This is a genomic window from Roseibium algicola (assembly GCF_001999245.1).
GTDB lineage: Bacteria > Pseudomonadota > Alphaproteobacteria > Rhizobiales > Stappiaceae > Roseibium > Roseibium algicola.
In genome coordinates, this window is record NZ_CP019630.1 from 4347037 (window position 1) to 4403554 (window position 56518).

Annotated in this window: 53 protein-coding genes, 3 tRNA genes and 1 pseudogene (2 of these 57 running past the window's edge); 29 read left to right on the forward strand and 28 right to left on the reverse strand. The window is 59.0% G+C overall.

What is annotated here, in order from left to right:
* The 3 genes from dnaG to B0E33_RS20040 form a co-directional block, all read left to right on the forward strand.
* On the forward strand, positions 1-116 hold the 3' end of the coding sequence (dnaG, locus tag B0E33_RS20030; RefSeq protein ID WP_077292196.1) for a DNA primase. Its footprint begins 1831 nt before the window's first position; only the last 116 of its 1947 coding nucleotides appear in the window; its start codon lies off the left edge, out of view; the stop codon is at positions 114-116.
* A 530-nt stretch (positions 117-646) separates the two neighbouring features.
* Complete coding sequence (gene rpoD / locus B0E33_RS20035; protein WP_031268185.1) at positions 647-2635, forward strand: RNA polymerase sigma factor RpoD; 1989 nt, start codon at positions 647-649, stop codon at positions 2633-2635.
* A 106-nt stretch (positions 2636-2741) separates the two neighbouring features.
* Positions 2742-4028, forward strand: a complete 1287-nt coding sequence (locus B0E33_RS20040; RefSeq protein ID WP_077292197.1) for a DUF930 domain-containing protein — start codon at positions 2742-2744, stop codon at positions 4026-4028.
* 20 nt (positions 4029-4048) lie between these two features.
* Here B0E33_RS20040 and B0E33_RS20045 read toward each other — a convergent pair whose 3' ends face one another.
* Together B0E33_RS20045 and B0E33_RS20050 are read right to left on the reverse strand one after the other, a co-directional pair.
* Entirely contained in the window at positions 4049-5032 is a 984-nt protein-coding gene (locus B0E33_RS20045) for a hypothetical protein (RefSeq protein ID WP_077292198.1), read from the reverse strand.
* Positions 5033-5088: 56 nt separating this feature from the next.
* Positions 5089-6189, reverse strand: a complete 1101-nt coding sequence (locus B0E33_RS20050) for a PAAR domain-containing protein (protein WP_077292199.1) — start codon at positions 6187-6189, stop codon at positions 5089-5091.
* Positions 6190-6439: 250 nt separating this feature from the next.
* Between B0E33_RS20050 and B0E33_RS20055 the strand changes: the two genes are divergently transcribed.
* Entirely contained in the window at positions 6440-7915 is a 1476-nt protein-coding gene (locus B0E33_RS20055; RefSeq protein ID WP_062487801.1) for an MFS transporter, read from the forward strand.
* 9 nt (positions 7916-7924) lie between these two features.
* On the opposite strand, the gene B0E33_RS20060 is transcribed toward B0E33_RS20055, so the two are convergent.
* The 5 genes from B0E33_RS20060 to B0E33_RS20080 form a co-directional block, all read right to left on the reverse strand.
* Positions 7925-9394 carry an MFS transporter gene (locus B0E33_RS20060; RefSeq protein WP_077292200.1) on the reverse strand — a complete coding sequence of 490 codons (1470 nt, stop codon included), beginning with the start codon at positions 9392-9394 and terminating at the stop codon, positions 7925-7927.
* A gap of 173 nt (positions 9395-9567) precedes the next feature.
* The gene (locus tag B0E33_RS20065) at positions 9568-10119 is read right to left on the reverse strand and encodes an RNA 2'-phosphotransferase (RefSeq protein ID WP_077292201.1); all 552 of its coding nucleotides are present in this window, start codon (positions 10117-10119) and stop codon (positions 9568-9570) included.
* 165 nt (positions 10120-10284) lie between these two features.
* A complete protein-coding gene (locus B0E33_RS20070; protein ID WP_077292202.1) occupies positions 10285-11439 on the reverse strand; it encodes a slipin family protein in 1155 nt (384 codons plus the stop codon).
* A gap of 394 nt (positions 11440-11833) precedes the next feature.
* A tRNA-Lys gene (locus tag B0E33_RS20075) sits at positions 11834-11897 on the reverse strand.
* A 1-nt stretch (position 11898) separates the two neighbouring features.
* Positions 11899-11973: transfer RNA gene (locus B0E33_RS20080), tRNA-Thr, on the reverse strand.
* A gap of 371 nt (positions 11974-12344) precedes the next feature.
* Here B0E33_RS20080 and B0E33_RS20085 point away from each other — a divergent pair.
* The 4 genes from B0E33_RS20085 (at position 12345) to B0E33_RS20100 (ending at position 15221) form a co-directional block, all read left to right on the forward strand.
* Positions 12345-12785 carry a ketosteroid isomerase-related protein gene (locus tag B0E33_RS20085; protein ID WP_077292203.1) on the forward strand — a complete coding sequence of 147 codons (441 nt, stop codon included), beginning with the start codon at positions 12345-12347 and terminating at the stop codon, positions 12783-12785.
* A gap of 263 nt (positions 12786-13048) precedes the next feature.
* The gene (locus tag B0E33_RS20090) at positions 13049-13651 is read left to right on the forward strand and encodes a TetR/AcrR family transcriptional regulator (protein ID WP_055655691.1); all 603 of its coding nucleotides are present in this window, start codon (positions 13049-13051) and stop codon (positions 13649-13651) included.
* 2 nt (positions 13652-13653) lie between these two features.
* Positions 13654-14535 carry an SDR family oxidoreductase gene (locus tag B0E33_RS20095; RefSeq protein WP_055656727.1) on the forward strand — a complete coding sequence of 294 codons (882 nt, stop codon included), beginning with the start codon at positions 13654-13656 and terminating at the stop codon, positions 14533-14535.
* Positions 14532-15221, forward strand: a complete 690-nt coding sequence (locus B0E33_RS20100) for an SDR family NAD(P)-dependent oxidoreductase (protein ID WP_077292205.1) — start codon at positions 14532-14534, stop codon at positions 15219-15221. Before B0E33_RS20095 ends, B0E33_RS20100 begins: the two co-directional genes overlap by 4 nt.
* Before the next feature lie 57 nt (positions 15222-15278).
* On the opposite strand, the gene metK is transcribed toward B0E33_RS20100, so the two are convergent.
* The 3 genes from metK to B0E33_RS20115 form a co-directional block, all read right to left on the reverse strand.
* Positions 15279-16466 (reverse strand): methionine adenosyltransferase, encoded by a 1188-nt coding sequence (gene metK, locus B0E33_RS20105; protein ID WP_077292206.1) that lies wholly within the window; start codon positions 16464-16466, stop codon positions 15279-15281.
* 85 nt (positions 16467-16551) lie between these two features.
* Positions 16552-18243: a glycine/sarcosine N-methyltransferase gene (locus B0E33_RS20110; protein WP_077292207.1), complete on the reverse strand. Its 1692-nt coding sequence runs from the start codon at positions 18241-18243 to the stop codon at positions 16552-16554.
* A 477-nt stretch (positions 18244-18720) separates the two neighbouring features.
* The gene (locus B0E33_RS20115; RefSeq protein WP_077292208.1) at positions 18721-19512 is read right to left on the reverse strand and encodes a crotonase/enoyl-CoA hydratase family protein; all 792 of its coding nucleotides are present in this window, start codon (positions 19510-19512) and stop codon (positions 18721-18723) included.
* An 86-nt stretch (positions 19513-19598) separates the two neighbouring features.
* On the opposite strand from B0E33_RS20115, the gene B0E33_RS20120 reads away from it, so the two are divergent.
* Positions 19599-20186, forward strand: coding sequence for a TetR/AcrR family transcriptional regulator (locus B0E33_RS20120; protein WP_077292209.1), 588 nt, complete (start codon positions 19599-19601; stop codon positions 20184-20186).
* Between the two features lie 91 nt (positions 20187-20277).
* Here B0E33_RS20120 and B0E33_RS20125 read toward each other — a convergent pair whose 3' ends face one another.
* Complete coding sequence (locus B0E33_RS20125; protein WP_077292210.1) at positions 20278-21003, reverse strand: GntR family transcriptional regulator; 726 nt, start codon at positions 21001-21003, stop codon at positions 20278-20280.
* 132 nt (positions 21004-21135) lie between these two features.
* Between B0E33_RS20125 and dctP (B0E33_RS20130) the strand changes: the two genes are divergently transcribed.
* The 6 genes from dctP (B0E33_RS20130) (at position 21136) to B0E33_RS20150 (ending at position 26789) form a co-directional block, all read left to right on the forward strand.
* Complete coding sequence (dctP, locus tag B0E33_RS20130; RefSeq protein WP_022997935.1) at positions 21136-22158, forward strand: TRAP transporter substrate-binding protein DctP; 1023 nt, start codon at positions 21136-21138, stop codon at positions 22156-22158.
* A gap of 154 nt (positions 22159-22312) precedes the next feature.
* A complete protein-coding gene (locus tag B0E33_RS20135) occupies positions 22313-22837 on the forward strand; it encodes a TRAP transporter small permease subunit (protein WP_077292211.1) in 525 nt (174 codons plus the stop codon).
* A complete protein-coding gene (locus B0E33_RS20140) occupies positions 22827-24143 on the forward strand; it encodes a TRAP transporter large permease (RefSeq protein ID WP_077292212.1) in 1317 nt (438 codons plus the stop codon). The genes B0E33_RS20135 and B0E33_RS20140 overlap by 11 nt, the downstream gene beginning before the upstream one ends.
* A 10-nt stretch (positions 24144-24153) precedes the next feature.
* On the forward strand, positions 24154-24318 hold the full coding sequence (locus B0E33_RS31150) for a hypothetical protein (protein ID WP_167579572.1): 165 nt from the start codon (positions 24154-24156) through the stop codon (positions 24316-24318).
* A 4-nt stretch (positions 24319-24322) separates the two neighbouring features.
* Positions 24323-26056 carry an L-arabinonate dehydratase gene (gene araD, locus B0E33_RS20145; RefSeq protein WP_077292213.1) on the forward strand — a complete coding sequence of 578 codons (1734 nt, stop codon included), beginning with the start codon at positions 24323-24325 and terminating at the stop codon, positions 26054-26056.
* A 7-nt stretch (positions 26057-26063) separates the two neighbouring features.
* The gene (locus B0E33_RS20150) at positions 26064-26789 is read left to right on the forward strand and encodes a ribonuclease activity regulator RraA (protein ID WP_077292214.1); all 726 of its coding nucleotides are present in this window, start codon (positions 26064-26066) and stop codon (positions 26787-26789) included.
* 206 nt (positions 26790-26995) lie between these two features.
* On the opposite strand, the gene B0E33_RS20155 is transcribed toward B0E33_RS20150, so the two are convergent.
* The 5 genes from B0E33_RS20155 to B0E33_RS20175 all read right to left on the reverse strand — a co-directional run bounded on the left by B0E33_RS20155 (position 26996) and on the right by B0E33_RS20175 (position 32821).
* Positions 26996-28888, reverse strand: a complete 1893-nt coding sequence (locus B0E33_RS20155) for a bifunctional sugar phosphate isomerase/epimerase/4-hydroxyphenylpyruvate dioxygenase family protein (protein ID WP_077292215.1) — start codon at positions 28886-28888, stop codon at positions 26996-26998.
* Positions 28889-28905: 17 nt separating this feature from the next.
* Positions 28906-30180 carry a TRAP transporter large permease gene (locus B0E33_RS20160; RefSeq protein ID WP_077292216.1) on the reverse strand — a complete coding sequence of 425 codons (1275 nt, stop codon included), beginning with the start codon at positions 30178-30180 and terminating at the stop codon, positions 28906-28908.
* Complete coding sequence (locus B0E33_RS20165; RefSeq protein WP_022997926.1) at positions 30177-30710, reverse strand: TRAP transporter small permease; 534 nt, start codon at positions 30708-30710, stop codon at positions 30177-30179. Before B0E33_RS20165 ends, B0E33_RS20160 begins: the two co-directional genes overlap by 4 nt.
* A gap of 121 nt (positions 30711-30831) precedes the next feature.
* A complete protein-coding gene (gene dctP / locus B0E33_RS20170) occupies positions 30832-31839 on the reverse strand; it encodes a TRAP transporter substrate-binding protein DctP (protein WP_031268177.1) in 1008 nt (335 codons plus the stop codon).
* A 73-nt stretch (positions 31840-31912) separates the two neighbouring features.
* Entirely contained in the window at positions 31913-32821 is a 909-nt protein-coding gene (locus tag B0E33_RS20175; protein WP_077292217.1) for a shikimate dehydrogenase, read from the reverse strand.
* Positions 32822-32968: 147 nt separating this feature from the next.
* On the opposite strand from B0E33_RS20175, the gene B0E33_RS20180 reads away from it, so the two are divergent.
* The 4 genes from B0E33_RS20180 (at position 32969) to B0E33_RS20195 (ending at position 36048) form a co-directional block, all read left to right on the forward strand.
* The gene (locus B0E33_RS20180) at positions 32969-33634 is read left to right on the forward strand and encodes a TetR/AcrR family transcriptional regulator (RefSeq protein WP_022997922.1); all 666 of its coding nucleotides are present in this window, start codon (positions 32969-32971) and stop codon (positions 33632-33634) included.
* Between the two features lie 144 nt (positions 33635-33778).
* Positions 33779-34111, forward strand: coding sequence for an ArsR/SmtB family transcription factor (locus B0E33_RS20185; RefSeq protein ID WP_055655668.1), 333 nt, complete (start codon positions 33779-33781; stop codon positions 34109-34111).
* Positions 34104-35213 (forward strand): permease, encoded by a 1110-nt coding sequence (locus tag B0E33_RS20190; protein ID WP_201030457.1) that lies wholly within the window; start codon positions 34104-34106, stop codon positions 35211-35213. Before B0E33_RS20185 ends, B0E33_RS20190 begins: the two co-directional genes overlap by 8 nt.
* 10 nt (positions 35214-35223) lie before the next feature.
* Positions 35224-36048: a transglutaminase-like domain-containing protein gene (locus tag B0E33_RS20195; RefSeq protein WP_077292218.1), complete on the forward strand. Its 825-nt coding sequence runs from the start codon at positions 35224-35226 to the stop codon at positions 36046-36048.
* Positions 36049-36070: 22 nt separating this feature from the next.
* On the opposite strand, the gene B0E33_RS20200 is transcribed toward B0E33_RS20195, so the two are convergent.
* Positions 36071-36745 (reverse strand): dimethylsulfonioproprionate lyase family protein, encoded by a 675-nt coding sequence (locus B0E33_RS20200; protein ID WP_077292219.1) that lies wholly within the window; start codon positions 36743-36745, stop codon positions 36071-36073.
* Positions 36746-36939: 194 nt separating this feature from the next.
* Here B0E33_RS20200 and B0E33_RS20205 point away from each other — a divergent pair, with 194 nt between their 5' ends.
* Positions 36940-38037, forward strand: a complete 1098-nt coding sequence (locus B0E33_RS20205; RefSeq protein ID WP_077292220.1) for an NAD(P)/FAD-dependent oxidoreductase — start codon at positions 36940-36942, stop codon at positions 38035-38037.
* A gap of 62 nt (positions 38038-38099) precedes the next feature.
* Here the strand turns inward: B0E33_RS20205 and B0E33_RS20210 are convergent, their stop codons facing one another.
* Complete coding sequence (locus B0E33_RS20210) at positions 38100-38600, reverse strand: cytochrome b (protein WP_077292221.1); 501 nt, start codon at positions 38598-38600, stop codon at positions 38100-38102.
* A gap of 176 nt (positions 38601-38776) precedes the next feature.
* Between B0E33_RS20210 and B0E33_RS20215 the strand changes: the two genes are divergently transcribed.
* Positions 38777-39364: a GNAT family N-acetyltransferase gene (locus tag B0E33_RS20215; RefSeq protein ID WP_077292222.1), complete on the forward strand. Its 588-nt coding sequence runs from the start codon at positions 38777-38779 to the stop codon at positions 39362-39364.
* Between the two features lie 96 nt (positions 39365-39460).
* Here the strand turns inward: B0E33_RS20215 and B0E33_RS20220 are convergent, their stop codons facing one another.
* Complete coding sequence (locus B0E33_RS20220) at positions 39461-40207, reverse strand: SIMPL domain-containing protein (protein WP_077292223.1); 747 nt, start codon at positions 40205-40207, stop codon at positions 39461-39463.
* Between the two features lie 150 nt (positions 40208-40357).
* Positions 40358-41425, reverse strand: coding sequence for an AI-2E family transporter (locus tag B0E33_RS20225; protein ID WP_077292224.1), 1068 nt, complete (start codon positions 41423-41425; stop codon positions 40358-40360).
* 257 nt (positions 41426-41682) lie between these two features.
* On the opposite strand from B0E33_RS20225, the gene B0E33_RS20230 reads away from it, so the two are divergent.
* Positions 41683-41759, forward strand: a tRNA-Ile gene (locus B0E33_RS20230).
* A gap of 200 nt (positions 41760-41959) precedes the next feature.
* On the opposite strand, the pseudogene B0E33_RS31570 reads toward B0E33_RS20230, so the two are convergent.
* The 3 genes and pseudogenes from B0E33_RS31570 to B0E33_RS30965 form a co-directional block, all read right to left on the reverse strand.
* A pseudogene (locus tag B0E33_RS31570) lies at positions 41960-42961 on the reverse strand (tyrosine-type recombinase/integrase); the annotation flags it as partial.
* Positions 42921-43178 carry a hypothetical protein gene (locus tag B0E33_RS20240; protein ID WP_062487836.1) on the reverse strand — a complete coding sequence of 86 codons (258 nt, stop codon included), beginning with the start codon at positions 43176-43178 and terminating at the stop codon, positions 42921-42923. The gene B0E33_RS20240 and the pseudogene B0E33_RS31570, both read right to left, overlap by 41 nt.
* Positions 43179-43195: 17 nt before the next feature.
* Positions 43196-43408 (reverse strand): excisionase family DNA-binding protein, encoded by a 213-nt coding sequence (locus tag B0E33_RS30965; RefSeq protein ID WP_197923224.1) that lies wholly within the window; start codon positions 43406-43408, stop codon positions 43196-43198.
* Between the two features lie 103 nt (positions 43409-43511).
* On the opposite strand from B0E33_RS30965, the gene B0E33_RS31155 reads away from it, so the two are divergent.
* The 3 genes from B0E33_RS31155 to B0E33_RS20255 all read left to right on the forward strand — a co-directional run bounded on the left by B0E33_RS31155 (position 43512) and on the right by B0E33_RS20255 (position 44830).
* Positions 43512-43907 carry a helix-turn-helix domain-containing protein gene (locus B0E33_RS31155; protein WP_158514165.1) on the forward strand — a complete coding sequence of 132 codons (396 nt, stop codon included), beginning with the start codon at positions 43512-43514 and terminating at the stop codon, positions 43905-43907.
* Positions 43908-43914: 7 nt separating this feature from the next.
* Entirely contained in the window at positions 43915-44397 is a 483-nt protein-coding gene (locus B0E33_RS20250) for a hypothetical protein (protein ID WP_077292226.1), read from the forward strand.
* A 121-nt stretch (positions 44398-44518) separates the two neighbouring features.
* Positions 44519-44830 (forward strand): type II toxin-antitoxin system TacA family antitoxin, encoded by a 312-nt coding sequence (locus tag B0E33_RS20255; protein ID WP_156912450.1) that lies wholly within the window; start codon positions 44519-44521, stop codon positions 44828-44830.
* 73 nt (positions 44831-44903) lie between these two features.
* On the opposite strand, the gene B0E33_RS20260 is transcribed toward B0E33_RS20255, so the two are convergent.
* The 5 genes from B0E33_RS20260 to B0E33_RS20280 form a co-directional block, all read right to left on the reverse strand.
* Positions 44904-45434 (reverse strand): GNAT family N-acetyltransferase, encoded by a 531-nt coding sequence (locus tag B0E33_RS20260; RefSeq protein WP_158514166.1) that lies wholly within the window; start codon positions 45432-45434, stop codon positions 44904-44906.
* A gap of 307 nt (positions 45435-45741) precedes the next feature.
* Positions 45742-48111, reverse strand: coding sequence for an arylsulfatase (locus tag B0E33_RS20265; RefSeq protein WP_077292229.1), 2370 nt, complete (start codon positions 48109-48111; stop codon positions 45742-45744).
* A gap of 387 nt (positions 48112-48498) precedes the next feature.
* Complete coding sequence (locus tag B0E33_RS20270; protein ID WP_077292230.1) at positions 48499-49662, reverse strand: mandelate racemase/muconate lactonizing enzyme family protein; 1164 nt, start codon at positions 49660-49662, stop codon at positions 48499-48501.
* Positions 49663-49773: 111 nt separating this feature from the next.
* Positions 49774-50700 carry a LysR family transcriptional regulator gene (locus tag B0E33_RS20275; protein ID WP_077292231.1) on the reverse strand — a complete coding sequence of 309 codons (927 nt, stop codon included), beginning with the start codon at positions 50698-50700 and terminating at the stop codon, positions 49774-49776.
* 44 nt (positions 50701-50744) lie between these two features.
* On the reverse strand, positions 50745-51683 hold the full coding sequence (locus B0E33_RS20280) for a LysR family transcriptional regulator (RefSeq protein WP_077292232.1): 939 nt from the start codon (positions 51681-51683) through the stop codon (positions 50745-50747).
* A 220-nt stretch (positions 51684-51903) separates the two neighbouring features.
* On the opposite strand from B0E33_RS20280, the gene B0E33_RS20285 reads away from it, so the two are divergent.
* The 4 genes in view from B0E33_RS20285 to B0E33_RS20300 are tightly spaced (at most 13 nt apart) and all read left to right on the forward strand, a layout consistent with a single transcriptional unit that may run on beyond the window.
* Positions 51904-52860, forward strand: a complete 957-nt coding sequence (locus B0E33_RS20285; RefSeq protein ID WP_062491461.1) for a tripartite tricarboxylate transporter substrate binding protein — start codon at positions 51904-51906, stop codon at positions 52858-52860.
* Between the two features lie 12 nt (positions 52861-52872).
* Positions 52873-54876 carry a tripartite tricarboxylate transporter permease gene (locus B0E33_RS20290; protein ID WP_077292233.1) on the forward strand — a complete coding sequence of 668 codons (2004 nt, stop codon included), beginning with the start codon at positions 52873-52875 and terminating at the stop codon, positions 54874-54876.
* 13 nt (positions 54877-54889) lie between these two features.
* Complete coding sequence (locus B0E33_RS20295) at positions 54890-55972, forward strand: tartrate dehydrogenase (RefSeq protein ID WP_077292234.1); 1083 nt, start codon at positions 54890-54892, stop codon at positions 55970-55972.
* 8 nt (positions 55973-55980) lie between these two features.
* Positions 55981-56518 carry the 5' portion of a tartrate dehydrogenase gene (locus B0E33_RS20300; RefSeq protein ID WP_077292235.1) on the forward strand. 533 nt of this gene lie beyond the right edge of the window, so 538 of the gene's 1071 nt are visible here — the first part of the coding sequence; the start codon lies at positions 55981-55983; its stop codon lies off the right edge, out of view.

Sequence of the window (56518 nt, forward strand, 5' to 3'; positions counted from 1 at the left end):
CCCTGACGCAGGACCTCAGCCGGAGGCGAGAGGAATGTGCGCGCGATGAAGCCGACCTTGCCGAGCGCGCCAAAAAGATCCGTACGGCACCTCCTGTGGCCGTGGCAGCTCATTGACGGAATGGCTTGCCGGTGGCTTAAACGAAGAGCAGCGGACCTTCAGTTGCGGAAAAGGGAACTTTTGGAGCAGCGACCCGTTTTCTGGCGACGAACCGGCATTGGGCCTGAAAATGCCCTCTTTGGTGTGCGCAGGAGCACAAAAATGGCATTTTCCAATTGACCGGTGACGAATCACACTTGCGAATCGCGTGAGCCGAGCTAAATAGAACCTTTGCAGCCCTCAAGCGCCGGAGCTTTCAAGCCTGCTCGCGGCAAAAGTCTTAATATAGCTGCAACCCGAACGAACACCTTTTACGCATCCGTTTCCGGATGCCGACAGAAAAGGCCGTGTGCTGCGTCGATGCTGAAATATGCCAATGTCGAAAAGTGTACGGTTAATTGGGACTTAAGGGACACGGCTTACAAACCTAACCGCAGTGATTCTTTCAGACGCCGCCGCACCACATGCTGGCGCGCTGGGGGTGAATTGGGTTGAAGCCAAACAAAGGGCGCGGCGTGGCCGGACCGGCCGCGAACTGGAGCACGATATGGTAGCCAAAGCGACACAAGCAGACGACACACAGGAGCAGAGCACGGACGGCCCTGACGGCCCTCTGCTGGACCTGTCGGATGCCGCTGTCAAAAAGATGATCAAAGCCGCCAAGAAACGCGGCTATGTCACCTATGATGAACTGAACGAGGTTCTGCCCTCGGAGCAGGTGTCTTCGGAAAAGATCGAAGACACCATGTCCATGCTTTCCGACATGGGCATCAACGTGATCGATTCCGACGAAGCCGAAGAAGGCCCGGAAGAAGTCGATGGCGGCGATCTGGTTGCCGCAAGCACGACGGCACTTGCCAAGAGCACCACGAAAGAGCCCGCCGACCGCACCGACGATCCCGTGCGCATGTATCTGCGCGAGATGGGCTCGGTCGAGCTCCTGTCGCGTGAAGGCGAAATCGCGATTGCCAAGCGCATCGAGGCTGGCCGCGAGGCGATGATTGCGGGTCTTTGCGAAAGCCCGCTGACCTTCCAGGCCATCATCATCTGGCGTGACGAGTTGAACGAAGCCCAGGTTCTTCTGCGCGACATTATCGATCTGGAAGCAACCTATGCCGGCCCTGATGCCAAGGCCGGCCCGGCCGTTGCCAATGACGATGTGGCGCCGGGCGAAGGCAATTCGGAAAACTCCGGCGGTGCGTCTGAAGACACCGAAAACGAAAGCGAAGACGGCGACGGCGAGGATGACGACGACGAGTTTGAATCCAACGTTTCCCTGTCCGCGATGGAAGCCGAGCTGAAGCCGGGCGTCCTGGAAACCTTTGACAACATCGCCGACAACTACAAGAAGCTTCGCCGCCTGCAGGATCAGCTGGTGGAAAACAAGCTGGCCAACAAGACCCTGTCGCCAAGCCAGGAGCGCCGCTACAAGAAGCTGAAAGAAGACATCATCGTTGATGTGAAGAGCCTGTCGCTCAACCAGAACCGTATCGACGCCCTGGTTGCCCAGCTCTATGACATCAACAAGCGCCTGATGGGCTATGAAGGCCGTCTGCTGCGTCTGGCCGACAGCTACAATGTCGACCGCACGGACTTCCTGAAGCAGTATCAGGGTGCCGAGCTCGACCCGAACTGGCTGCGCAAGGTTGCCAATCTTTCCACGCGCGGCTGGAAAAACTTCATCGCGAAGGAAAAGGAAACCGTTCGCGAGCTGCGTCAGGACATCCAGACGCTGGCCACCGAAACCGGGCTCGAAATCACCGAATTCCGCCGCATCGTTGCAATGGTGCAGAAGGGCGAGCGCGAGGCACGTATCGCGAAGAAGGAAATGGTCGAGGCGAACCTGCGTCTCGTGATCTCCATCGCGAAGAAATACACCAACCGCGGCCTGCAGTTCCTGGATCTGATCCAGGAAGGCAACATCGGCCTGATGAAGGCGGTGGACAAGTTCGAATACCGGCGCGGCTACAAGTTCTCCACCTATGCGACATGGTGGATCCGGCAGGCGATCACCCGTTCGATTGCCGACCAGGCCCGTACCATCCGTATTCCGGTGCACATGATCGAAACGATCAACAAGATCGTGCGTACGTCGCGCCAGATGCTGCATGAAATTGGACGCGAGCCGACCCCGGAAGAGCTGGCTGAAAAGCTGCAGATGCCGCTGGAGAAGGTTCGCAAGGTTCTGAAGATCGCCAAGGAACCGATCTCGCTCGAGACACCGATTGGTGACGAGGAAGATTCGCACCTGGGCGATTTCATCGAGGACAAGAACGCGGTTCTGCCCATCGATGCGGCCATCCAGTCGAACCTGCGCGAAACGACCACCCGCGTGCTCGCCTCGCTCACTCCGCGTGAGGAACGCGTGCTGCGCATGCGCTTCGGTATCGGCATGAACACCGACCACACTCTGGAAGAAGTCGGGCAGCAGTTCTCGGTTACCCGTGAACGTATCCGCCAGATCGAAGCGAAGGCGCTGCGCAAGCTGAAGCACCCGAGCCGGTCTCGCAAGCTGCGGTCGTTCCTGGACAGCTAAGCTGCCGGGAAGAGCTTGAAACATCGAAGAACCCGGCGGAGACGCCGGGTTTTTTTGAAACTTCGAACCGGAAATCAACCGGCAACTTTGCTTTAAGGGCGCTCTATTGGCCATCACCGCCGACATGGACCGGAACATGGTCGGGATCGAGCCTGCGGACCGGCGGCTTTTCCTGTGGGGGCTTGTGGTCTCCGCCGTGCTGCACGCGCTTGTGGCCTTGATGCTGCTGGAAGGCGTGTCCGGCTATACGACCCAGCCCTTGCAGGACGTGGTTGAAGTCGAGCTACTGCCCCCGCCGCCGCAGGAGGAAGAGACGCCACCTGTGGAACTTGAGCAACCTGAACCGGAGCAACCGGAGCAGGAAGAGGTGGAAACTCCCGAACAACCCGAACCGCCGGAACAGGAGCAGGCCGAGGAAGCCCCGCCGCCACCTCCACCACCGCCAGCGTCCGCTCGCGAAGACCTTGCCGAGACGCCCGAACAACCGCCAGAGCCGTCCGTTCTGCAGGAAGTGACCGAGTTCGGCGAAGAAGACACGGGGCTGCAAGGGGAAGAGGAAACGCCACCGGCATCTGAGGAAAGCGCATCCTCGGAGAGTGAGCAGCAGGCGGAAACCGACGCGCAGACGGATGAGGCCCAGGCGGGCGAAACGGACGCCGGCGAAGGCGAAGGTGAGGGCGAAGGTCAGGAGACCGAGGCTGCCGAAACCGAAGCGCCGCAGGAGGATGCTTCGGAAGAAGCACAGGATACCGCCGCTGAAGACGCCGCTGATGATAGCGAAGCTCCTGAGGAGGCCTCAGACGTTGCCGAAACACCCGAACAGCCGAAGGCCCTGCCAGAGGAGACCGTTGGAACCGGCGCGGAAACGGACACGGCTGAAACCGGAGAGCAGCCCGCCGAAGACTTCGGAATTGTCGGACCGATCGCAACGAACAAGACACCCGCTCCCAAACCACCGAAACCGGTGGCTTCGCCTCAACGCGACCAGGCAGGAGGAGGACGGGCATCAGGCGGCTCGGAAGGACCTCCAGCCGGAATGATTGCGGCTCGGGAACTTTATTCCCGCGATATTCTGGATGATCCGCAGGCGCGCACGGCCATGCGCGGCATGACCGAGGGCCAGCGGCTGAACCTCTTGTGCATGACCGAGTTGAGAGAGCAGATTGCTTCCGTCAGTTCCTTGCCGCCCGAACTGCTGCCGTCTTTCCGGCCTCGGGGCGGCAACGTTCTGCAGCCGCGTATCGCCGCTTTCCGCAGTCTTGGCCGCTGGTTCGACGTGGCTTTCCGGTGTGAGACGGACAGCGGCGTGACGCGTGTGGAGCGGTTCTCCTTCAAGATCGGCAAGGAGATCCCGCAAAGCCAGTGGCTGGAACGGGGACTGACGGGGTTCTGACCTCGCCAGTTTGACTGACCTCAGGACTGACTCTTGAATTGCAGCGACGCGTTGGCGATTTCGTGCGCACGCATGTTCACCGCCCAATTGTAGAACGAGGTCTTGCGAGAGGGGCCGAGTATGGAGCTGATGATCACGTGCGACGGGGTCTTCATCGCCAGCGCGGTGAATTCCAGCGGATCATTGCTTTCACTCGTGCGGGCACCGACGGTCACTTCGGTGGCTTCGATAAACGGCGGGTCGAGCGTCACCGCTTTCGACGTCGCACCAGCGTCGAAAATGATCTCGGAACCTTCGAACTCCCGTCTGGTCTTGCCCAGTTCCTGAACAAGGTCTACCGGCTGCTGTGCGCTGATCGCCTTCAGTCTGGCAAACCCGAGGATCTCGCCGTTGGAGCCCGTGCGGGCAAAATCGATGGCCATGCGATCGGCCAGACCGGATTGCGGCTGGTTGACATGCCAGGACGCCGGGAAGAAGAAGCCGATGTCCTGGAACAGGGAAAAGTTGCTCCAGTCCTCTATCACGTTCGGCTGCCTGACCTGTTCGGTGCGGAAGGACCTGACGGCCATGTTGACGATGTCCGAAAGGGCAGCAAACTCGCTGGAAGGAACAAAGGCCTGGATCAGGATCAGCGTATTGCCATTCACCGTGACGGTGACGAGGCCGCGCAGTTCGTGGCCTTCGGCCCTGACGAAGCAGCTTGCGCGTGCGCGGCGAGCATCGATCGGCTGCAGGGTGTCGACATGCCAGGACGACAGGGAGCAGTAGTATTCGAGCCAGTGTGCGGCCGAGATCTCGTTGTTGAGGAGAATGCCGATCACCTGAACGGAGATATTCGTGGCCTGGGGAGGCTCGAAAACCGCAATGATGGTGGGGCTGTCCACCGTGAGGGGCTGCTCGTTGGCCTGCTTCACTTCCCAGCTTCCGGGAAGCAGAAGCTGGAACGCAAACGGGGCCAGGCTGATTGCGGTCAGTTCGGCGGCGACATAGTCCTCAGTGGTCATTCCGATTATCACCCTTGGGTGTTCTTGCAGGCGGTCTCGAGTGCAAAACCACCTGTCTAATAAACTCCGACAAAGACCTTGAAGCCCGCCATCGGACCGGCCCCTGCCTTGGCTTCCGCAGTCACGCCATAGGCGCCACCGATTTTTCCTGCCTGCGCGCTGGCCCCGGCTGCAGCCCCGACACCGGCTTCTCCGCGACCTCCGATTCGAAGGCCGTGGTCATAGGCACTGTCGAGCGTTCGTTTCGCCGGATCTCCGCTCACCCAGCTCAAAAACGGGCCAAGGGTGTTGTCGTACAGCGTTTTGGGACTGATGTTAATGGTGCCTTCGGCGCTGGCCTGTACCAGAACGAGTTCACCTCCGATTTTGCCTTCCACTCCCGCAAAATCTTCGGATTTTCGGAAGCCGACACCCCCTTCGGCTGAAGCGGACAAGGCTTCGCCTTCCACCTTGCCACCGACAAGCCCGTTAAGCGTCTTGCCTTCGGCCTTTCCGGTGATGGCGGCGACCTTCGCATTTGCATAAGCTCCAGCGGCAAAATCCCCGTTGATATCGCCGGATATGCCGAGCTTTGCCTCCGCGCTCGCCTCGGTCTTGAAATGACCGCCTTCCGATTCCCAGAAGGTCTTTTCCTTGCTGAACAGCTCATACTCGTATTCGGCGCTGGCTTCAGCGTTCTCCTTCAGCTGGTCCTTGAGCGACCGCTTCTCGGTTTCCGGCTTCTTGATGCCTTTCGAGTTGTATCGTTCCTTGTAGGGCTTCTCGATACCCGTCTCCGCGCTGGCGGAGAACTTGTGCGGACTTTTTGCCGGAGGCGCTGCGCCGCCTGCTCCTCCGCCACCGCCTCCACCACCACCGCCTTGCGTTCCGATCAGAACCGTTGGCAGGCCGGTTATGATTGTTCCGGCCTTTGCGGTCAGATCGGTCATTCGCGCAGCAGGGCTGCCTTCGACCAGAACCGTCCACGCACCCGTAATGATGGGGTCACCACCAGCTGGAGGCGGCGGGCCGACGCAAACGCACATGTCGCCAACACGTGCCTGCGGCAGCTTGCCGGTAAGCACGGTATAGGCGCCTTTCCATACGATTGGCGCGGGAACCCCCATGCACATGGGGCAGGTATGCAGGTCGGTGAGACGAGCGGCAGGAAAACCCATAAATGAACCGGTCTTAATAAAAACTGCCGGATCATCGGAAAGTTGTTTCACACTGTCAATACTGCTTATCGCGACCAGGAGACGGATCGGGCATGAAGAAGACCTTCGTTGCTGCAGAACAGGCAAAGGTCACCCGAGTTGAGGCGGCAGTTTTCTTGGAATGAAAGTTTACGTAACGACAATCACCAGAATTTCATAACCGTCAGTCTATCCTTCTCCTGCTTTCCCGATTGGCAAACGGAGGGATTTCATGAGCGACGTCCGGCAGACCTTCTCCACCGCATCAGTTGCAAGCCTCGATAGTCCGCAGGCCTATATCGAGGAGACACCGATCTGGCGCGATGGTACGGATGTCGACAGTTCCATCCTGACCGGCATGCAGTGGCGTATCTGGTGGCTGGCCTGCGCCGGCAAGTTCTTTGAAGGCATGGTTGTCTTCATGACCGGCATCGCCCTCCCGCTGATCGGGCGGGAATTCAAATTGACAGCGGTGGAGCACGGACTTGTCAGTTCGGCGATCCTGTTCGGCATTCTGATCGGGGCGACAGCACTGGGCGGGCTTGCGGACCGGTTCGGACGACGGGCGATGTTCATCGTCGAGATGGCGCTCTTCATCGCCTTTCTGCTGGTGCTTTCGATAGCGCCGAACCTTGCGATTACCCTTATAGCGCTCTTCGGTGTCGGCCTGGCGCTCGGCTGTGACTATCCGACGGCACATATGGTGATCTCGGAGAACATTCCGGCGCGGGCACGTGGAAGGATGGTTCTGGGAGCCTTCAGTTTTCAGGCGGTCGGCGCATTGTCGGGTACAGGGCTTGCCTTTCTGACGCTCACCTGGTTTCCGGACCCCGAAGCCTGGCGCTGGATGTATCTGACGGCCGTTCCGCCTGCTCTTCTGATCCTGGCCGGCCGCTTCTTTGTTCCGGAAAGCTCCAACTGGTTGATCGTGAGGGGACGGGTAGCAGAAGCGGAAACCGCACTGCTGAGATTGCTGAACCGGCGCCCGAGATATCCAAGCGAGATTTCGCTGAAGGCCGAAACAGCCGCTTCGCCGCATGCGCACAAAGTCAAGTGGAGCCGGTTCCTGACAGACCGGAAACTGCGCAAGGCGACGATCTTTGCGTCGGTTCCCTGGTTCCTGCAGGATCTCGGGACATATGGCATCGGCATTTTCACGCCGGTCATCCTGGCCAGTTCAATTGGCAACAAGCGCGAGCACGCACAGTCGCTCTCTGATCTGGTCTACAATGATCTGCTTGCGGCGAAAGGCGCCGCCCTGATCGACGTCCTGCTGATTGTCGGCATTGTCTTTGCCGTGATGTTCACTGACCGGATCGGCCGTGTCCGCCTTCAGGTGATCGGTTTCATCGGCTGCGCCGTTGGTCTGGCGATTGCGGCTTCAGGCAACCATGCAGGGTCTGGATGGGACGTCCCCCTGATCTTTGCAGGCTTCATGCTGTTCAACTTCATGACCAACATGGGACCGAATGCGCAGACCTACCTGATTGCCGGCGAGGTGTTTCCTGTCGCCTATCGCGGCACGGGGGCGGGCCTTGCGGCGTCCTTCGCCAAGATCGGCGCCGTTCTGACTGCCTTCCTGTTTCCGATTCTGCTCAAGGACCTGGGAACGGACGTGCTGCTGGCTGGCCTCGTGGTTACCTCGCTGCTGGGGGCGGTGGTGACGTGGGTCTACCGGATCGAGACGCGCGGTGCCGGCCTTGGGTGAGGAGGGCGGCTATTCGTTTGCGATGGCGCTTTCCCGTGCAGTCAATCTGTGACGTAGCACCAGCATCGCCAGGGCTGGAACCAATGTCAGGCCCGCATTGACGTAGAAGACGGAGGCGCCGGACCGCGCGACGGCCTCCCGGGTGAGCAGTTCTTCCGATCCCGGTGCAACAAGACCGGTGACAATTGCGATCAGTCCGGTAAGGCCGCCGCCGATGGCAATACCGGCAGAGGAAATGGTCGGCAGGATGCTGGAGACCAGGTTCTGGTCTTCTCCCTCGGCGGTGTACATCAGCGAACGCATCAGGATCTGGTTGCACAGCCCGTGGCCGGCACCGGCAACCACGGCAGCGAGCGCAAACAAAGGCAGCGACGCGGTCGTGATGGCAAGAGCAGTGAGGGTCAAGCCACCGGCGATCAGGAACGGACCGGTCGTCAGATAGGTCAGCTCGCGCTGCCGCGACGGTGCACGGGAAGAGATGACGGCGAAGATCGACCAGGAGAAGGCGAGCCCGGCGGCAACATAACTTGCCTGCGTCACGCTGAGGCCCCAGTAGACCTGGCCGACCGTCGTGACGTAAACCGCCCGCACCGCAGCGGCAGCGGAAATGAGGAACATGATCCAGGTGCCGAGGCCGATCAGGGTCTGCGCCCGGAAGGCATCGCGCGGGAAAAGGCGATGCGGGCTTGCGGCGTCAATGGTCAGCAGCAGCGCTGCGGTTGCCAGACCGGCTGCAATCGTCAGGGCAAGCGGCAGGGGCGCATGCAGCTCGCCTATCACGGTCAGGAGAAAGATGCTTGCTGCCAGCAGGGCAAGGCGAACCAGCAAACGGACCGGCAATCTTCTGGCCGTGGGGTCGCTTGCCGTGGCCGGACGCACTGCTTGCGCAGGCAAGGCCGTGTTCATCAGGACGAACAGCAGCAGCACGAAGGGTATGTTGATCAGGAAGGCGGCGCGCCACGACCAGAGTTCGGACAGCAAGCCGGCCGAAACCGGCCCGATACCCGCTGCAACGGCCCAGACCCCTGCCAGCAAGGCAAAGACACGCGGGGCGATGTTGCTGGGGAAGAGATACGGGATCAGCGAATAGCACAGCGCGATGATCATGCCTTCGCCGAAACCCTGCAGGGCGCGTCCGGCAATCAGCCCTTCCAGAGATGTCGAGATACCCGCGAGCACCGATCCGCCCGCAAGCAGGAGCGACGCCAACAGGAAGGGACTGCGGGCACCGAAACGGACCTTTGCTGCGCCAGTGAGGCAGCCCGCCAGGATTGCCATCATTTCAAAGGAGGAAAATACCCAGAATGCTCGGTCCTGCCCGCCAAGATCGCGGATGATGTCCGGCAGGACTGCGGTGGTAACAAAGCCGTTTATGGCGTGAGATCCGACCCCCAGCACCAGCGCCAGTGTGCCGGCCGCGCGTTCAGGTGAAAAGAGTGACGGGCTGACGGGCGGAAGCGCTGGCGAGCTGATGGACATGACAACCTCGATAAAGAAAGTATTTTCTTTATATATTGAGCTTCAGAAATAAAGAAAGAAATTTATTTTTTTATTTTAGCGCCGATATGCGTGAGGGTTGAGCCGTCGAAGGCCCTTGGTTCATGCCGGCCTGGACGATGTAACCAGGGATGCCGAATTCGCGAAGAGACCTATTATGGATGGGTTTCTGTCAGTACCAGGAAATGTGCGGGAACGGCATCCGTCAGCCAGACGCCGTTCTCCGTCCTGTAAAACGTGTGCCCCACGGCCTGCATTGCGCTGGCCGCGACCTGAAGAATTGCAGGTTTGCCGTGACGGCTTCCGACCTTGTGCGCGGTGTCGCGATCCAGTGACAGATGCACATGGTGCCGGGCCATAGGTTTCAGGCCTTCGGCCAGAATGGGCGGCAGAAAGCGTGTTGCCGTTCCGTGGAACAGGATCTCCGGAGGCTGTAAAGCTGTGAGGCCTAGTTCAATGTCAATCGAATGACCCTGACGTGCGCGAATGTGTTTGCCGTCTTCGGAGAACTCGAAGCGTTTCTTGTCGTTGGTCGCGACTATTCTTTCCAGCTGATCCCTTTTGCAATCAAGGCCGAGGGCTCTTAAGGCACCAAGGACATCAGCTACGTCAGCCCAACCGCTGTCTGACAGCATCAAACCGGCGTCTTCCGGTTTGTGTCTTAGCCAGAAAGACAGGCGTTTCGAGATCTTTGTGTCTGTTTTCATTGTCTTTTTCTTTAAAAGTATACTGTTTTCAAATTCTGCGACCCCAGGGAAAGCGGGCGAGCGCACCCTCAATCGAGGTGGCCAGGTGACAGGACCTGGACAGCCATGGCCTGCAATGGCCGTGCTGAAACAGAAACGGCGCAGGTTGCCCCGCGCCGTTCTGGCTCATGCCGCGTTGTCGTCCCGAAGCCGGACGAGGTCGTTCATGAGGCCTCCGGTTCCGTTGTGGACCGTGAGCCGGTCGACCTTGCCGGCGATGGCTTCAAGCGCTTCGAGCTCCTTGAGCCGAAGCATGACCGGGTTTTCGGCCATGACCTTGGCTGTGTTGAGAAGCGAACGGGTTGCGTTCGTTTCTTCACGGCGCCGGATCACATTGGCTTCGGCTTCCTTTTCGGCTGCCACCACCTTGTCGAGGATCTCGCGCATTTCGCCCGGAAGGATCACGTCCTTGAGGACGATGTCGGAGACCTCGACACCGATTTCAGCCATGTCGGCCTTGATCTTTCCGGCAGCTTCCGCGTTGACCTCCCCCTTCTTTTCAAGGATCTGGTCGAGCTTGAGCGCGCCGAGCTGCTTGCGGAACACAAGCTGCAAGGCCCGGTAGAGCGTGTCGGTGAAGTCCTTCACCTCGGTTGCGGCCTTCACCGGGTCAACCACACGGTAATCCACGGAGAGGTTGATCCGGATGGTAACGCGGTCGAGGGTCAGGACTTCCTGACCGGTGACGTCGAGAGCCTGACGCTTGAGGTCGATGACCTTCTGCGTCACGGTTCGGCCAGCCTTCCAGAAGGCATGCACCCCGGCTTCAAGCACCTTGGTGAGCACGCCATCCATGAAGAGGAGGGCGATGCTACCGTCGGTCACCGGCACGATCACGAACTGCTGCGTCTGACGGGCATCCCCGAGCCGGCGCATGAGCTTCTGCGTGAGGGCCGGGTCGGCAGCCGTGTCGATGACCTCGAAGGTCCACGGGCCGGCATCCGTCCACAGGACAAGCCGCTCGTCCGGGCCAAGCACGGTGTGGATACGGTTGTCCCGTTCCACAATCGCCACTTCACCCGGTCCGGTCCGGATAACGGTCAAGTGCTCTTCGGCAACTTGGGGAAGCTTATCGAAGAGCGCCTTCTCGTAGGCCGACCGGAACTGGGGCATTGCCATCGACTGGCGCTCGATCACCAGGGTGCCACGGCCATTTTCGAGGCTGTGTTCACCGGGGCCGAGAATACCCTGGAGCTCTCCCTTGCAGATGTGGAGGGCCCGTTCCGTTTCAGAAATCACTACGCGGGTTCGCCCGCGGATCTTGTCGAGAAAAGTCGTCATTTCGATAATCCTTCCAATGCGCTAAGGCACGTGGTTGTCCTTTCCGGTGTTGAAGATGGTTGGAGGTTGAGGAAACCGGTCGCTCGTCATGAGGCGTCCGGGGTGAAACGATGAGACCCGAAGAGAGCACGAGGTCTCCCGGCGGGCCCTTGGCCAGAGGGCGTAGCAGCGGCAATGCGGGTTCCAACCCGTTCGAAAACAGGCGGTTTCGGCAAAGCGGCGGCAGAGCCTTTGCCAAAGGCCGGGCGAAGCGACCTGGCGTCGGCGGTCAGGGCACTTTCACCCGAAGGCAAAAGGGCCAGTCCGCGTTCGCAAGACCTCTCCGGGTCCCCAATGGAACAGCTTGCATAGCTGCTGGCGTGACAGGCCAGTTCGGCGTTGGAGGCCGTGTTTTTGGAGCGAGAGTTGAACTCGCGACAGTCGGATTAAAGGTCCGATGCTCTACCACTGAGCTATCCATGGAGCACATCACAGGAGTCGAACCTGTTGCTTCCGGGGTACACTCCCGGCGTTCAACCGTTAAACTTCATGCGCGATTGTCCGATCCACCAGAACAGCATCCGTACATGAGTGGGCAGGGCCTGATCATGCGGGTGGCGAAAAATGGCCGAGCCGTTGATGTCTGTGCCAGTATGGTGACCGGTGACGAGTTGATACTTCGAGAGCGGGTGCCAATGCAACCGGCAATTTCAAGAGAAGCGATGTTTGTTGCTAATGTGATACAGTATGTTGTATTTTTATCACTTTTGCCCAGAGTGCCGGCTGTCGCCCTGGGCGGGGACTTTGGTTGGTTTGAAGCGGTTTCGGTGAAGAACCGTAAACCGCAATCTCCTCGACCTCTTGCGCCGGGAAGACGGCGAAGGCAAACTCCCGGCCAGATTGTGTTTCCGCCCCTGCGAGGACCTATGGCCAACAAACAGTCCCGGTTTCTGATCGACACCTATTTTGCCGCCTTCAATGCAGGCGATACCAAGAAAATGGAAAGCCTGGTTGCCGACGACCTGATCCATGACGTCAACCAGGGCGAACGCCGTGTCGGCAAGGACAAGTTCTGGTCCTTCAACGTTCACATGACGCGCTGCTACAAGGAACGCCTCAGCGACATCGTGCTGTTCGTCAGTGAAGACGGGACACGGGCTGCTGCCGAGTTCATCGTCCATGGCAGCTATATCGGCACCGACAGCGGATTGCCGCCCGCGAACGGCCAGACCTACAAGCTGCCGGCGGGCAGCTTTTTCGAGATCCGCGATGGTCAAATCGCCCGCATCACCACCTATTACAACCTTCAGGACTGGATCGACCAGGTGACGGAAGGTGCGGGTGAAAAAGTGCCGGAAGAGGCCTGAACCAAAACCCTGCTTCTGCGCGAGCAGGGCCGGACAGGCAAAATTCATTTGATCAATCAGCTCTCCGTGCTCATCCGCGGGGAGCTTTTTTGTTTCTGAGAAGGGCGATCTCCTCGTTGATTGTTGCACACACGCAACCGTGAAGTTCGTTTTATTGACGATAATAATTAGACCGGTCTATTTCTAATTCAATGAACACCGCTGACAAGGCGCTGCATCAGCCGGATTAGCGGTGTCAGAAGTCCCTGACGAAAGGAAACCCCTTGGCCAGAATACGCAACGAAGCTGCCTACGAGACCGCGAAAACCCGTCTTCTGGATGTCGGTATGACGCTTATCCGGGAAAACAGCTTCGACGGGATCGGGATCAATGACGTGTTACGGGAAAGTGGCGTGCCGAAGGGGTCTTTCTACCACTACTTCGACACCAAGGAAGACTTCGGTCTCGAGGTGGCACGTCACTACCACCGGGATCAGCTCGCTTTTGCAAAGGCCTGCCTTTCGGACCGCAAACGCTCGCCGGTAGAGCGGCTGGAAGCATTTTTCTCCGGTGCCCGGGAAGGGATGAAGGACCGTGGCTACGCCCAGGGATGCCTGATGTGCAACCTGTCGACGGAGCTCGCCGACCAGAAACCGGTCTTTCAGGCGGAACTGGACCGTCATTGGCAGGCACTGACCGGTGAACTGGAAATCTGCCTGCGGGAGACGGATCTTTCCCGGATCGGACTGTCTCATCTCTCCCCGGCACAGGCTGCCGACTGGTTGATGAATTCGTGGAGCGGCGCGCTGACGAGAATGAAGGCAAGCCGCAGCGACGAACCCCTGGCGCTGTTCATGCGCACAATCTTCAAGAAAGAAGGGAAATGAAAATGACCACCCAAAAGACAATCCTGATTACCGGTGCAAGCCGGGGTATCGGGTTTCTGACCGCGCAGAAACTCGTGCAGGAAGGCCATATCGTTTATGCGGGCATGCGGGATCTGGACGGCAGAAACGCGGAAGCGGCAAAGGCGCTCAAGCTTTTTGCCGAAGGTCTTCCGGGCAAGCTTGTTCCGGTCGATCTGGATGTTGCAGACGAGAAAGGTGTCGAACGGACCGTCGCGGCGATCGAGGCAGAGCAGCCGATCGACGTTCTGGTCAATAACGCAGGCGTCATGCCCGTTGGTCTGACGGAAGGCTTCACCATGGAGCAGGCAAAGGATCTGTTCGACGTCAATGTTTATGGTGTCATGCATCTGACGCGGGCGGTGCTTCCCGCGATGCGGGCGCGGAAGTCCGGTCTCGTGATCAGTCTCAGTTCGGTTGCAGGCCGGTTCGGCATGCCATTCTTCGGCCTTTACTGCGCCAGCAAGTGGGCGATGGAAGCTTACTGCGAGTCGCTGCATTACGAACTGGAGCCGTTCGGGGTCGAGTCCGTGCTGGTTGAGCCGAGTGGCCATGGCACTGACCTGGTGACCTCCGCCCCGGCTCCGGGTGATGCGGTGCGGGTTGGGCAATATGGCGATTATTCCAAGGGGCGCGACAGGCTGCTTGGCATGTTCCAGGGCATGTTCGATCAGGGTGAAGCCATCACCGATGCGGGCAACGTCGCAACCAAGATCCTTGAGCTGATCGCAATGGATGGATCGCGGCCTATCCGTACCCAGGTCGGGCAGGATATGGGTGTCACCGCCATCAACGAGGCAACCGCACCGATCCAGGCGCAGCTGGTGAGCGGATTGAAGCCGGTCTATCTGGGAGCCGCATCGTGAGCGGCAATGCCCTGATCGTCGGTGCCGGGCCGGGCCTCAGCGCGTCTCTGGCACGGACGTTCGCCAAGGAAGGCTACAGGGTGTCACTGGCTGCCAGATCTCCTGGAAAGCTGGAAGGGCTTTGCGCTGAAACCGGAGCAAAAGCCCATGCCTGCAATGCTGCCGACGCGGCCAGTGTGGCGCGCCTGTTCCAGGGCCTGGACGAGGCGGGGGCAACGCCGGACCTTGTCGTCTACAACGCCAGTGGCCGCGTCCGCGGACCGGTTGCCGAACTCGATCTTGAGGATGTGCATGCCGCACTGGATGTGACCGCCTTCGGTGCGCTGGCCGTCGCACATGAAGCGGCAAAGCGGATGGTGCCAAAGGGGAAGGGCGTGATGCTGTTCACCGGTGCTTCCGCCGGCATCAAGGGCTTCCCGCAATCAGCGCCCTTTGCCATGGGCAAGTTCGCCTTGCGTGGCTTGTGCCAGTCACTTGCCCGGGAATTGTCGCCGAAAAACATCCACGTGGTTCATTTCGTCATCGACGGGGTGATCTACAATCCGGATCGTGGCGCGCCTTATGACGACCCGGACAAGACCCTTCATCCGGATGCAATCGCACGGACGTATCTGGAGATCTCGCGTCAGGACAAAAGCGCCTGGACATCCGAGTTGGAACTGCGACCGAGCGTCGAAAAGTTCTGATCCGGTAAACCGAAAGCCCCGGCGCGGCGGATGCCGTGCCGGGGCTTCGCTGTTTTCTTACTCTGCCGCATCCGCACGAGCGCCGAAGTGCCGTGCAAGTTCGTCGGCGAGATCGGTTCTCTCCCAGCCGAAACCGCCGTCTTCTTCCGGTGCGCGGCCGAAGTGGCCGTAAGCAGCAGTGCGCGCGTAGATCGGCTTCGAAAGTCCGAGACGCTCGCGAATCCCCCGCGGTGTCAGACGCACCATTTCGCGCAAGGTCTTGCCGAGAGCCACTTCATCCACCTTGCCGGTTCCCTGCGTGTCGACGTAAACGGCGACCGGCTCCGGCATGCCGATGGCATAGGCGAGTTGGATCAGGCATTTGTCGGCAAGGCCGGCAGCGACCACGTTCTTGGCGAGATAGCGCGAGGCATAGGCAGCCGACCGGTCGACCTTGGTCGGGTCCTTGCCGGAAAAGGCGCCGCCACCATGGGGAGCTGCACCGCCGTAGGTGTCGACGATGATCTTGCGACCCGTGAGGCCGGCATCGCCATCCGGTCCGCCAATCACGAAGCGGCCAGTCGGGTTGATGTAGATCCGGTTATCGGGAACGGTCCAGCCGACGGGCAAGGCATGCAGGATGAACGGCAACACCGCTTCGCGCACTTCTTCCTGGCTGACATTTTCGCCGTGCTGAGTGGAAACGACCACGGCATCGATGCCGATCGGACGGCCGTTTTCATAGCGAAGCGTCACCTGGCTCTTGGAGTCCGGGCCAAGGCGCGGTTCGCGCCCGGATTTCCGGGCTTCGGCCATGGTGCGCAGGATCTTGTGCGACAACAGGATCGGCGCAGGCATCAGCTCCTCGGTCTCGTTGCAGGCATAGCCGAACATGATGCCCTGGTCGCCGGCCCCTTCCTCGCCCTTGTCGCCTTCATCGACGCCCATGGCGATGTCGGCCGACTGACGGTGCAGGCGGTTGACCACTTCCAGCGTCTGCCAGTGGAAACCTTCCTGTTCATAGCCGATGTCGCGGACGGCTTCACGCACCAGGCTCTCGACCGTATCGAGGACCTGGTCGGGGCCACGAACTTCCCCCGCGATGGTGACGTGATTGGTGGTGGTCAGCGTTTCACAGGCAACGCGGGCGTCAGGGTCCTGTTCCAGGAAAGCGTCCAGAATGGTGTCGGATATCCGGTCGCAGACCTTGTCCGGGTGTCCCTCGGAAACGGATTCACTGGTGAATAGCCAGGATCTTTGCGTCATTGCGCGCTCCTTGTCGTTTTGGAAAGGATAGTCCTGCCCGGGGCGGTGTATGGCGCCCGGGCCGGGAGATCGGGAAGGAAGGGGATCAGACAGGCTTGCGGAACAGCTGGATGCCCCAGGCCAGCTGGCCGGCGTCCGCAGCATCGACCCAGTTCATGAGCCCAAGCGCCATCTTGTCGAGATAGTCGGCGGAAGCGCCTTCGTTGCGCAGCTTGTCGTAGTTGGCGAGAAGCTCCTCGCGTACCCGGAAATAGTGATTGCGCAGCTGCTGCGTCATGTCCCGCTGTTCGATTGTTTCAAAGCCCAGTGCTTCTGCCGTCTCGCGGTAGAAGCGCATCGACCCGAGGCTGTTGAGCTGCAGGCGGTCATAAACCGGCTGGAGAGCTTTCGGGTCGGCATCATCGGCCTGCATCGGATCGGTGAAGATGAAATAGCCGCCCGGCTTCAGCACCCGGTGGACTTCCTGCAGTACCTTGTGGCGTTGGTCGGAGTGCAGGATCGCATCCTGGCTCCAGACAATGTCGAAGCTTTCCGGCTGTTCCGGAATATCCTCGAAGACGCCGTGCTCGACGCGGATCCTGTCCTTGAAGCCCTGCTGGATGTTGCGGTGCCGGTTGGTGTCGTTCTGGACATCGGAAATGTTCAGGCAGACCGCGCTGCAGCCACTGGCCTTGACCAGCTTGCGCATCGCACCGCCATAACCGGAGCCGATGTCGAGAACCTTGGCATCCGCACCCAGATTGGGCAGCATGCCGGCCATCTCGTCGATGGTGAGGTCCGACGCTTCGCGAATGTTGCTGGTGTCGTCGTAAAGGCCGATGTGAAGGTCCTGGCCGCCCCAGACAAGGCTGTAGAACGTGTCGGCGTCGTCACTGTCGTAGTAGCTTTCGGCAACTTCGCGGATATCCGTTTTGCCGTCTTCAGGGCGCGCGCCACCCCAGCGAACCAGGTGCAGGCTGGATTTTTCGGCAATGTGAATGAAGAAATCCGGATCGTTTTCCGCAAAGGTCTCCTGGAAGTCACCATAGGTGCGGACCCGCTCGAAGCCTGCCTCCGACAGGAGGCGGCGCATGTAGTTCTTGCGGATGGGGCACATGTTGAGCGTGTACTCGGCCCCATCGGGAAAGCTGTATTTGAAGCGGGCGAGGCCTTCGTCCATATGCACCGGTTCGGCCTTCACCTTCTTTCCGGCATAATAGTATTTGTGCTTGTTGGAATAGCCCTGATCTAGCATCGCATCGTAGTTGCGCTGATCGATGATCAGGATGCCGTCGTGTTTGAGCGCGGCATAGAATTCGGCAAGCGCCCGGCGGCGGTCCAGTTCGTCGTGCAAGTGGGTGAAGGAATTGCCGAGGCAGATGATGGCGTCGTATTTGCCCTGAATGTCCCGGTTCAGCCAACGCCAGTCAGCCTGTACCGTCTTCAGGATCATGCCGCGTTTCTGGCCGTTCTGGAACGCCTTTGCCAGCATGGCAGCGGAGCCGTCGGCCGAGGTCACGTTAAAGCCTGCGCGGGTCAGCCGCACGGAGTGGAAGCCGGTTCCTGTTGCGACATCGAGCACGGTTTCCTTGCCGCGGGCGCGCAGCACGTCCATGAAGAACTGTCCCTCGCTGTCGGCGCGCGCGTCCCAGTCGATCAACTCGTCCCACTTTTCCACGAACGACATGATGTATTCGCCGCGGTAGAGATCCGTTTCCCGGTCTGCGATCGGATCCCGGCCGTAAGCCTGCTCGTCCAGTTGCAATTCGGCATTGGCGGACAGCTGTTGAGCCTGCATGGATAGCGTCTCCTTTTTAAGGCGCGCGATGCCGCACGGAACAGGCCGCAGCGTGCACGCGCTCATGCACCGCCCGGAGGTCGGGCAGCGAGCGTCGGAATGGTTCTGTTACAAGCCCGGCGGGAGGTGCATAGGTGCACTGGGCGGAATTTAGCCGACCCTTTGCGCGAAGGGTCGAGTGCCGGACTTTTCAGGAAGGCGCACAAGGCAGCGAATGGGTGCTGCAGGTGCGGAAGATGGGCTGTTGGAAGCCCTGTACATCCGCTGGTGAAGCGGTGTGCGCCTTTCACTCATTGGGTGCCGGGACCTTAACAAACACCGGTTTCATTACAACAGCCGGTCTCGGAAAAATCGGGAATGAACCGAAAAGTGCTGATTAAGTCTTTGTAATTAAATAAATCTTTTTTTGTAAAACTTTTCTGACACATTCGTGGGCAGCACACTCCAGGCGTGCTGCCCACTGTTTTCCGGCTGGCTTCATGCGCCCTGATAGTCCGGCATGCGCCGCTCGATCCATCCGGTGAGGCCCTCGTGAACGTCCCGCGTGGCTGCCATGCGTGCAAACTGCTCCTGTTCGATTTGCAGGCCTTCGGAAATGGTCGTGTTGAGCCCGCGCGTGACGGCAGTCAGGATCCTGGAAGCAGCCAGCGGCGAGTGACGAAGGATGCGCTCTGCGAGGGCAAAGGCCGCCTCCAGTTCGCTGCCGTCGGTGACGACCTGGTTGACCAGTCCGAGCTCATGAGCTCTGTGCGCGGAAAAGCTGTCACCGGTGAGAAGCAGTTCCAGGGCCCGTTTGCGGCCTGCAAGGCGCGGCAGACGCTGCGTGCCGCCGAAGGTCGGCGGGATGCCGATATTGATCTCCGGTTTGGCAAAGAGTGCGCTTTCGCAGGCGACGGCAAGATGAACCGCTTCGGTGATCTCGCAACCGCCGCCGTAGGCCAGACCATTGACAGCGGCGATGACCGGCTTGGGAAAGTTTTCCAGGCGCGCAGTCATGCGCTGGCCCCGCTGGCAAAATTCGCGTACCGCGACGTCTATGCCCTCCGCGATGGTGCGCGAAAACTCGTGAATGTCTCCACCCGCCGAAAAGGCGCTCCTGCCTGCGCCGGTGATGACGACAGCACGAATGCCGTCGTCCGCTTCCAGTTCGTTCAGATGTGCCAGGATGAGGTCGTTCGTAGCGTAGTTGAGCGCGTTCAGCTTCTCGGGCCTGTTGAGGGTAAGCAGCGCAATGGGGCCGTGGCGGTCCAGAAGAACAGGGGCAGTCATGGGCTTTGTCCTTGGTTGAAAGTCGATAGAAGGACGCTAGCGACGGCGCGCATTGAAGTATATTCACTGATGAGTATACTTGATTGATGATCAAACCTGCCGAAACAGCCAGAGAGCGGATCCTGACCGCTGCCAACAAGCTCTTCTATGCGGAGGGAATCCGTGCCGTCAGTCTCGACACGATCGCGGAGAAGGCCGGTATCACCAAGAAGACGGTTTATTACCATTTCAAGAGCAAGGACGACCTGATCGAAGCTTATCTGGCGTCACGAGATCAGCCCAACCTCAATCAGTTCCGGAAGTGGTTTGGGGAAGCCGAAGGTGATCTGCCGGACAAGGTGGAGGCAATCTTCCGCCAGATAGCGCTTTCTGCAAGGCACCCGAAATGGAAAGGCTGCGGTTTCCTGCGAACGGCGGCTGAACTTGCCAATATGCCCGGGCATCCGGCGATGAAGGTTGGTGCCGGTCACAAGAAGAAATTCGAGGCATGGATGGCGGAAGAATTCGAGGCTGCAGGTGTCGGCGGAGCGCCGCACCTGGCCCGCCATATCGTGTTGCTTCTGGATGGCGCGTTTTCAACCATCCTGGTTCACCGCGATCCTGCTTATGCGGAAGCTGCAGGAGAGGCGGCGCGGGCACTGGTAGCATCGGCGATGCTCAATCAGGCAGGCTGACGATCAGTTCCGTCCCCATGAAAGCCTGGCTCCGCCAGTCTTGCTGGGGCACTGGGCTTTCACTCGATCTCTTGCCTTACTGAGCCTCGGCCTAGAAGAACGCAGGATTGCGGGCGACGATCTGATCGACCTGCTGCAACGTGCCTGACAGATGTTCGCGGACAGCGGTTTCCGTGGCCGTTTCGTCACTTGCCTCGATACCAGCCAGGATGAGGCCGTGATATCGCAGGATGCTGGCGGGTTTACCGGGGTCGGGTAGGTTGAGATTGCGCAGCCGGTCGATATGGCCGGAGCGCGACGCTACGAGCTGACACAGGCTGGCAAGCCCGATCGCCTTGAACAGCGACAGGTGAAAGCGTTTGTCGAAGGTGGCAAAGAGGCCAAGATCGCCCTCGGCATGTGCCGTTTCCTGAAGCTTGAGGATCTGACGAGCAGGGGCGATGGAGGATTTGTCTTCCTGTCTGGCCAGGGTGCGTGTCACCTCCAGCTCCAGCGACAGGCGCAGAAACTGGGTTTCGCGGGCATGGTCGACGTTGATCTTGGAGACTTCGGTCTTGGATTGCGGATAGATGGTCAGCAACCCTTCTTCTTCTAGCTTCATCATCGCATCGCGCACAGGGGTCTGGCTGACGCCGTAATGGGTAGCTAGATCCGTCCGCGACAGGCTGAGCCCGGGCTTGAGGTCCAGCGAGATGATCCGCGCGCGCAGCGATTCCTGGATCTGCTGGCTGACGGAGATCCGCCGGATCCTTTCACCGCTGCCGGCGTCTGCCGCTCTGTTCGGGTCGTCCAGCAACCGAGCCAGTTCAACCGTCATCGCTGATCCTCTCATTCAAACGCACGATTCTTCTCGGGAGAAGATAGAACAGACTTGCAAGAAATGCACTAATATATTAATGCATCAGATGGCGGGAGGAGGAGCTCCCCGCGCAATCGAGTGGAGGACACCATGAAATTCACCGCCGCTGCCCTGGCAGCTTCGGTCTCCGTCATCGCAACAATGGCGCAGGCAGAGACCTTCAGCATTCAGACCTCTTTCAATGCAGGGGACTTTTCGACCCAGTATCTGACGGAAACCTGGCTTCCGAAAATCAAGGAAATGACCGACGGCCGGGTCGAGATCCAGCTGACGCCGAACGGATCCGTGGTGCCGGCAAGAGAAACGCCTGATGCTGTTGCGGCCGGCGTTTTGGATGGCGACTTCACCTCCGTGAACTACTTTGCAGGCCGCGAGCCGGCCTACGCCATCATGGGCGACCTCATCTCCGGCTACGACACGCCGCAGCAGATGATCGGTTTCTGCAAGGATGGCGGCGGCGAAGCCGTGATGCAGAAAGCAGCCGATGCCGTGACCGGGGGTGAAGTGCAGGTCGTTGCCTGCGGGCCCTATTCTCGCGAAGCATTGCCGGCCCGCGTACCGATCCGCACGTTCGAAGATCTGGAAGGCAAGAAGATCCGCTCTCCGGAAGGGCTTGCCGCCGCGGTCTTCCAGGCTGCCGGTGCGTCGCCGGTATCCATTCCTTTCTCCGAAGTCTATGGCGCTCTGGAAAAGGGCATTGTCGATGCAGCAGACGCCTCGGCCTACGTCAACAACGACGCGACCGGTCTGCATGACGTTGCCCCTTACCCGCTTTATCCCGGCATTCACTCCATGCCGTCGATGCAGTTCACCATCAACAAGGCGAAGTGGGATGCCTTGAGCCCGGAAGACCAGAAAGCCCTGCGCGACTGGTGGTACGAAGCCATGTTCGCAATGGCGGCTGAAGTCGACAAGAAGGACCAGGAACTGGCCGCACGAGATGGGGCTGGCGAGAAGATCGAAGTGATCAACTGGGCCCAGGAAGATCGCGACCAACTGCGCGAGATCGCCCGGAAGGAATGGGAGAACTACGCCCAGAAGTCGGACCTTGCCAAGGAAGCGCTTGACGCGAACCTCTCCTACATGACCGAAATCGGTCTCTTCAAAAACTAGGACCCGGCCAGTGACGCGTGCCCTTGCTTTCCACCTGGCAAAGTGAGGGCACGCAGCTTTCTTGCCAAAGCTCCTGTGCGCGCACAGTCTCGATGACCTGGCCTTGTGCCCGGCCGGATTCACCTGTCCGCTTCAGGTCTGCATTCAGGGAGAGATGATGAAACGCCTATTCGCGCGTTATGCCGATGTCATGGACAGTGTCAGTGTGTTCATCGGTCATGGTTGTTCCGTGCTGTTTTTCGCCTGTATCGCGGTTTCCGCGCTCGAGGTGGTGATGCGGTACGGGTTCGACAGCCCGACTGTCTGGTCGACCGAACTTGCCATGACGCTCTGTGCTTCGGCCTGGGTGCTTGCCGTTGGTTATGTCACCCAGCGGCATCGCCATATTTCCATCACCATGATCGAAACGCTGGTCAGTCCACGGGTCTGGCGCGTAATGCGCCTGTTGCAGATGGTGATTGCGGCTGGCGCGGTACTTGTCCTGACCATGGCCCTGTGGGATCCGATGCTGAAAGTTCTGAAGCGCACCGAGCACTCGGGAACCGCGCTGAACTCGATCCAGCCGACCTATCTCAAGATCCTGCTTGTTGCTGGTTGCGTTCTCTACATCCTCCAGCTTGCCGCCAACATCATTCGCTGGTGCCAGCGCACCGAAGGGGAGATCGCCGGTGGGCATTGAACTCATTACCCTTCTGATCGTCGTCGCTCTGCTGGCGCTGATGGCGCTGGGCGTTCCGCTTGGCATCACCACACTGACGGTGTCTCTGGCAACGGCGATCCTCTATTTCGGCGAACGTGCCGGTTTCTTCATCGTTGCTGCCAATGTCGGCGAGGTCCTGCACAAGTACGAGCTGATCGCCGTTCCCTTCTTTGTCTTCATGGCGAACGTCCTCGAGCGATCGGGGATCGCACAGTCACTGTTCGACAGCATGGCGATCCTGGGCGGGCGCTTCCGCGGTTCGGTCGCAGTACAGACTTGTGTCGTCGCGGTGGTGCTGGCGGCAATGTCCGGCATCATGGGCGGCGAGATCGTCATGCTCGGCCTGATCGCGCTGCCGCAGATGCTGCGGCTCGGGTATGACCGCAAGCTGTCCATCGGCATCATCTGCGCTGCCGGTGCCTTGGCAACGCTGATCCCGCCCTCGGTCGTTCTGATCGTCTACGGTCTTGCGGCCCAGGTTTCGATCACCAAGCTCTTCGCCGCCTCCGCCGTGCCGGGGCTGATCCTCGCCAGCCTGTTCATCATCTACATCCTGATCCGGGTGCGCTTCAATCCGGCGCTGGCACCGATCTATGACATTCCCGAAACCGGTTTGCCGCTGTTCCAGCGCGTCAAGTACCTGAAAGGGGTTGTTCTGCCAGGGCTTCTGATCGGTGCCGTGCTCGGGGTCATTTATTCCGGCATTGCCACCGTCACGGAGGCCGCGGCTGTCGGAGCCGTGGGTGCTCTCGTGGTTGCTGCCGTCCGCAATGAGCTTTCGTGGAAGATGGCACGTGACGCCATGCGCCAGACGGTGCTGACGGTTGGGTCCATCATCTGGCTGGTGCTGGGGGCCGTCTCGCTGATCGGCATCTACAACCGGATCGGCGGCGGCGAATTCCTGCGCGGCCTGCTGACATCCCTTGATATCGCACCGATCCTGGTCATCGTCGTCATGATGCTGATCGTCATGGTACTCGGCACGTTCCTGGAATGGATCGCGATCATCTTCATCACCGTACCGATCTTTGCACCGGTGGTGGTGGATCTCGGCTTTGATCCGGTCTGGTTCGGGGTGCTCTTTGCCATGAACATCCAGATCTACTACCTGTCGCCACCTTTCGGGCCAGCCTGTTTCTTCCTGAAATCCGTGGCGCCAAAAGATATCCAGCTGCAGGAAATCTTCGCCGCTGTGCTGCCGTTCATCGCCCTGCAGGCTGTCGGCCTGTTCCTGGTGCTGTTCTTCCCCGATCTGGCCCTGTGGCTGCCGAACCTGCTGGATTGAGGAGGTTGAGATGAAAATCACCGACAAGGATCTCACCCGCCAGGATGAGGATATCGCACCGGGAGAATTCGCGGACGAAGAACGCCGCGACGACCGCTTCGGCAACTGGCCGGAGGTTGCAGGCCTCGTCTTCACCCTCTTCGTCATCTGGCTGACCTTTGCCTTCACCGGATAAAATCATGACGCACAAAGCCCCAAAAGACTTACGATCCGCGCGCTGGTTCGCTCCTGACGATCTGCGCAGCTTCGGTCATCGCTCGCGGATGATGCAGCTCGGCTACTCGGAAGAGGACTTCCGTGACAAGCCGGTCATTGGCGTGCTCAACACCTGGTCGGAGCTGAACACCTGTCATTCCCACTTCAAGGAGCGGGTGCAGGACGTGAAGCGCGGCGTCTTCCAGGCGGGAGGCTTTCCCGTCGAAATGCCGTCGCTCTCGGTCGACGAAAGCTTCACCAAGCCGACCTCGATGCTCTACCGCAACATGCTGGCCATGGAGACGGAGGAGATGATCCGTTCTCACCCGCTGGACGGCGTGGTGCTGATGGGAGGCTGTGACAAGACCACACCAGGTCTTGTCATGGGGGCGATCTCGGCGGGTGTTCCGATGGTCTATCTGCCGGCAGGCCCGATGTTGCGCGGCAACTACGCCGGCAAGATCCTGGGGTCGGGGTCCGATGCCTGGAAATACTGGGACGAGCGCCGGGCCGGCAACATTTCCGACGATGAATGGCTCGGGATCCAGGGTGGTATCGCCCGCTCGGCCGGCACCTGCATGACCATGGGGACGGCTTCGACCATGACGGCCATTGCCGACGCAATGGGGCTGACCCTTCCGGGAGCATCTTCCATTCCGGCGGTTGATGCGGGCCATCAACGCATGGGAGCCGATTGTGGCCGTCGCATCGTTGAGATGGTCTGGGAAGACCTGACACCGGATTGGATCATCACGGATGCCGCCTGCCGGAACGCCGCTGTCGTTGCGATGGCCACCGGCTGTTCCACCAATGCGGTCGTCCACCTTATCGCGATGGCGCGCCGGGCCGGTGTGGAGCTGTCGCTCGACGATCTGGACGCCCTTGGCCGGGTGACACCGCTGATCGCCAATGTGCGACCTTCCGGCAGGGACTACCTGATGGAGGATTTCTTCTATGCGGGCGGCCTGCGCGCGCTGATGAAACAGATCGAGGACCGGCTGGATCTTTCCGCGCTGACCATCACCGGCAAGACGCTCGGTGAAAACCTGGAAGGCGCGGTCGTCTATAACGACGATGTCATCCGACCTCTCTCCAACCCGGTGTACGAGGAAGGTTCGCTCGCCGTTCTGCGCGGGAACCTCTGCCCTGACGGGGCCGTGATCAAACCGGCGGCCTGCGATCCGAAGTTCCATTTCCACGAAGGACCGGCCCTGGTCTTCGACAGCTACCCGGAAATGAAGGCGGCCATCGATGACGAGACCCTGGAGGTCACGCCGGACCACGTCCTGGTGCTCCGCAATGCCGGGCCTCAGGGCGGGCCGGGTTTTCCCGAATGGGGCATGCTGCCGATCCCCAAGGCGCTGATCAAGCAGGGCCATCGCGACATGCTGCGGATCTCCGATGCGCGCATGTCCGGCACCTCCTATGGTGCCTGCGTGCTGCATGTCGCGCCGGAAAGCTATGTCGGCGGACCGCTGGCGCTGCTGAAGACCGGTGACATCGTCCGGCTGGATCTCGCCAACCGCCGCCTCGACATGCTGGTGGGGGAGGTGGAACTGGAGGCCCGCAGGGCCGCCTGGCAGGCCCCCGTGCCACGGTTTGAGCGCGGCTACGGTTATCTCTTCCAGCGACACGTCACCCAGGCCGACAAGGGCTGCGACTTCGACTTCCTGCAATCCGACTTCGGCCGCACCGCCGGCGAACCCGATATCTACTGAGGACATCATGAGCGACTACACACTTTCCGACGACACCCGCGCGAAACTGAAAAAGGTCTCGACGGCTTCCGTCGCGACGGCGCTCTACAAGCGCGGCCTGCGCAACCAGTTCATTCAGGGTGTGGTGCCGGTAGCTCCGAAAGACGAAAAAATGGTCGGTCAGGCTTTCACGCTGCGCTATATTCCGGCTCGGGAAGACCGCAATCCGATCACGGTTTTTCGCAATCCGGACCATCCGCAGCGGGTTGCGATGGAAACCTGCCCGCCGGGCCACGTTCTGGTGATGGATGCGCGCAAGGATGCGCGCGCGGCAACGGCCGGTTCCATCCTGATCACCCGGCTGGCGCTACGCGGCGCTGCCGGTGTTGTCTCCGACGGTGGTTTCCGGGACGCGGAAGGTATCGGCGCACTCGACATGCCTGCCTATTACGCCAAGCCGTCAGCTCCGACCAACCTGACCCTGCATGAGGCGCTGGACATCAACGTCCCGATATCCTGCGGCGATGCTCCGGTCTTCCCCGGTGACGTTCTGGTCGGCGACAAGGATGGCGTCATGGTGATCCCTGCACATCTGGCCGACGAGCTTGCGGACGAATGCACCGGCATGGAGAGCTTTGAGGATTTCGTGCTGGAAGAAGTAAAGGCCGGAACGCCGATCATCGGTCTCTATCCGCCGACGAAGGAAGAGAACGTGCAGAAATACGAAGCCTGGCGACAGAAAACCGGGCGGTAGGGGGGGGCGTATGCTCTAACCAACCCAAAACCTCATCCTGAGGAGCCGCAATGCGGCGTCTCGAAGGATGGGCGGCACATTCCGAGCGAGCAGCCCATCCTTCGAGACAGCGCTGAAGCGCTTCCTCAGGATGAGGTTGCGTGTGTGGGGCTGCGGAGTTCGATTGAACATAACCCCAATTAGCCTCGCGTTCTTTGCGGGCCAGCCTACCTTGCCGGCATGCCCTTCGCGCGGAAATGGCGTTTCTGGGCGGCGATGCGGAACTGGGCGTTGGCGGCGCCATAGCCCTTGTAGCCGCCGCGGCGTTCGACGATCTCGAAGAAGAAGCCTTCGCCGTAGGTCGGGCTGTACAGCTGGAAATATTCGCCGTTCTCGTCCCGGTCATAGAGAATGCCCGAGTTTTTCAGGTCGTTGAGGAAGTCTTCTTCCAGCCCGAAACGGGCATCCAGATCGTCGTAGTAGTTCGGCGATATCACCAGCGGGGTGAAACCGTTGGCTTGCAGTGCCTTCACCGTCTTGAAGATGTCGGCGGTTTCGAAGGCAATATGCTGCACACCCGATCCGAAACCTTCCGAGATGAAATGCCCGGCTAGGGTCCTTCGGTTCTCCGCCCCGTTCAGCGTGATCCGCAGGCTGCCGTCATCGTTTTCGATGGCCTGGCTGCGGACGAGGCCCGCCGGGTCGATGACATCCACCATGGCAGTCTTCTCCGTGTCGAAGATCGACCGGTAAAACAGAAGCCAGGTGAGCATCTCGTCATAGTTCATCGTCTCGGCCAGGTGGTCGATGCGGAGCAGGCCGGCATCACCTGTCGCCCCACCCTGGCCAACCGGTTCGAACTCGATTTCCCACACCCGTGACAGATCCTTGCTGTCGTCGACGAAATGAATGACGCTGCCGCCGAGGGCGCGGATCGCTGGGATCTTCAATTCGCCCGGCCCGACCGGCTGTTCGAAGGTTTTGGCCCCCAGGGTCTCGGCACGGGCAACAGTTGCCGAAGCGTCTGCAACCTTAAGGCCGATGTCACAGACATTGGTGCCATGCGAGATGTAGGACGCATGGGCGAAGCCGCGCGGGTCGGTGTTGATGACGATGTTGATGCCGCCTTGCCGCCAGAGTTCGACCTCCTTGGAGACGTGCTTGCCGGCCTTGTGGAAGCCGAGCGTCGTCAGCATGGCCGACAAGTCGGTTGCTTCCTTGCGGTCGGCGGCAAATTCAACGAACTCGATACCTGCAACCGGTACCCTGTCGGGCATTTCGGGAACGGGGATCCGGATGCCGGGTTCGGTTCGCCGTACCTGGTCCATTAGGTAGAGCAGGGAGCGGTAGCCATCGACCGCAATGGATTTCGGCGAACCGCCACGGAACTGGTCGTTGAAAATCTCCAGCGACAGCACGCCGTCATAACCTGTTGCCGCAACGGCCCGCATGAAACCGGTCACGTCCAGATCACCTTCGCCTGGCATGTTGCGGAAATGGCGGCTCCAGTAGAGCAGGTCCATGTTGAAGTTCGGCGCGTCGGCCAGCTGTACAAAGAAGATCTTGTCGCCGGGAATGGCCCGGATCGAATCTGGGTCTATCTTGCGCGACAGGGTGTGGAAGGAATCCAGGATCAGGCCCACGTTGGGGTGGTCTGCCCTGCGCACGATTTCCCAGGCATCGCGGTGATCGTTGACGAAACGGCCCCAGGCGAGGGCCTCATAGCCGATGCGGATACCGCTCTTGGCGGCAAGGTCACCCAGCTCTGCAAGATCATTGGCGGCACGATCTATGCCACCAAGCGCGATGGGAGATACGTTGGAGCAGATCAGAACAAGATCCGCGCCCATTTCCTGCATGAGGTCGAATTTGCGTTCTGCGCGGGCGAAGGTCCGGCTGCGCTGTGGCTCGGGCATGCCTTCAAAGTCGCGGAAGGGCTGAAACAGCGAGATCTCCAGGCCATGGTCGCGGACCATCTGGCCGACATCCTTCGGACTGCGGTCAAACGCCAGGAAGTCGTTTTCGAAGATCTCGACGCCATCGAAGCCTGCAGCCGCGATTGCGCTGAGCTTTTCGGCTAGGTCACCTGCGATGGAGACTGTGGCGATGGCGGTTTTCATGGGGACCTTCCGTGGGTTCAATAGCCCATTATGCGGGGCAGCCAGATGACCGTTTCCGGTACAAATGTGAGGAGGAGCAGCACCAGAACTTCTACGAAGAAGAACGGCAGGATGGCCATGGTCAGCCGGGCCATGCCGACCTGGGCGATGCCTTCTGCGACGAACAGACAAAGGCCGAGTGGCGGGGTGATCAGGCCGATCATCAGGTTGAAGATGACAAGGATGCCGAAGTGGACCGGGTCCACGCCCATGCCGACTGCAATCGGATGCAGAATGGGCACCAGCACCAGCATGGCGGCGATGCCTTCCAGAAACAGTCCGACGAATAGGAACAGGAGAATGGTGGCAATCAGGAACGTGGTCTTGCTGTCCACATTCAACAGCACCCAGTCGGTCAGCATGTTCGGAACGCGGTTGTAGGTCAGCAGCCAGTTGGCGGCGGAGACCGCGGCAATGATGATCAGGATGACGGCGCTGTCGCGCATGGCTTCGGAGAAAAGTCGTGGCAGGGAAGCCAGCTTGATGTTTCGGTAGACGAAGATGCCGAGGAAAAGCGCATAGGCGACAGCGAAACTTGCCGCCTCTGTCGGTGTGACGACGCCGAGCAGGATGGAGCCGACCACGAACACCGGCATCAGCAACGGCAGTATCCCGCCGAGAATGGCCTTGCTGGCCGGTTCCGCGGTCAGCCCTACTGCCTGATCGCCATGATCGACCTTCACGGTCAGCATTACGAAGACGGAGAGGAAAATCGCCAGCAGAATGCCGGGAATGATGCCGGCAAGGAACAGAGCCGGCACCGAAACGCCGGAGACGATCAGCGCGTAGATGATCACCGGAATGGAGGGCGGAATGATGGGCCCGATCACGGAGGAGGCCGCCGTCAATGCAGCAGCGAAGGGGCGGGAGTAGCCGTGTTTTTCCATCTCCGGAATGAAAACTCGGCCGATGGCGGATGTGTCGGCAACTGCGGAACCGGAAAGACCTGCAAAGATCACCGATGCCCAGATGTTGACGAGCGCCAGACCGGCGCGCAGCCGGCCGACCAGAACATTGGCGAAGGCAATGATGCGGCCGGTGATGCCGCTTTCGTTCATGACCTCGCCTGCCAGCACGAACAGCGGAATGGCAAGCAGGGGGAAGGAGTTCATTCCCTTGAACATTTCCGTTGCGACCACGCGCAGGGAATAGGGCGCTTCGCCAAAACCCATGAACACCAGCAAGGCTGCAATGATGGCAAGAGCGATTGGAACGCCGGTGGCGAGACCGATGAGAAGGATTGCGTAGATCATGCCTGCACCGCCTTGATGGCCGAGATGCGTTCAAAGAACTTGAGAGCGGCGGCCACGGCCAGCAATGCTCCGCCGATGGCGATCGCATACTGCCAGGTGCCGACCTTGGCGACCCAGACCAGCGAGTCGATGCCTGTGGTTTCCGCAAGCCAGTTGCCGGCTGATTTCAGGCCCGAAGCGTCAAGGTTGCCTCGGCGAACGGCGAAGGCATGCCCGGAGAAGGCGAGGGCAACACCGGTTGCGAAACTGACCAGGTCGACGGCCGCGAAGAGTTTTTCACGAACGGAGACGGAGAGAAAATCGGTCAGCACCGTGAAGCGGATGTGCCTGTCCTGCAGATAGGCAAGCGCGAGACCGAACATGACACCGTAGATGGTCAGATAGATCGGCAGTTCCTCGCCCCAGGATACCGACTGACCGACCGTGTAGCGGCGGAGCGAATTGACGAAGATGATGGCGAAGACGAGGGCCATCGACAGGCCGGCTCCGAGCGCAAAGAGGCGCCGGGCAAATTCATTGACCGTTTTCATGTTCCAGGTCCTGCTTGTTCAGCTTTTGGCTATTCAACTGACTTTGATTGAACAGCCAAAAGCTGATCTTTTCCAACATTCCAGAACCCCGGGCGGCAAACCGCCCGGGGTCTTGACCGGATTACTGGCTCGCAGCAGCAACGGATTCCTGCAGGCGGTCGATCCAGACTGCATCTTCACCCAGTTCGCCGCGCAGATATTCAACAACCGCCGGCTGTGCCTTTTCGGCAAAGGCTGCGATTTCGTCAGCGGTCGGAGAATAGACTTGCATGCCTTCTGCCTGAACCTTGTTGACGCCTTCAGCCGTGCTCCACTGCTGGATGGAACGGCCCATGTTGCCGGCAATGCGCGCCGCACGGGCAACCACGGCCTGCTGGGCCGGAGTGAGCGACTGGTAGAACTCGTCGGAGATCAGGATGAAGTCGGCGGCATAGACGTGGCCGTCGAGGGTCATGTATTTCTGCAGCTTGTGCAGGCCGTTGTTGTAGATCACGCCTACCGGGTTTTCCTGGCCGTCAACGACACCGGTGGAAAGCGCGTTGGGCAGTTCGGTCCAGGCGATCGGGGTCGGCTCGCCGCCGAGGCCTTTCACCATTTCCACGTAAAGCGGGATCGGCTGCACACGGAATTTCAGGCCTTCCATGTCCGCAGGCGTTCGGATCTCGCGAGTGCCGTTGGTGAAGTTCCGGAAGCCGGTTTCGCCATAAGCCAGCGTGCGCAGGCCAGTCTGTGCAAGGCAGTGTTCGGCAAGGGCATCGCCGAAATCACCATCCAGCACGTCCCAGGCAATGGTTGCGGAAGAGAAGGTGTAGGGAATGTCCAGAACGGACGCGGCCGGGCAAGCCTTGGACATGGCACCGGACACCAGCACGACCTGGGTCAGGTTGTCCTGGGCCTGGGCGACCAGCTCGTCTTCGTTGCCCAGCGCACCGGCCGGGAACAGTTCCACCGTCAGATCGGTTTCACCTTCAACGATGTTCTTGAAGATATGAGCGGCAGCACCTTTCTTGGAGGCGGTCCATTCGTCCGGGTCGACATGGGCCAGACGGATTGTCTGAGCCTGGGCCGCCGCGGCGAGGCCGACTGTGAGAAGGGCAGTAGCTGCCAGGGATGAGAATTTGAAACGCATGACTTCCTCCCGTTTGCGTAACATTTTCAAAATGACCATTTCCGCTTTCGTGATGATGTGAAACCGGAAGGGGTTAAGCGTCCGCGGTTTCCCGCGGCATTTCATCGAAGGCGTCGAACGCCGCCTTCATCCGGACCGGATCGGCACGCCGACCGGTAAAGAGTTCAAAGGCCCGTACAGCCTGGAACACCGCCATGCCGGACCCGGGCAGCACCCGGCAGCCGAGCCGTCTCGCGCCAGCCAGAAGTTCCGTTTCGAGCGGGAAATAGACGATGTCCGCAACCCACATGTCGGGCTTGAGCAGCGCGAGCGGGAACGGTGTTCCTGGTGTCTTGGCCATGCCGACCGGGCTTGCGTTGACGATGCCGGACAGGTTGGCGCAGCTTGCTGCATCAAGGGTCGTGACCGGTTCCACGGTCAGTCCCTGACGATTTGAGCGAACCTGCCGGGCAAGTTGCTCCACGCGCACGGTGTCGACGTCGAAGATCTTCAGGTGCTGGACACCGCAATCCGCCAGCGCGTGGGCAACTGCAACGCCGGCTCCACCAGCGCCGATGAGAAGCACCTTCTTCAGGGACACGCCGATCATGTTCTGACGAAAACTCTCGGCAAATCCCCATAGGTCGGTGTTGTGGCCAATGCGCTTTCCATCCCGGAACACGATGGTGTTGACCGAGCCGACAGCCGCCGCGTTGGGCGATAGCTGGTCGAGCAGCGGGATCACTTCCATCTTGAACGGGTAGGTCACGTTGAGACCGTTGAAACCGGTCACTTCGGCCGCGTGCACAATAGCTTTCAGGTTCTGTTCGTCCTCGGGAAGCGTATCGACATCGATAATGCGATAGACGCCGCGCAGGCTCTGGGCTGCTGCTTCGGCCATGTGCATTTCCGGCGTCCTGGAACGGGCAATACCCCTTCCGATCAGTCCGGCCAGTACGATGTTGCTTGCTGCTTCCACCCAGGTTCCTCCCAGAAACCTCATTTGGCAGCCCCGTTTTCGGGGTCTGTATGCCTGGAGACCGCATCTCCTGAGTTTCAAAATGTACTAACCAGTTAATTCAGTCAAGCGAAATGTACCGCCCAGTTAATTTGGGCTGGTAACCCGTTCCGGGCTGGTTTAGAAAAAGGCATGTCGATCAATGAGTCTGAGCTGCCGGAAAAAAATTCTTCGCGGGGTCGCTGGAAGCAGGACCCGGAGGGAGTGCGCGCGAATATCCTGGCCGTCGCCCTGGAGGAGTTCTCCGCGAACGGTCTTTCCGGTGCGCGCATGGATGAAATCGCGGCCAAGACGCGCTCGTCCAAGCGCATGATCTATTATTATTTCGGCGACAAGGAGAGCCTCTACCTCAAGGCTCTGGAAGCGGCCTACAAGAAGGTGCGCAAAGGCGAAGAACAGCTGGAGCTGAACCATTTGCCGCCAAGGGATGCACTGTCGAGGCTTGTGGCTTTCACTTTCGATCATCATCGCGAAAGCCCGGCGTTCATCCGTCTGGTCATGATCGAAAACATTCATCATGGCCGCTATCTCGAGCAGTCGGACGAGATCAAAAGCCTGAACGAAGCGGCGATTTCCCAAATTGCCGGCATTTATGCAAAAGGGGTGGCCGAAGGCGTCTTCCGCGATGGCCTGACGCCTTTGAGGATCCATTGGCTGATCTCGGCCATGAGCTTTTTCAACGTCTCCAATGCAACGACCTTCTCCATGCTGTTTGGTCCGGAATTGCAATCGGCATCCGGTCAGGTTTCCCTCAAGGGCGATGTCTGCGAAACGGTAATGCGTTTCGTCGCTGCCTGATGTTCGAGCGCCAGCAAGGCTCTTCTTCTGTACCCACCTTCTCGTTTCCTCCCCTGATCCGGAGGCTGCTCAGCCTGTGGGGGCAATTGACAGCGCCAAAGAAACTATATAACTAGAAATATAGTTATATTAAATGAGGCGCAGATGGATCTGGAAATTGCAGCGCAAGGGTTTGCGGCACTGGGCTCGGAAGCCCGGCTGCAGGTGGTGTTGACCCTGGTGAAAGCCGGGCAGGGTGGTTTGACGGTCGGCGATATTCAGACCCGCACGGGCATGCCTGCGTCAACGCTTGCGCATCATCTGAAGTTTCTCGCCTCGGCAGGCCTGGTGTCCCAGGAAAAGGACGGCCGCTCGGTCATCAACCGGGCAGCCTATGGCCATCTGGAAAACCTTGCCGGTTACATCCTGAAAGAGTGCTGCGTGGACGAAAAGGGTTGTGAGTGCCCAACCCCGCAAAAGGAGACCGTCGATGTCTGATGCGATGAACAACCTTCAGCCAAGCGGCAGCGGCGCAAGCTGTTGCGCTCCGAAGACCGCCTGCTGCAGCACGCCTGCTTCGAAATGGTCCCTGAAGTCTCTCGCCATTTCGAAATACCTTCTGTCGACCTGGACGATTGTCGTCGGCGGTCCGTTGCTGGTGCTGTTGCTGGACCAGCCGCACTTCGTCGCTTTCGTAACCTTCGCGCTCTCCGCCTTTGCGGGAACATTGCCGTATATTGCTTTTGCCGTCGTTTTGATCGCCTGGCTCAAGGCGGCCGGCGCAGAGGCGTTTGTCGGACGTGCGTTCGAGGGACGCGAGACACAGGCGATCTTTCTCGCGGCCCTGTTTGGTGGTCTTGCACCGTTCTGCTCCTGCGAGGTCATACCGTTCATTGCCGGTCTTCTGGCGGTTGGTGCGCCGTTGTCGGCCATCATGGCGTTTTGGCTGTCCTCTCCCTTGATTGACCCGCCGACATTGCTGATCACTGCCGGTGCACTGGGATGGCCCTTTGCCGTCGGCAAGGCGGTCTTTGCGGTGGCGCTGGGTCTATTCGGCGGTTTTTCCGTCGCACTTGCGCTGCGTAGCGGCTTTCTGGCCAATCCGGTGAAAATCGGGGCGGCGACCGGTGGCTGCGGCTGTGGCGCTTCTGCGAAAACAGGGCGGCCGGTCTGGCAAATCTGGAAAGAGACTGAGCGCACCGACAAGTTCCGGATCGAACTGAAAGCCAATGCACTGTTTCTGATCAAGTGGCTGGCACTGGCGTATGTGCTGGAAGCAGCTCTCGTCACCTATGTCCCCGCAGACCTGATTGCGCGGGCTGTTGGCGGCGACGGGCTGGGGGCAATTCTTCTGTCCGCATTGATCGGCATGCCTGCCTATCTCAACAGCTACGTGGCGCCGCCACTTCTGGCTGGTCTGATGGACCAGGGCATGAGCGCCGGGGCCGCGATGGCGTTCATGATTGCAGGCGCTGTCAGCTCGATCCCGGCAATGGCTGCCGTCTGGTCACTGGTCAGGCCGCAGGTCTTTGCCGCTTACATCGGTCTGGGATTTGCGGGTGCGGTGCTGTCCGGTCTTGTTTTCCAGCTGATCTTTTGAGGGAGTGACAATGCGTACGAACGTTTCTGTCACGGTCAGAGCCGATGAGGCTCGCCACAAGCTGCTGGTGCCGGTCGGCTTGCCGACGCCACACCAGATGCCGGTCGGTTTCGAGATCAGGGGCGGACAGCTGGGCCTGGCCGGAGAAATCACTACCGGCCAGATGGTGGCCGTGGTGTCGGTGGAACCCGGGGCAGACGTTGTGGTGAATTACGAATACCGCGATGAAGGGCCGGGCTATCCTGATGCAGTGTTTGCGCCACTGCGCAACCGTTTTACCCGGGCAGCTCAAGATCTCGTCTATGATGCGATCAACATTGCCGACAGTCAGCCCGACGGTCAAGCCGCCATTCAGGCGCTCGTCAACGCGGCGGCCGAAAAGTTCCGGTATGCCCATCCTCAGGTTCGTTTCAACGAGGGGTGCGAAGAAGTGCCCTATCTGTCGTGCGGGCTGACCGAAGGGTCCTGCGTCGACATCAACACCTACCTGATCGCCAGCCTGCGTGCCGCCGGCTTCGAAGCCGGTTACGTGACCGGATACTTTTTCCCGCAAGAAAAGAACGGCTGTTGCGACGACATGCACTGCTGGGTGGTGACACGGCATCAGGGTGTGGTGCTGGAGTGGGACATTGCCCATCACCTGAAGATGGGCACACGGGAGATCTGCTGCGGGCTCAATCCGAAGCCGGGTGACCGGGTCGCGCTGGCCCATTCCATGGGGCTGACATTTCCCGAACTGGGGATCTTCTGCGAAAAACTGATTGCAGAGCCCGTCTGGCTTTCGCCGGACGGGCTGGAAAAGGCGGAGATCACGATCCGACGGGATATCGTCTGACGTCGCCAGGGGAGGAGGTCTCTCACCCCTTCTTGCGGCTGAAGACCATCTTCTGGTTGGCGAGGCGTTCCGGCGGGCCGATCCAGGCCCAGGCCAGAAGTGCCGGCTCCAGTTTGGACACGGTGATCCGGTGCATATGCTCCGGCGGGTTGAAGATCATCGACCCGGGCGCATAGACCCCCTGGTGATTTTCCGAAACCGATCCTGAAACGCAGATATAGCTTTCCGATATGCCGCTGTGCGCGTGGGCCGGATAGGTGCAGCCCGGTGCGAACAGGACCAGGCCCAGAATGACGTCCGTCGTCAGAACCGGTCCGTTCGGTCCGCAGATTTCCGCGTAGGCATACGTCTTGTCGAGGCCGCGCGGCACCTTCTCGTAGCCATACTGCCAGATGAGATGGTCCCGGACACTTTCGATGGCACGCACCAGCGGAGCGGTCCGCTCCTGCTTGCCCTCGTCAAGGGCACGCCGGAGATGTGCGGTCACGGGTTTGTGGGCCGGGGCATCGAAACGCATTTCCGGATCGGATTTCAGCACCCGCCCAATTGCCTCGCGCACCGCGCGCTGATGAGCCCGAATCTTGTCGCTGCCACCGGACGAGAGGAACCGGTAGGCCTCGTAGAATTCCCGCAAAAGATAGCCCCAGTCCGGGAACTCGGCGAGGCGGCGGCTGGCCAGAGGCTGTTCTTCCGACATGTTATTTTCCAGCACGGCTTGTCCTCCCGCACCCTGATCACGATCGGCCTGAGCCTATCGGAACGGAGCGTAGCGGCTTCTCTCTTTACGGCAACCGAAAATACATAACCGTCATGCGCGGTTTGCGTCAGAACGTCTCTTGCGCTCGCCGGACAGGCAGATAATCTGGCCCTCCATTCCGCAGGACAGAATTCATGACAGTTGTGATTGTTGGAGCCGGTATTTCCGGACTTTCCACCGCTTGGGCCCTGACAAAACGAGGTGTGCCCGTCACGCTTCTGGAACAGGGGCCAATCCCGAACCCGCTTTCGGCATCCGGTGACCAGCACCGTATCATCCGCCGGGCCTATGGCGGCCAGGGCGGCTATCAGCGCCGCATCGGCGATGCCTACGCGGCATGGGACGAAATGTGGGGCGACCTGGGTGAGAAGCACCTCGCCGAAACGGGATTCATGCTGTTGTCGCAGGAACCTGGTGATGGCGGCGAGGTCTATCGGGACGGTCTGGTCGAGGGCGGTTATCCGTTCGAGGACCTGACACCGGAAGAAACGGCGAAACGGTTTCCCTTCGTTGATCCGGCGACGATCCGTTATGGCGCTGTCAGCGACGAGGGCGGCGTTCTGCTGTGCCAGAAAATTGCAGCCGGGGTGCGCGACTGGCTGATCGCCAAGGGAGCTGATGTGCGCGAGAACGCTCAGGTGACTGCCGTCGACACATCCGCAGGCACGGTGACGCTTGCAGATGGCAGCACGGTCTCCGGAGAGCATGTGATCGTGACGGCCGGTGCCTGGACGCTGGGGCTCTTCCCGAAGCTGGACATCAGCCTGACGACTTACCGGACCGCGGTTGTCTATCTGACGCCGCCTGAAGATCTGCGCGAGGCCTGGGAACGATCGCCGGCGATTCTCGATCCGGGCGGGCCGATCGACGGTTACATCCTGCCTCCGGTCGCCGGAACCGGCCTCAAGTTCGGGGCGGGTATTCACAAGTACAAGGCTCCGCCGAACCAGGATCGGACGCCGGTTGCAGGCGAAGGCGAGACCCTGCGCGACTATTTCTCTCCGCCGTTCGGCCGGATCAAGGAATACCGCGTCGATGACGTCGTCACCTGTGCCTACACCTTCACCTCCGATGAGCATTTCTTCGCAATGAGCGAAGGCAAGACCACTGTCGTCTCGGCCTGTTCCGGACATGGCTACAAGTTCGGTGCCGTCGTGGGGCAGAAACTTGCGGAAGGCTTTACCGGCAACGACATGGACGCTGCGCGCGTTTGGCTGGAAGCACGCGATTAAGTCATTCGGTGTAAAAAAGAAGGCTCCGGCTTGCGAGATTGCCGGAGCCTTTTCTGTTTCGGCTAGTGCCGGGAAGAGACCATCCGCATCATGATGCCATCCTTCAGGGCGATATGATGGTAGAGCGCTCCCAGCACATGCAGTGCGATCAGCACGATGAAGAACGGCTTGCTCAATTCGTGGATTTCTTCCGCAGTGTGGATGCCGCCGTACCAGGCCAGAAGTCCGGTGATCGGTGCCAGCAACATCAGCAGATAGAGCAGGCCGTGGACACCCCTGGCGGCCAGTTCCTGGGCTCTTGAAGTGGGGAGCGGGGCAGGGACGCCGAATTTTGCCCGCACCAGAAGACGGATGACAGTCAACGCCAGAACGGCAATGCCAACCCAGATGTGGGCATTGCCCAGAAAGGCGGTTGCCGCATCCGGCACGCCGCCGTCGCGCAGCACGTGTTTGAGATCGCCCATGCTTTCGCCGAAGATCAGCTGAAACAGGATCAGGGCGGCGATCACCCAATGCAGAATGATATGGATCGGGCTGTAGGACGCTGGCTGTGTCGTGGACATGGCGCGCTTTGGCTCCTCGCAAAGAAAAGAAATGCCAAATATTAGTGCCACGCCAGGGCAGGCAGAGGTATCGGGGATTTGTACTATTTGGTAACAGGCCCAGGCGGTTTTGCGACAATTGGAACAAACAGACCTGTGCCCAGCGGGCAGGCGGCTTTTGAAGGACGGGAGGCATCATGCCAGCTGAGATCAGAACGCTGACGGGCGAGGAGTTGACAGCTGCGCTGAACGATCTTGCGCGCCTGAGGATATCCGTCTTCCGCAGCTGGCCATATCTCTATGAGGGGTCTCTGGAGTACGAGGCCGGATACCTGCAACGCTATGCCCGGACGGAGGGGGCGGTGATTGTCGGTGCATATGACGGCAGCCGGCTGGTTGGCGCGGCGACAGGTGAGCCGCTCGGTGCCGAACTGGAGGCTTTCAAGACCCCTTTCCTCAAGCAGGGACTGGATCCGGAAAACGTCTTCTACATGGCCGAATCCGTTCTGGATCCTGTCTACCGTGGCCAGGGCATCGGCCATCGCTTTTTTGACGAGCGCGAAGCGCACGCCAGGCGGCTCGGTTTCGGTGAAGCAGCCTTCTGTGCGGTGATCCGCCCGGACACGCACCCGCTGAAGCCGGCGGACTACGCCCCGCTCGATCCGTTCTGGCGCAAACGCGGTTACGAAAAGCTGGAGGGTGTCGTCGTGACGTTTCCCTGGCGCGATGTCGGCGAGAACGAAGAAACCGACAAGCCGATGCAGGTTTGGCACCGGAACCTTTGAGGGAACGCGGCAGCCGCTGACCGGTGAACGAAGTTTTGGACAAAAGAAAACCGGGGCCTGGAAACCAGGCCCCGGTTTTTTGTTTCCCGCGCGTGGTTACTTCAGCGTCCAGCGGATGGTGACATTCGCGCTGATGGTTTCCTCGCCCGCCTCGATCGGCACATCGGCGGACTTGGCCATCATCATGCCCTCGGCGCGCATCATGTAGGGGCGAGGCATTTCGGTGCCGGTTTCCGTGATGTCGGCAATGGTGCCTAGATCGACACCGGCAGCGGTAGCAAAGATGCCTGCCTTGTGCCGAGCGTCCTCTACGGCCTTCTTGCGGGCTTCATCCAGTATCTCGTCGGCATTGCTGACTTCAAAGCGGATGGAATCGACCGAGTTTGCACCGCTTTCGACGACAAGCGTCAACAGCCCGCCAAGCTTGGCCAGATCGCGGATCTTGACCTCAACACCGTTGCGAACCTCATAACCGGCAATATCCGGCTGGCTGCTGGAGTTCTTGGAGTGATCATAGCGCGGATAGATGCCGAACCCCTTGGTCTGGATGTCCTTGGCTTCGATGCCGTTTGCTTTCACCGCTTCAATGACCTTGGCGATTGCGGCGCTGTTTTCAGCCAGAACGTCGGCAGTGGATTTGCCGGTGGTGACGACGCTTGCGGAAATGACGGCCATGTCGGGGGCAACGGAAACAGCACCGCGGCCCTGCATGGTGATCGTGCCGGCCGGTGCCGGGGAATCCTGCGCGACAGCCGGTGCGGCACTCACGAGCGCGGCACTGAGGCCAGCGGCCAGAACAGCCTTGCGCAGCAGGGAGACGGAGGGGAAAAGAGGGGCATTCATATGAACTTATCCTTGATGGAAACAGTTTGTTCGATGGCCGGACACTCGCTTGTGATTGCGGCGGCGTAATGACGGTTGTGTTCATCTGCCGTTCATCGGCAAAACCCGGCAGATGTCCTCGAAAGTTGTTTGAAAATCTTTCCCGGAGGCCTAACCCGTGGTGCCGGTCTTGCCCGACAGGCCGCCGACCTCGCCGGTCTGCGACAACAGAATCGCAATCGGCCTGGAACCTTCGAAACGGGCGCAGACGATCACGATCATCACCGTCAGCGGGACGCACAGAACCATGCCGACAACACCCCAGATCGCCCCCCAGAAGGCCAGCGACAACATGATGACGAGGCCTGACAGATTGAGGTTGGATCCCATCAGGCGCGGTTCGACCAGATTGCCGATGGTGAACTGGATGAGGCCGAGGCCCGTCGCAATTGCGATGAAGGGACCGAGCGTGTCGTAATAGACCACCGCCAGGAGGCTGGGAAAGATCACGCCGATCAGCGAACCGATGGTTGGAATGTAGTTGAGCAGAAAGGCGATGAAGCCGAACAAGGCCGCGTAAGGCAGGCCGATGGCGATCAGAACAAGGCTGGTCAAAACGCCCGTGGCAACCGAGACGGCGGTCTTGATCGAGAAATAATGCATGATCGAGCGGTTGATCTCGGCCCGCATGGCAAACGCGGCTTCCGCCCGCTCGGGCGAAGGAAACAGGCGTTCGAACTTGCGGTCGAATGTCGACTGCTCGAGCACCAGGAACAGGACATAGATGAACACAAGACTGGCCGACCCGGCCAGCGTCGTCACAAGGCTCGCCCCCGCGGTCACCATGCGCGGCACGATGGAATCGGGCAGAAGGTCCTTCAACTCGATCGGGTCATTAAGGTGCAGTTGGGTGGATGCCTGGTTGAAGAGTTCTTCCAGCCGCCGCTGATAGGTTGGTGCGTCCAGTGCAAGCTGGGTGAGATTGACGGTCACGATGTCGAGCACCACGGTGCTGGCAAAGAAGATCGTCAGCAACGCCAGTGAAAACGACACCAAACGGGGCAGGCGCCAGCGGCCAAGCGGAATATGCGCAAAGACATGTGCCAGCGAGTTGATCATGTACCAGACGATCAGCGCGATCACGAACGGCAGGATGAGGGACCGCCCGACCACCAGCAGCCAGCCGATCATGCACACAAGCAGGACACTCAGCGTGGCGGTGAGAAGCGGTGATCGCATGGTGGCTCCGGCGGGCGAGTTTGGCAGGTCTGTTCCCCGGGCGACTCGTCAAAGGCCCGGCTGCCTCATTTAGACCCGATGGCGCAGGCGAACGGAACCGCTTTTTCCATCAAGGCGATCCAGACCTCCTGAGAAACGCTTCCACCGCGCCAGTTTCCCAACCTTTTTCACCCTGCCGTTGCAAAGCACTTGCCCCGGAGATTGGCCATGGTATAGGGAACCAGACGCAGGGCCTTGCAAAGGCTTTGCCCTGCCGTGGGCCTGTAGCTCAATTGGTTAGAGCCGTCCGCTCATAACGGATTGGTTGGGGGTTCGAGTCCCTCCGGGCCCACCACTCCACTTTCGGGGTGTTGATTTTCCTGCATTTTTTCCTCTTTTTGTCCCACTGGATTTGATGGTGGAGGAAAGTGGGACATTTTTCGGTTTCGTTGATATTTCAAGGTGCTCGAACGCTGACTTGGCGAGACGTACTTGTTCAGCCTTTTTGGTGTAGATCCGAGCAGTCTTTGAATCGGTCCAGCCGAAGACGGCCATTAGCTGGTATTCCGTAGCGCCAGCTTCTGCCAGCACGGTCGCAGCCGACTTTCGTAGACCATGAGAAGAACACTGTTTAAGCCCCGCCGCGTTGCACCAGTCCCGCATCTTGTTGCCAAAGCCGTTCGAGCTGAACGGTTTGCCGTACTCTGTCGTCAGAAAGGTATCATGGCCTTCTGGGACGTCGCGGAGCGCGTCCATGAGGGCCCTTGTGATTGGCAAGACAAGCAATTCATTCTTGCTTCCTTTCTGCGGTACCAGCTTGATTGTGTCGCCATCAAGGTTGTCCGGACCGAGCTGAACCAAATCTGACCTGCGAATTCCCAGGTTATAGAGTAGCTCGAACGCCAAACGGGCTGTGGTGCCGATAGGGTAATGTTCCCGGAACGTCGCTATTTCGCTTGCGGACCAGGTATGAAATCCGTCTGAGCGGTTGATCTTCGAAATTCCTTCAGCTGGATTTCGTGGCAACGGAAACCGCGCCATGAGATCAACGTCATTCATCGCCCAATTAAATAGAGCTTTCAGATATTTTACGAGTTTGTCCGCTGCCGCGGGTGTTTCACGGCGTTTCATTTGGCTGGCTTCCACATCGGACTTTCTTAGCTTCTGGAACGGCAGGTGGCCGACTGCCGCGCAATAGCGCCCCAAGACGCTGTACTTATCTCGTTGAGTGGTCTGATCCTGCTGTTGAAACGCCTTGGATCGCTGATACTGGGCAAATAGCCAGCCAATTGAACCTGGATCCCAGTCATCAGCCTTCTTGGCTGCTGGTTGGTTGACGTTGCCTGCCATAACCCGATGATACTCGGCGACGAATACCTCTGTGATATTGCCCTTCGCGTCGAGGAATGCGGACTGCATACGGTATTTGGGCAAGCCTGGCCGACGCAGATAAAACCGGACGTTGCCGTGCCGATCCACATCTGCTGAACAATATTTAAAGGGTATCTTTTTTCGACTAGCCGACGGCATAGTCGAACGGGTTTTCGGCGTCTTCATCTTCTGCAGTTGCCGTCGCTTCGGTCAGGTCATGAAGGCTCGATCGGAGGTCATCGACAAACCACCTTCTTAGTCCACCAATCTTATACCCTCTTGGCATCCAGCCGCGACCGACCCACGTGTCGAAAGTTGTTGGTGAAATGTCCAGCATGTCGGCGGCGGTAGATCTGCTGACAGCCAGCTTTATAGACCTTGTGTGTTTCTGCGAAAGGGTCATTGCAGCCACCAATGCCCTCAAGCTCTAGAAGAAGTGTGGGCCGCCGTTTCGCCGATTGGCGGTATCGTATTATTCTTGATGAATTCCTCGATTGCGCCATCTGGAATGAAAATTCCACCACCAATCCTTACGTGTCGCAGTTCGCGATTTTCAACGAGCTTGCGAATACGGCTTATTGGCCAACCTGTCCGGTTTGCCAGTTCTTTAATTGATTCCAATCCCAGAGCCATTGTATCGAATTTTCTCCACTGGTATGAAAAACTTAGCTTTAGCAACGTAGGAAGCTATCATTTCCTACTTAGTACAAAAATCTGTACCGAGGTCAACCCTGAAGTGTCTGAAATTGGCAAACGATTAGCGGTTGTTCGAGAAAGTGCCGGATATTCGCAAATCCCGTTCGCGGAAAAACTCGGTGTTTCCCAGAGCTCCTACAAGAACTACGAACGCGGGGCTTCGCCGGTTCCCGTCGGCTTGGTCTGCAGGATTTGCGAGGAATACGATGTGTCGCCAGCATGGCTCTTGCTGGGTGAGGGACAGATAAAAAGTGAGATGAATGGTGAGCTTGTCGAAGCCGCTGTTCTTGCTGTGGAAAAATTTGCGCAAATGAATGATTTGGAGCCGCCACTAGAGAGGAAAGCCAAATTAATTCGATTTGTATATGAAGAGGTAATTTCAGGAAGAGACTTCGGCGATAAAGAGCTGAGGCGAATATTTAATACGGTCTTGTGAGATCTCTATGAAAAATGAAAAGGCAGAAGTGATTTCTGAAGCACTTCTAACAAAACTCAATCAGAAGTTCTCTGAGAATTCCGAAAACGATAGCAGCGACGGTTTGTTTGGTGGGCTCGCTTTCTACAGAAAGAAGCGAAGGATCCTAAGCGAAGAAGAAATTCTTCAATTCTGGAAACGGAATGTGGTCAGAAGCAAGGTCATATCCTTATGCGCGCTCGTCCTGCCTCTTTTTGCAGCTTTTCTTTTGTTCCACGGGGTTTTGGAGCCGACTGTGGTTTGTTGGATTGGTCTCGGTGGTTTGACGATTTATGCGTTCTGTCAGCTGGTTCTGATTTATGGTCTCGAAAGGCTGCTCGGAACCTGGAGAGCCGCCTCGTTCAGGAAATCGCGAAAATCTGGAGAAAGGGCATGGAAGTTTGTCGATGCCTCAGAACTGACCTTTAGGGCCAACACTCCGTTGGACACAGCGGACGGATCGTCAAACTAACTTTGCAACTTGTTGATCCAGTGCTTTTGCGAACTGCAATCCAGATCTTGAAGTGTCCAGCCGTTTGACATGCGGTTTTCTGGAAAATCCCATTCACTCGATGCGCGAAAAGGAGACGGAGATGACGGAAGCAACGGATCTTGCAACTTCTCTGCAAGAGAAGAGCGATGCCAGGCTGTATATCCGCACAAAACCATTCATAAAGGTGACTATTATGAAGGCGGCAGAACTTTCGGGAATGGGTCTCAGCACCTTCGTGACCACTGCGGCATTCTTGCGCGCGCAAGATGTCATTGCAGCTCATGAAAGGACAGTACTGGCTCCGGACGATCACTCAACATTTTTCGAGGCGCTAGACCGCTCAGCTGCACCAACTGATAGTCTGTTGGGGTCTGCCAAGTTGCACAGAGAGGTTGTCGTCGAGGGTGACTGACGGCTTGGGTCGCTCAAACTCGGGCTACACGTTCGTTTCTACGCAAAATGCCTGTGTCAGAGAAATTGTTGCGTCAATCATCTGCCAATCGCCCGAATAGCCGCATGTCGAAGCGCTGGCGCCCTATGATCATTTTCCGCCTTTGAGTTCCCTCGTATCTAAATCCTGCATTGGTTAGAACGCGGCCTGAGGCTAAATTTCCAGCCAACGTCCAAGCTTCCAGCCGGTAGAGGTTCATTACCTGGTGGCAATGTTTGGTGACTACGATCAGCGTTTCTGTAGCGTATCCATTCCCCCAAAAAGGCTTGCCGAACTCGTAGCCGATGACTGCTACTGACGCCCGTTTGTCGATTGAGTTCAAGCGAATGCAGCCAAGGAGTTCTCGGGTCTCGACGTCACGTACCATCCAGGCGAAACCCTTGCTTTGCTGAGATAAGCGAACCATCCAGTCCACAAATCCTCTTGCACGTTTTTCGGTTGGCGCGCGAGGTAAGTCGGAGTGTGCCGATGTCTCTGGAGCAGATATGATCGGATAATACTCTTCCCAGTCCTCGGAGCGAACTTGGGTTAACTGCAACCGACGGGTTGTCAAATCTAGAGCCATTCGAAGCTCCAGACACACACACATGCGAAAAATACGCAGGCAAAATGACAGAGTCTTTTCATTGAGAAATTTTTTGAGACAGTTGAAGCTATAGGGAAAATGGCCGCTTGTATTTGATGTCAAGTTCGCGACAGGACTTCTGGAGAGCTTGTCTGCTTCTGCAATGCAGGCGTAGCGAACTTTATTTTTCACACTAAAGACAGGTAGACGGGATGTAGGAAAGTCGCTCTAAAGTGAAATCACCCACATTTGCTAAGGTTCGTCACTCGCTATGTTGAAGCGCATGCGATCACCGACCACCATCAAGTTATTGAAGTTCTACGGTCACCTTATTGATGGTGCCGCTGAACGGGAAAGGGGCTTCTTTTTCGTAGGCACGAGAAACCGTTGATCCAAGATCCATGCCTATGTCCAAGGTTTCCGTTGCCGAGTATCGCGCGGGAACTACCATCGTTACCTCTCCAGTCGCGGCCTCATTTCCATCAACAAGTAGGGTTGCGGTCCCGCCTGTGACTTCCTTCCCCGGGTTAAACGGTGCCTGTTCGTAGACCATCTTCACGCTGTGAGTGCCAGGTTCGAGTGGCGTTTCTCCGGCGACACGGTATCGTTCTTTGCCGAAAAAGTTGAACTCGTAGACCGGAACGCCACCGTCGAGGTAGAGCGTATAGCCCGCAGAGGAGCCGCCGTTGGCAATTAGCACGCCACTAGCGCCTTCTTGAGACACTTCGATGTCTGCAGTGATCGTATGAGAACGCTGGTAGGCTGGAGCAGCGCTACCCTCAGGCACGCGGACTGTGCCGGAGGTGTATGTGAACACTGTTCGGCCCTTCGTGACAGAAGGCCGCTCAGGGTTTGTCGCACGCTCGGCAAAGCGGTCGTCCAGAGGGTAGACATCGAATTTTTGCGCCTCCTCGTCGAAGAGTGCCTGAAGTTCGGCCAGCTTTTCAGGGTTCTCGGCGGCTAGATCATGCGCTTGCGAAAAGTCTTCCTCGATGTTGTAGAGTTCCCAGACGCTGTCTTCGAACCCCACCGAGCCTGTGAGTACCCATGGAGCGCCATGGAACGAGGCGGCGACCCAGCCGTCATGATAGAGCGCTCTATGGCCGCCGGTTTCGAAATACTGGGTCTGTCGGGTGCCGGGTGCCGCAGCATCGGCGAAGCTGTAATCCATACTGACACCCGCCATGGGTGTCTGCTCTGTTCCGTTCACGACCTTGGGCTCCGGAACGCCGACGGCCTCCAAGATGGTCGGGGCGATGTCTACGACATGATGAAACTGCGTCCGGATTCCTCCACTGTCTGAAATTCGACTGGGCCAGCTAACGATCATGCCGTTCCGGGTTCCACCGAAATGGGAGGGCACGCGCTTCATCCACTGAAACGGGGAAGACCCTGCCCACGCCCAGCCAACGGGGTAATGGTTTTCGTGCAGCGGGCCGCCGATTTCGTCGATCTCCGGCAACTGCGCATCTACCGTGTCCGGTATGCCATTCTGGGTCATCATATTGTTGAGAGTACCAGTGACACTGCCTTCTGCGCTCGGCCCGTTGTCGCCTGCCACGAGGATGATCAGCGTGTTGTCGCCCTCAGGTGTTGATCGAACTTTCTCGATCAACCTGCCTATCTCATGGTCCGTTTGGGCAAGAAAGCCGGCGAACACTTCCTGGTGCCTGCTGAAAATAGTTTGGGCATCCGCGTCAAGCGAGTCCCATGCAGCGATTTCATCCGGTCTCGGTGTCAGCTCCGTGTTCGCGGGGACGAGTCCCATGTCTTTTTGTTTAGACAGGGTCTGTTCGCGTACCGCGTCCCATCCCTGATCGAACTTACCCGAAAACTTTTCGATCCAGTCTTTGCTGACATGCAGGGGGGCGTGGACGGCTCCTGGCGCGAAATAAAGAAAGAAGGGCTTGTCTGGTGCGATCGAATTTTGGCGGTCCAGCCAGGCGATCGCATCGTCGACCAAATCGACGTTGAGATTGTAACCGTCTTCGGAGCGCGTTGCGGGCTCGACGGGCGTGGTGTTGCGAAAAAGTTGAGGCTCCCACTGGCTAGTTTCTCCACCTTGAAAACCGTACCAGTATTCGAAACCCAGACCAGTGGGCCAGCGATCAAACGGCCCTATTGGGGAAGTCTCCCAATCTGGTGTGTTGTGCCATTTACCGAAGGCTGCAGTGGAGTAGCCTTGATCCTTGAGGATCTCCGCAATCGTACCGGATGAGCGTGGCCATATGCTGTTGTATCCCGGATATCCGGTAGACAGCTCCGTGATCGTACCGAAGCCACTCTGGTGATGATTGCGTCCAGTCAGCAGCGCCGCGCGTGTGGGGGAGCAGATGGCAGTAGTATGAAACCGTGTGTAGCGGAGTCCCTCATCTGCCAAAGCATCCATTGCAGGGGTTGGGATCGGGCCACCGAACGTGCCTGGTTGTCCGAAACCGAGATCATCGATGAGAACCACTAGAACGTTGGGAGCACCTTCAGGAGGTGTGACGGGTTGCGGATAATCCTGCGTCGAACCTTCGAACGTCTCCGTGATCGTCCCTTCGAATGGCGCAGGTGGCAACGGAAGAACAGATCCATCACGGGGCATGTCTTGGGCAAATGCCACGCTCGATGCGCTCACACTCAGCGCAACAATACCACCTTGCATGGTTTGGCGAACGAATTGGTTCAACATTTCTGGCCTCCTGACGGAACCGTCACATTCAACGCACTTAGGTTGCCATACTATTTTAAATTGAGCACCTTCAAAAGTTCACGCGACTTCGTAGCTGCGCCCAGGTGGAACGATTTCAACCAACCAACCTGGAAATTTCGTTGAGCTCTTGAATAGTTGGAGAGTCTGCAATTCCGACTGTAAGTGTGAAGAGCTGCAAATCAGATCAGCGCCCCCATTCCGGACATTATGGTCTGTTGCTCTTAGTATTCAGAGCGGACATTTTTCATGACTCTCCCCAAGGTATGCGTTGTTAACAATGCGCGGTAGTAACCGATTGCCATGCTTAGAGATTGTGGCAATGTCAAACCAAGTCTGAAGACCGCGCCAGTGTGCAGTTGAGAAAATTTAACGTGCCAGGTCGTGCATCACCTTTATCAGGTCCGATTTGCCTTCAAATCCGATACCTGGGAGTTCGGGGATCACGATATGGCCATCTGAAACCGCAACGCCATCCGGAAAGCCTCCATAGGGCTGGAACAGATCTGGGTAACTTTCATTGCCTCCAAGCCCCAGCCCCGCCGCGATGTTGAGCGACATCTGGTGTCCGCCGTGGGGAATACAGCGCGACGGTGACCAGCCAAGCTCATCAAGTACATCAAGGGTGCGCAGATACTCCACAAGACCGTAGGAAAGGGCGCAGTCGAACTGAAGCCAGTCCCGATCCGGCCGCATCCCGCCATAGCGGATCAGATTGCGGGCATCCTGGTGCGAGAACAGGTTTTCTCCCGTTGCCATGGGGCCAGGATAGAATTCCGCCATCGCGGCCTGTAGCTGATAGTCGAGAGGGTCGCCGATTTCCTCGTACCAGAACAGCGGATATTCCCGCAGCATCTTTGCGTAGGCGATGGCGGTTTCAAGGTCGAACCGGCCATTTGCGTCCACGGCGAGCTGGGCCTCGCCGTCAATTTCAGCCAGCACCGCTTCGATCCGGCGCTGGTCTTCTGCCAGTGTGGCCCCGCCAATCTTCATTTTGACCACGTTGTAGCCGCGGTCGAGATAACCGCGCATCTCCTTGCGCAGGGCACTGTCATCCTTGCCGGGATAATAATATCCGCCGGCGGCATAGACGAATACGCGCGGATTGGCCTCCACGCCCTTTCGCTCGGCGAGCAGACGGAACAGCGGCTTGCCCTCGATCTTCGCAATCGCGTCCCAAACAGCCATGTCGATCGTGCCGACCGCGACCGAGCGCTCCCCGTGCCCACCCGGCTTTTCGTTCTGCATCATCGCAGCCCAAATCCGGTGGGCGTCCAGGTTCGTTCCTTCGTCGTTCAAAAGCGAGGCTGGTTCGGCTTCAAGCACGCGGCCGCGAAAACGTTCGCGGATGAGACCGCCCTGTCCGTAGCGGCCGTTGGAGTTGAAGCCGTAGCCCACGACCCGGTGTCCGTCCCTTACGACATCGGTCACAACGGCCACAAGGCTTGCCGTCATCTTGCTGAAATCGATATAGGCGTTCCGAATTGGTGAGGAGATCGGTTTCGTGACCTCACAGATGTCGACGATCCGCATTGGTGTTTTCCTGTTTTGCTGCATGCGTTGGTGTCGACTGGAAAATTAGACGAAGACCGGTTCAACCGGCCAATGCCGTTTCCGGGTATAATTATGCAAAAATTGCATAAATCACATAACGCCGGCACTCACCGTTTTCTGCCAGAATACTTCGCTGTGCGCAGACAGGCGCGAACGAGGGCGGTAGATAACGACCTCAACCAGGATGTCACTGTCTTTCCTTGCGCACCGCACCAGACTTCCACGGGAGAGTTCCGGCTCTGCCAGCGAAAGCGGAAGGAAGGCGACGCCCTGACCTTCTTTTGCCATTTCAAGATTGGCCGAGGCCAGAACGGAGCTCATGGCAACATGAAAGGGCGGGCGTCCGTAAACTGCCCAGTAGGATTCCAGGATGGTGTGCAGCCCTGAGGCGGCAGCATAGGATATGAACGGGATGTCCGGCAGACCGGCTTCGAGGTTCCAGATTGGGTGTCCTCCGGAATCTGGAGCACAAAGCGGGACGAGACTGTCTCTTCCGATCGTATGGTAGGTGAATTGCCTTTCCGGCAGAACTGAAGGGCCGACAGGGCCTCTGTGACAGATGAAGAAATTGACATCGCCGCTTTCCATCAGCCGGGTGCATTGGCGATGCGTGTCCGAAACCATGTTGAGCGTGCCGACTTCGCCAGGTCCCGCCACCTGCATCAGCCAGCGGGGTACGAATGTGTAGGACAGGGCATGGGTGGCAGCGAGATTGAGGAAACGTTTCGCCTGTCCCGCCGCTTCGAGAGCTTCCAGCCGAGCGTCGGAAAGCAGTCTGACGATGACTTCCGCCCGGGACTGGAACGCCTTGCCTGCCGGCGTCAGGGCAACCTGCCGCGTGGTGCGAACAACAAGGGGGGTCTGGATGGCGCTCTCCAGTGTGCGGATGCGGCGGCTGAATGCAGGTTGGGTGAGGTTCCGATTTTCGGCCGCGCGTGAAAAGTTCATTTCACGCGCCAGTTCGAGAAAGTCCTCAAGCAGCGCCAGGTCCATAGACTGACCTTCCTTGCGATCCATGCGATTTCTGCATTAGTAGCAGGTTGCCGCATTCAACGCGATGCCTATTGCCCGCGGCTGAGATGTTGACTGGAGATCTGGAACGGTTCGGCTGCATTCGCTTTCTGTATCCTCTCGGCAAGAGCGTCAACGAAGAGACGGACCTTTGCGGTAAGGTTGTGACGCTCCGGATAGATGGCCGAGATATTCGCTGTCTGGAAGTAGTCAGGCAGAACTACTCGTAGGCGACCTTCCCGCACATGACTGGCTATATCCCACTCTGACCGGAGCATGATGCCATGGCCTGCCAGCATCCATTCGCGCGCAATCTCGCCGTCGTTCGAACTCAGTCTGCCATTCACGCGCGCCGAAACGGTTTCTCCCCCAAGGTCGTCGAACCTCCAGATATCGTAGATGTCATGCTCCTGCCTGAGCACGATGCATTGGTGATCCTTCAAGTCCTTCAATAATTTAGGTTCCCCATGCGTTTCCAGGTAAGAGGTGGAAGCACACATGAAACGCCGGTTCCTTTGCAGAAGACGCTGGATCAGGTTGCTTGTCGGCGGATTGCCGAACCGGATGTTCAGATCGAAGCCCTGCTCGATGATATTCATCGGCGCATCGGTCACCACCAGCTGCACGTCGACGTCGGGATACCGGTCCGAGAATTCCGCGACGGTCGGCGCTATGTAGGCCCGGCTGAACCCGAAGGTGGCGTTGATGCGCAGCAGACCACTGGGACGCTCCCGTCCCACGCGGAGGCTGTTTTCCAGTTCCTCTATCTCGCCCAGCAGGCGAACCGCCTTCCTGAAATACGCTTCACCTTCGCCTGTAAGACTGACCCTGCGTGTCGTGCGGTTCATGAGGCGAACACCCAGTCTCTCCTCAAGTCGAGCAAGCCTCCGGCTAACAGCTGATGCCGTCACCCCGATTTCCCGCGCTGTCTCAACGAAGCTTTCATGCCTTGCGAGAAGCACGAAAAATCCCAGATCGCCCTCATTCATTGATTACCCCTACGCAATAATGAAGTGCAAAATCTGAATTTAATTATTCTAGAGCAGCAGTCTAGGCTCTTTTTGCCGGTCTGTGAGGAGTGACCGGACCCTGGGCGTAACTAACCTTTCCGCAGGGTAGTAAGCAGATCGTGTCCGCAGGCCATGGCCTATGCGGCGTGCTGCTTCAATTTTCGGTGTGCCGCGCGCGGCATTCCAAGAGGAGGAAACCATGAAGAAAACAGTCGCAACCATTCTTGTCGCGTTGCTGGGGGCCGCGGGCTCCGCTGCCGCTCAGTCGCCGGCAGATTTCCCGAACAAGCCGATGACCTACATTATTCCGTTCAATGCAGGCGGGGAATCCGACATTTCTGCCCGGTTCCAGCAGTCCGAATGGGAGAACGTAACCGGTCAGCAGGTCGTCATCCAGTATCAGCCCGGCGCGGGCGGTGCGCAGGCCTGGTCCCAGCTGAATTCGCTACCGGGCGACGGCTACACAATCATGGGCATCAACATGCCGCATACCGTGCTTCAGCCGCTTGCCGGTTCGGTGGGATATGCCACTGAGGACCTGACGCCAGTGCACTATTTCCACTATACGCCGGACGCAATCTTCGTGCGCGCGGAAAGCCAATTCAACACGCTTGGCGAACTGATCGAATACGCCAAGGCCAATCCGGGCCTCGTCACCTTCGCAGGATCGGGTTCTAATTCGTCGAACAATCTCGCTGCGATCCGCTTCAACAGTCAGGCTGACGTGGTGACGACATATGTTCCTTTCTCCGGAACAGGCCCTTCAATCACCGCGGTCCTTGGCGGCTCGACGATGGCAGGTTTCAACTATGCGACTTCCGGCATCAGCCAGGGGGATGCGCTCAGGATGCTTGCGGTCGCGGCGGAAGAACGTCTGCCCGCCTTCCCCGACGTGCCAACTTTCAAGGAACTTGGCTATGACATCGTCGGCGGTGCCTACCGCGGCGTTGCGGTTCCGGCCTCGACCCCCGAGGATCTGCGCCAGAGCATTTCCGACATCGTGTCGAAGATCAATTCGCAGCCGGATTTCGTCAAGAAGATGGAAGACGGCGGCTTCGTTCTGACCGACATTGGCTATGACAAGATGGATGACTTCGTCGCCAAACGGGTCGAGGAATATACCGAGGGCGCGAAAGCGCTGGGTATCATTCAGTAACGGCATACGAAGATGGACATTCTCGGCTACCTTCTGGACGCCCTGACGCCGTTCAACCTGATGCTCGCGCTTGTCGGCGTGGTCCTCGGAACGGTGATTGGCGCACTGCCCGGACTCTCGGCGACCATGGCGGTGGCCGTGCTTGTCCCCTTCACATTCACCATGGATCCCGCCGCGGGCCTGATTGCCCTCGGCGCGATCTACACGGGCGCCATTTACGGCGGCGCCTTTGCCGCAATCCTTGTGAATACGCCCGGAACACCCTCGGCGATCGCGACGACGTTCGATGGCTTCCCCATGGCCAAGCGTGGCGATGGCGGGCTTGCAATTTCGCTGGCAACCATCGCATCGGTTTCCGGCGGCATCATCGGAGCGCTTGCACTCCTGATGCTTGCACCGCCGCTCGCCAAAGTCGCGCTTGCCTTCGGCCCCACGGAATATTTCTGGCTGGCAGTCTTTGGACTGACCCTCATTGCGGCCCTGTCTGTCGGCAATACGATAAAGGGACTGATCGGCGCCTGTATCGGCCTGTTCCTGTCGATGGTCGGCGTTGCCGTTGTCGGCGGAGACGTTCGCTATACCATGGGGATGCAGCGCTTCTTGTCGGGGATCGATCTGACTTCTGCAATCATCGGCCTTTATTGCGTGCCGGTGATCCTTGATCTCGTCGCGACCGCGGACCCGCACCTGAAACCCTCTGCCACCGGCGGCCTCAGGCTAATGGAAGGCACGCGCAAGGCGATCGCGAGTAAGTTCAATATCCTGCGATCCTCCATCATCGGTACCGTCATCGGCATTCTGCCGGGTGCAGGCGGTTCCATTGCAGGTCTTGTATCCTATTCCGAAGCTCGCCGTTCGTCGGGCGAGCCTGAAAGCTTCGGCAAGGGTAACCCCGAAGGTGTCATCGCGACGGAGGCCGCCAACAACGCGACTGTCGGAGGTGGCTTTATCCCGACACTGGTCCTCGGGATTCCGGGAACACCGCCGGATGCGATCATCCTGGGCGCTCTCCTGGTCCAGGGGATCAAGATAGGCCCGACACTGTTCACCACCGACGCACCAGTGGTCTACACCTTCATCTGGGGACTGCTGATAGCCACGGTGCTGATGCTGCCGGTGGGACTTCTGATCGGACGCTACGCCTACAATTCCATCATCAAGGTGCCGAAGTCCGTCCTTGCTCCGACCGTCGCTCTCCTGACGATCATCGGCTCCTTTGCGATCCATTCCAACGTGGAGGACTCTCAGCTCATGGTCGCGCTCGGGATCCTCGCCTGGATCCTGAACCGCTATGGCTTTCAGCCTTCGCCGATCGTGCTCGGTCTGGTACTCGGCTCGATCGCTGAACAGGGCTTCGTGCAGACCTGGCTCATCGGCAATGCATCCGGCCGTATTCCCGAAATGTTCTTCGGGCGTCCGATCAGCATCGGTATTATCTGCGTCGCGCTTCTGACGCTCCTTTTCCCGATCTGGTCGGAATGGAAGGCGAAACGCCGTCGCCAGCTCGAGGTAGCCGGTGCGGTGGTGGAGGACGCCGGCGCTGGGATCGAGCCCGAAGGAAAGACCCGCAACCTGCCATCAATGGTCATCGCCGCCCTCCTCATCGCGCTCGGCGTGTGGACCTACACCGCGGCCGGTAGCATGTCGCCATTGGGCTCGGTGTTTCCGAAAACCATATCCGTCGCCCTGATGGTCTTTTCCGCAATGCTGATCGTCCAGCACATCCGCCGTCCGACAGGCCCAGCAAGTACAAACCCGGCCTTTGACAGCGGCACCCGCCGCAGGACGGCACTCGGCGCGGTAATGATGGCGTGGGTCATTGCTATGCCTGGGATCGGCTTCCTTGCCACCAGCCTCGTTGCTTTCGGACTGATCATGGCGATCGCGGATTACGACCGTCCGGCGGTTCGTGTCTGGCTGATCTGGTCTGTCGCCGGCATAGCGATCTGTACGGGCTTCTGGTGGCTTATGGCGAATGTGTTGCTGTTGCGCATGCCCGCCGGACTGCTTTTCTGAACTGGAGTAAATCATGAGCAAGAGAACGCACAAGATCGCCGCCATCGGCGGCGACGGGATAGGTGTGGAAGTCGTCGATGCTTGCCTGGAGGTGCTGGATGCGCTGGCCGGCCGAGACGGCAGCTTCGAATTCGAGGTCGAGAGCTTTGACTGGTCGACAGATCGCTACAAACGCACGGGCGAATTCATGCCCAAGGACGGCGCCGATCGGTTGCGGGCCTTCGATGCGATCCTCTTCGGTGCGGTCGGCGCACCCGATGTGTCCGATCACCTGACCCTCTGGGGACTGCGCCTGTCGATCTGCCAGCCGCTCGATCAGTACGCAAATGTCCGCCCGACCCGGGTCCTGCCCGGCATTCGGTCGCCCCTTCGTCATGTGAACGGCGGAGAGCTCGACTGGGTTATTGTTCGTGAGAACTCGGAAGGGGAGTATGCAGGACAGGGTGGTCGGTCCCACCCGGGCCTGCCGCTGGAAGTGGCAACGGATGTCTCGATTTTCACCCGTGCCGGTATTGAGCGTATCATGCGCTTTGCCTTCCGGCTGGCGCAAAGCCGCCCACGCAAGCTGCTGACCGTAGTGACGAAATCCAACGCGCAACGGCATGGCATGGTGCTCTGGGACGAGATCGCCGCCGAAATCGCACGAGAATTTCCCGACGTAACCTGGGACAAGATGCTGGTGGACGCCATGACCGTACGCATGGTGATGAACCCGTCCTCGCTGGATACGATCGTCGCGACCAACTTGCACGCAGATATTCTTTCCGATCTTGCCGCCGCTCTTTCCGGTTCGATCGGAGTCGCGCCGACAGCGAATCTGAACCCCGAACGGGACACGCCATCGATGTTCGAGCCGATCCACGGCAGTGCCTTCGACATCACCGGCAAGGGCGTCGCCAACCCGGTGGCGACTTTCTGGACGGCCGCGATGATGCTGGAGCACCTCAACGAAAAGCCGGCAGCCGAACGGCTGATGCAAGCGGTTGAAACCGTCACCGCCGATCCATCGCTGCACACGCCCGATCTTGGCGGTAAGGCCACCACGCGCATGGTCACCGACGCAGTCATCGCTGCAATCCGCGGCCGCAACGACTAGGAAGCGCCATGAACAATCATTTGAAAATCGCAGTTATTCCTGGAGATGGCATCGGAAAGGAGGTCGTTCCGGAGGGGCTCCGCGTTCTCGAAGCCGCCGCCAAACGGCACGGCATCGGCATTGATTTCGACGAATTCGACTTCGCGTCCTGTGACTATTACGCGAAGCACGGGCAGATGATGCCCGACGACTGGAAATCCAGGATCGAAACCCACGACGCCTTGTATTTCGGTGCGGTGGGGTGGCCCGAAACCGTTCCAGACCACGTATCGCTTTGGGGATCACTGATCCAGTTCCGCCGCCAGTTCGACCAATATATCAGCCTGCGTCCCGCCCGCCTCATGCCCGGAGTGCCTTGCCCGTTGGCGGGGCGTGCACCCGGCGACATCGACATGTGGATCGTGCGCGAGAATACCGAAGGCGAATATTCCTCGATCGGTGGCAAGATGTTTGCCGATACCCCGCGCGAGGTGGTCCTGCAGGAGACTGTCATGAGCCGGATCGGTGTGGACCGGGTCCTGAAATACGCTTTTGAACTGGCCGCGA

Coding starts and splice junctions, on each gene's coding strand:
- B0E33_RS20125 (WP_077292210.1), bottom strand. CDS start 21,003: ATGACGGTTGAACTGGCTCGGTTGCTGGACGACCCGAACAGAGCGGCA.
- B0E33_RS20275 (WP_077292231.1), bottom strand. CDS start 50,700: ATGGATCGCAAGGAAGGTCAGTCTATGGACCTGGCGCTGCTTGAGGAC.
- B0E33_RS20290 (WP_077292233.1), top strand. CDS start 52,873: ATGGACATTCTCGGCTACCTTCTGGACGCCCTGACGCCGTTCAACCTG.
- B0E33_RS20205 (WP_077292220.1), top strand. CDS start 36,940: ATGACAGTTGTGATTGTTGGAGCCGGTATTTCCGGACTTTCCACCGCT.
- B0E33_RS20270 (WP_077292230.1), bottom strand. CDS start 49,662: ATGCGGATCGTCGACATCTGTGAGGTCACGAAACCGATCTCCTCACCA.
- B0E33_RS20055 (WP_062487801.1), top strand. CDS start 6,440: ATGAGCGACGTCCGGCAGACCTTCTCCACCGCATCAGTTGCAAGCCTC.
- B0E33_RS20185 (WP_055655668.1), top strand. CDS start 33,779: ATGGATCTGGAAATTGCAGCGCAAGGGTTTGCGGCACTGGGCTCGGAA.
- B0E33_RS20095 (WP_055656727.1), top strand. CDS start 13,654: ATGACCACCCAAAAGACAATCCTGATTACCGGTGCAAGCCGGGGTATC.
- B0E33_RS20135 (WP_077292211.1), top strand. CDS start 22,313: ATGATGAAACGCCTATTCGCGCGTTATGCCGATGTCATGGACAGTGTC.
- B0E33_RS20255 (WP_156912450.1), top strand. CDS start 44,519: ATGACGGAAGCAACGGATCTTGCAACTTCTCTGCAAGAGAAGAGCGAT.
- B0E33_RS20175 (WP_077292217.1), bottom strand. CDS start 32,821: ATGAGGTTTCTGGGAGGAACCTGGGTGGAAGCAGCAAGCAACATCGTA.
- B0E33_RS20060 (WP_077292200.1), bottom strand. CDS start 9,394: ATGTCCATCAGCTCGCCAGCGCTTCCGCCCGTCAGCCCGTCACTCTTT.
- B0E33_RS20070 (WP_077292202.1), bottom strand. CDS start 11,439: ATGACGACTTTTCTCGACAAGATCCGCGGGCGAACCCGCGTAGTGATT.
- B0E33_RS20265 (WP_077292229.1), bottom strand. CDS start 48,111: ATGTTGAACCAATTCGTTCGCCAAACCATGCAAGGTGGTATTGTTGCG.
- araD (WP_077292213.1), top strand. CDS start 24,323: ATGACGCACAAAGCCCCAAAAGACTTACGATCCGCGCGCTGGTTCGCT.
- B0E33_RS20115 (WP_077292208.1), bottom strand. CDS start 19,512: ATGACTGCCCCTGTTCTTCTGGACCGCCACGGCCCCATTGCGCTGCTT.
- B0E33_RS20155 (WP_077292215.1), bottom strand. CDS start 28,888: ATGAAAACCGCCATCGCCACAGTCTCCATCGCAGGTGACCTAGCCGAA.
- B0E33_RS30965 (WP_197923224.1), bottom strand. CDS start 43,408: ATGGCTCTGGGATTGGAATCAATTAAAGAACTGGCAAACCGGACAGGT.
- B0E33_RS20295 (WP_077292234.1), top strand. CDS start 54,890: ATGAGCAAGAGAACGCACAAGATCGCCGCCATCGGCGGCGACGGGATA.
- dctP (WP_022997935.1), top strand. CDS start 21,136: ATGAAATTCACCGCCGCTGCCCTGGCAGCTTCGGTCTCCGTCATCGCA.
- B0E33_RS20165 (WP_022997926.1), bottom strand. CDS start 30,710: ATGAAAACGGTCAATGAATTTGCCCGGCGCCTCTTTGCGCTCGGAGCC.
- B0E33_RS20045 (WP_077292198.1), bottom strand. CDS start 5,032: ATGACCACTGAGGACTATGTCGCCGCCGAACTGACCGCAATCAGCCTG.
- B0E33_RS20280 (WP_077292232.1), bottom strand. CDS start 51,683: ATGAATGAGGGCGATCTGGGATTTTTCGTGCTTCTCGCAAGGCATGAA.
- B0E33_RS20250 (WP_077292226.1), top strand. CDS start 43,915: ATGAAAAATGAAAAGGCAGAAGTGATTTCTGAAGCACTTCTAACAAAA.
- B0E33_RS20180 (WP_022997922.1), top strand. CDS start 32,969: ATGTCGATCAATGAGTCTGAGCTGCCGGAAAAAAATTCTTCGCGGGGT.
- B0E33_RS20225 (WP_077292224.1), bottom strand. CDS start 41,425: ATGCGATCACCGCTTCTCACCGCCACGCTGAGTGTCCTGCTTGTGTGC.
- B0E33_RS20110 (WP_077292207.1), bottom strand. CDS start 18,243: ATGCAGGCTCAACAGCTGTCCGCCAATGCCGAATTGCAACTGGACGAG.
- rpoD (WP_031268185.1), top strand. CDS start 647: ATGGTAGCCAAAGCGACACAAGCAGACGACACACAGGAGCAGAGCACG.
- B0E33_RS20150 (WP_077292214.1), top strand. CDS start 26,064: ATGAGCGACTACACACTTTCCGACGACACCCGCGCGAAACTGAAAAAG.
- B0E33_RS20220 (WP_077292223.1), bottom strand. CDS start 40,207: ATGAATGCCCCTCTTTTCCCCTCCGTCTCCCTGCTGCGCAAGGCTGTT.
- B0E33_RS20085 (WP_077292203.1), top strand. CDS start 12,345: ATGGCCAACAAACAGTCCCGGTTTCTGATCGACACCTATTTTGCCGCC.
- B0E33_RS20215 (WP_077292222.1), top strand. CDS start 38,777: ATGCCAGCTGAGATCAGAACGCTGACGGGCGAGGAGTTGACAGCTGCG.
- B0E33_RS20210 (WP_077292221.1), bottom strand. CDS start 38,600: ATGTCCACGACACAGCCAGCGTCCTACAGCCCGATCCATATCATTCTG.
- B0E33_RS20260 (WP_158514166.1), bottom strand. CDS start 45,434: ATGGCTCTAGATTTGACAACCCGTCGGTTGCAGTTAACCCAAGTTCGC.
- B0E33_RS20050 (WP_077292199.1), bottom strand. CDS start 6,189: ATGGGTTTTCCTGCCGCTCGTCTCACCGACCTGCATACCTGCCCCATG.
- B0E33_RS20065 (WP_077292201.1), bottom strand. CDS start 10,119: ATGAAAACAGACACAAAGATCTCGAAACGCCTGTCTTTCTGGCTAAGA.
- B0E33_RS20285 (WP_062491461.1), top strand. CDS start 51,904: ATGAAGAAAACAGTCGCAACCATTCTTGTCGCGTTGCTGGGGGCCGCG.
- B0E33_RS31150 (WP_167579572.1), top strand. CDS start 24,154: ATGAAAATCACCGACAAGGATCTCACCCGCCAGGATGAGGATATCGCA.
- B0E33_RS20200 (WP_077292219.1), bottom strand. CDS start 36,745: ATGTCGGAAGAACAGCCTCTGGCCAGCCGCCGCCTCGCCGAGTTCCCG.
- B0E33_RS20195 (WP_077292218.1), top strand. CDS start 35,224: ATGCGTACGAACGTTTCTGTCACGGTCAGAGCCGATGAGGCTCGCCAC.
- dctP (WP_031268177.1), bottom strand. CDS start 31,839: ATGCGTTTCAAATTCTCATCCCTGGCAGCTACTGCCCTTCTCACAGTC.
- metK (WP_077292206.1), bottom strand. CDS start 16,466: ATGACGCAAAGATCCTGGCTATTCACCAGTGAATCCGTTTCCGAGGGA.
- B0E33_RS20190 (WP_201030457.1), top strand. CDS start 34,104: ATGTCTGATGCGATGAACAACCTTCAGCCAAGCGGCAGCGGCGCAAGC.
- B0E33_RS20240 (WP_062487836.1), bottom strand. CDS start 43,178: ATGACCCTTTCGCAGAAACACACAAGGTCTATAAAGCTGGCTGTCAGC.
- B0E33_RS20120 (WP_077292209.1), top strand. CDS start 19,599: ATGATCAAACCTGCCGAAACAGCCAGAGAGCGGATCCTGACCGCTGCC.
- B0E33_RS20160 (WP_077292216.1), bottom strand. CDS start 30,180: ATGATCTACGCAATCCTTCTCATCGGTCTCGCCACCGGCGTTCCAATC.